Annotated in this window: 55 protein-coding genes and 1 pseudogene (1 of these 56 only partly in view); 20 read left to right on the forward strand and 36 right to left on the reverse strand. The window is 69.6% G+C overall.

Features of this window, described 5'->3' with window-relative positions:
- Positions 1-104: 104 nt before the first annotated feature.
- From ACFE7U_RS02750 to ACFE7U_RS02770, 5 genes are all read right to left on the reverse strand, one after another.
- A complete protein-coding gene (locus ACFE7U_RS02750) occupies positions 105-3,236 on the reverse strand; it encodes an efflux RND transporter permease subunit (RefSeq protein WP_375408200.1) in 3,132 nt (1,043 codons plus the stop codon).
- A gap of 1 nt (position 3,237) precedes the next feature.
- A complete protein-coding gene (locus ACFE7U_RS02755) occupies positions 3,238-4,290 on the reverse strand; it encodes an efflux RND transporter periplasmic adaptor subunit (protein WP_375408252.1) in 1,053 nt (350 codons plus the stop codon).
- A gap of 148 nt (positions 4,291-4,438) precedes the next feature.
- Positions 4,439-5,233 carry a 2-oxo-tetronate isomerase gene (gene otnI, locus ACFE7U_RS02760; protein WP_375408201.1) on the reverse strand — a complete coding sequence of 265 codons (795 nt, stop codon included), beginning with the start codon at positions 5,231-5,233 and terminating at the stop codon, positions 4,439-4,441.
- A gap of 15 nt (positions 5,234-5,248) precedes the next feature.
- The gene (locus tag ACFE7U_RS02765) at positions 5,249-5,953 is read right to left on the reverse strand and encodes an anti-sigma factor domain-containing protein (protein WP_375408202.1); all 705 of its coding nucleotides are present in this window, start codon (positions 5,951-5,953) and stop codon (positions 5,249-5,251) included.
- Positions 5,950-6,501 (reverse strand): RNA polymerase sigma factor, encoded by a 552-nt coding sequence (locus ACFE7U_RS02770; RefSeq protein WP_375408203.1) that lies wholly within the window; start codon positions 6,499-6,501, stop codon positions 5,950-5,952. The genes ACFE7U_RS02765 and ACFE7U_RS02770 overlap by 4 nt, the downstream gene beginning before the upstream one ends.
- Before the next feature lie 313 nt (positions 6,502-6,814).
- Between ACFE7U_RS02770 and ACFE7U_RS02775 the strand changes: the two genes are divergently transcribed.
- On the forward strand, positions 6,815-7,789 hold the full coding sequence (locus tag ACFE7U_RS02775) for a S1C family serine protease (protein WP_375408204.1): 975 nt from the start codon (positions 6,815-6,817) through the stop codon (positions 7,787-7,789).
- 192 nt (positions 7,790-7,981) lie between these two features.
- On the forward strand, positions 7,982-9,403 hold the full coding sequence (trmFO, locus tag ACFE7U_RS02780; RefSeq protein WP_375408205.1) for a methylenetetrahydrofolate--tRNA-(uracil(54)-C(5))-methyltransferase (FADH(2)-oxidizing) TrmFO: 1,422 nt from the start codon (positions 7,982-7,984) through the stop codon (positions 9,401-9,403).
- Positions 9,404-9,453: 50 nt separating this feature from the next.
- Here the strand turns inward: trmFO and ACFE7U_RS02785 are convergent, their stop codons facing one another.
- The 7 genes from ACFE7U_RS02785 to yajC all read right to left on the reverse strand — a co-directional run bounded on the left by ACFE7U_RS02785 (position 9,454) and on the right by yajC (position 16,295).
- Positions 9,454-9,981 carry a GNAT family N-acetyltransferase gene (locus ACFE7U_RS02785; RefSeq protein ID WP_375408253.1) on the reverse strand — a complete coding sequence of 176 codons (528 nt, stop codon included), beginning with the start codon at positions 9,979-9,981 and terminating at the stop codon, positions 9,454-9,456.
- A 101-nt stretch (positions 9,982-10,082) separates the two neighbouring features.
- On the reverse strand, positions 10,083-11,813 hold the full coding sequence (locus ACFE7U_RS02790) for an L-lactate permease (RefSeq protein ID WP_375408206.1): 1,731 nt from the start codon (positions 11,811-11,813) through the stop codon (positions 10,083-10,085).
- A gap of 130 nt (positions 11,814-11,943) precedes the next feature.
- Positions 11,944-12,825 carry a phytoene/squalene synthase family protein gene (locus ACFE7U_RS02795; RefSeq protein WP_375408207.1) on the reverse strand — a complete coding sequence of 294 codons (882 nt, stop codon included), beginning with the start codon at positions 12,823-12,825 and terminating at the stop codon, positions 11,944-11,946.
- A complete protein-coding gene (locus tag ACFE7U_RS02800) occupies positions 12,822-13,208 on the reverse strand; it encodes an Mth938-like domain-containing protein (protein ID WP_375408208.1) in 387 nt (128 codons plus the stop codon). The genes ACFE7U_RS02795 and ACFE7U_RS02800 overlap by 4 nt, the downstream gene beginning before the upstream one ends.
- Positions 13,209-13,216: 8 nt before the next feature.
- Entirely contained in the window at positions 13,217-14,161 is a 945-nt protein-coding gene (secF, locus tag ACFE7U_RS02805; protein ID WP_375408209.1) for a protein translocase subunit SecF, read from the reverse strand.
- 129 nt (positions 14,162-14,290) lie between these two features.
- Positions 14,291-15,898: a protein translocase subunit SecD gene (gene secD / locus ACFE7U_RS02810; RefSeq protein ID WP_375408210.1), complete on the reverse strand. Its 1,608-nt coding sequence runs from the start codon at positions 15,896-15,898 to the stop codon at positions 14,291-14,293.
- Between the two features lie 61 nt (positions 15,899-15,959).
- On the reverse strand, positions 15,960-16,295 hold the full coding sequence (yajC, locus tag ACFE7U_RS02815) for a preprotein translocase subunit YajC (protein WP_375408211.1): 336 nt from the start codon (positions 16,293-16,295) through the stop codon (positions 15,960-15,962).
- 255 nt (positions 16,296-16,550) lie between these two features.
- Between yajC and ACFE7U_RS02820 the strand changes: the two genes are divergently transcribed.
- Complete coding sequence (locus tag ACFE7U_RS02820; RefSeq protein WP_375408212.1) at positions 16,551-17,435, forward strand: ATP-binding protein; 885 nt, start codon at positions 16,551-16,553, stop codon at positions 17,433-17,435.
- Between the two features lie 73 nt (positions 17,436-17,508).
- On the forward strand, positions 17,509-17,796 hold the full coding sequence (locus ACFE7U_RS02825) for a hypothetical protein (RefSeq protein WP_375408213.1): 288 nt from the start codon (positions 17,509-17,511) through the stop codon (positions 17,794-17,796).
- Positions 17,797-17,902: 106 nt separating this feature from the next.
- On the opposite strand, the gene ACFE7U_RS02830 is transcribed toward ACFE7U_RS02825, so the two are convergent.
- The 13 genes and pseudogenes from ACFE7U_RS02830 to puuE all read right to left on the reverse strand — a co-directional run.
- The gene (locus ACFE7U_RS02830) at positions 17,903-19,225 is read right to left on the reverse strand and encodes a peptidoglycan DD-metalloendopeptidase family protein (RefSeq protein WP_375408214.1); all 1,323 of its coding nucleotides are present in this window, start codon (positions 19,223-19,225) and stop codon (positions 17,903-17,905) included.
- A gap of 103 nt (positions 19,226-19,328) precedes the next feature.
- Positions 19,329-19,940, reverse strand: a complete 612-nt coding sequence (locus ACFE7U_RS02835; RefSeq protein WP_375408254.1) for a protein-L-isoaspartate O-methyltransferase — start codon at positions 19,938-19,940, stop codon at positions 19,329-19,331.
- Positions 19,941-20,008: 68 nt separating this feature from the next.
- On the reverse strand, positions 20,009-20,773 hold the full coding sequence (gene surE, locus ACFE7U_RS02840; protein ID WP_375408215.1) for a 5'/3'-nucleotidase SurE: 765 nt from the start codon (positions 20,771-20,773) through the stop codon (positions 20,009-20,011).
- Positions 20,773-22,059, reverse strand: a complete 1,287-nt coding sequence (serS, locus tag ACFE7U_RS02845) for a serine--tRNA ligase (protein WP_375408216.1) — start codon at positions 22,057-22,059, stop codon at positions 20,773-20,775. The genes surE and serS overlap by 1 nt, the downstream gene beginning before the upstream one ends.
- Before the next feature lie 197 nt (positions 22,060-22,256).
- Positions 22,257-22,805: a flavin reductase gene (locus ACFE7U_RS02850; RefSeq protein ID WP_375408217.1), complete on the reverse strand. Its 549-nt coding sequence runs from the start codon at positions 22,803-22,805 to the stop codon at positions 22,257-22,259.
- Positions 22,806-22,819: 14 nt separating this feature from the next.
- Entirely contained in the window at positions 22,820-23,602 is a 783-nt protein-coding gene (rutD, locus tag ACFE7U_RS02855; protein WP_375408218.1) for a pyrimidine utilization protein D, read from the reverse strand.
- A 4-nt stretch (positions 23,603-23,606) separates the two neighbouring features.
- Positions 23,607-23,996 (reverse strand): pyrimidine utilization protein C, encoded by a 390-nt coding sequence (gene rutC / locus ACFE7U_RS02860; protein WP_375408219.1) that lies wholly within the window; start codon positions 23,994-23,996, stop codon positions 23,607-23,609.
- Positions 23,997-24,121: 125 nt separating this feature from the next.
- Positions 24,122-24,844, reverse strand: coding sequence for a pyrimidine utilization protein B (gene rutB, locus ACFE7U_RS02865; protein WP_375408220.1), 723 nt, complete (start codon positions 24,842-24,844; stop codon positions 24,122-24,124).
- Positions 24,844-25,965, reverse strand: a complete 1,122-nt coding sequence (gene rutA / locus ACFE7U_RS02870; RefSeq protein WP_375408221.1) for a pyrimidine utilization protein A — start codon at positions 25,963-25,965, stop codon at positions 24,844-24,846. Before rutA ends, rutB begins: the two co-directional genes overlap by 1 nt.
- Positions 25,966-26,132: 167 nt before the next feature.
- Positions 26,133-26,774, reverse strand: a complete 642-nt coding sequence (gene rutR / locus ACFE7U_RS02875) for an HTH-type transcriptional regulator RutR (RefSeq protein WP_375408222.1) — start codon at positions 26,772-26,774, stop codon at positions 26,133-26,135.
- 115 nt (positions 26,775-26,889) lie between these two features.
- A complete protein-coding gene (locus ACFE7U_RS02880) occupies positions 26,890-28,737 on the reverse strand; it encodes a sensor histidine kinase (protein ID WP_375408223.1) in 1,848 nt (615 codons plus the stop codon).
- Positions 28,738-28,857: 120 nt separating this feature from the next.
- Positions 28,858-30,492: a histidine ammonia-lyase gene (gene hutH, locus ACFE7U_RS02885; RefSeq protein ID WP_375408224.1), complete on the reverse strand. Its 1,635-nt coding sequence runs from the start codon at positions 30,490-30,492 to the stop codon at positions 28,858-28,860.
- 60 nt (positions 30,493-30,552) lie between these two features.
- Positions 30,553-31,443: pseudogene (gene puuE, locus ACFE7U_RS02890) on the reverse strand (allantoinase PuuE); the annotation flags it as partial.
- A gap of 227 nt (positions 31,444-31,670) precedes the next feature.
- On the opposite strand from puuE, the gene ACFE7U_RS02895 reads away from it, so the two are divergent.
- From ACFE7U_RS02895 to ACFE7U_RS02955, 13 genes are all read left to right on the forward strand, one after another.
- Positions 31,671-32,291, forward strand: coding sequence for an urease subunit gamma (locus ACFE7U_RS02895; RefSeq protein WP_375408225.1), 621 nt, complete (start codon positions 31,671-31,673; stop codon positions 32,289-32,291).
- 50 nt (positions 32,292-32,341) lie between these two features.
- Positions 32,342-32,632 carry an AbrB/MazE/SpoVT family DNA-binding domain-containing protein gene (locus tag ACFE7U_RS02900; protein WP_375408226.1) on the forward strand — a complete coding sequence of 97 codons (291 nt, stop codon included), beginning with the start codon at positions 32,342-32,344 and terminating at the stop codon, positions 32,630-32,632.
- A complete protein-coding gene (locus ACFE7U_RS02905) occupies positions 32,629-33,045 on the forward strand; it encodes a PIN domain-containing protein (RefSeq protein ID WP_375408227.1) in 417 nt (138 codons plus the stop codon). Before ACFE7U_RS02900 ends, ACFE7U_RS02905 begins: the two co-directional genes overlap by 4 nt.
- A 16-nt stretch (positions 33,046-33,061) precedes the next feature.
- Positions 33,062-34,783, forward strand: coding sequence for an urease subunit alpha (gene ureC, locus ACFE7U_RS02910; RefSeq protein WP_375408228.1), 1,722 nt, complete (start codon positions 33,062-33,064; stop codon positions 34,781-34,783).
- Between the two features lie 30 nt (positions 34,784-34,813).
- The gene (locus tag ACFE7U_RS02915; protein WP_375408229.1) at positions 34,814-35,302 is read left to right on the forward strand and encodes a DUF29 domain-containing protein; all 489 of its coding nucleotides are present in this window, start codon (positions 34,814-34,816) and stop codon (positions 35,300-35,302) included.
- A 5-nt stretch (positions 35,303-35,307) separates the two neighbouring features.
- A complete protein-coding gene (locus ACFE7U_RS02920) occupies positions 35,308-35,787 on the forward strand; it encodes an urease accessory protein UreE (RefSeq protein ID WP_375408230.1) in 480 nt (159 codons plus the stop codon).
- Complete coding sequence (locus tag ACFE7U_RS02925; protein ID WP_375408231.1) at positions 35,780-36,454, forward strand: urease accessory protein UreF; 675 nt, start codon at positions 35,780-35,782, stop codon at positions 36,452-36,454. Before ACFE7U_RS02920 ends, ACFE7U_RS02925 begins: the two co-directional genes overlap by 8 nt.
- An 11-nt stretch (positions 36,455-36,465) precedes the next feature.
- Positions 36,466-37,080, forward strand: a complete 615-nt coding sequence (gene ureG, locus ACFE7U_RS02930; protein ID WP_375408232.1) for an urease accessory protein UreG — start codon at positions 36,466-36,468, stop codon at positions 37,078-37,080.
- A gap of 142 nt (positions 37,081-37,222) precedes the next feature.
- Entirely contained in the window at positions 37,223-39,022 is a 1,800-nt protein-coding gene (gene atzF, locus ACFE7U_RS02935; protein WP_375408255.1) for an allophanate hydrolase, read from the forward strand.
- A 94-nt stretch (positions 39,023-39,116) separates the two neighbouring features.
- A complete protein-coding gene (locus ACFE7U_RS02940; RefSeq protein WP_375408233.1) occupies positions 39,117-39,332 on the forward strand; it encodes a ferredoxin in 216 nt (71 codons plus the stop codon).
- Positions 39,329-40,633: an NAD(P)/FAD-dependent oxidoreductase gene (locus tag ACFE7U_RS02945; protein ID WP_375408234.1), complete on the forward strand. Its 1,305-nt coding sequence runs from the start codon at positions 39,329-39,331 to the stop codon at positions 40,631-40,633. The genes ACFE7U_RS02940 and ACFE7U_RS02945 overlap by 4 nt, the downstream gene beginning before the upstream one ends.
- Complete coding sequence (locus ACFE7U_RS02950) at positions 40,633-41,868, forward strand: cytochrome P450 (RefSeq protein ID WP_375408235.1); 1,236 nt, start codon at positions 40,633-40,635, stop codon at positions 41,866-41,868. The genes ACFE7U_RS02945 and ACFE7U_RS02950 overlap by 1 nt, the downstream gene beginning before the upstream one ends.
- Positions 41,869-41,958: 90 nt before the next feature.
- On the forward strand, positions 41,959-43,680 hold the full coding sequence (locus ACFE7U_RS02955) for a patatin-like phospholipase family protein (protein WP_375408236.1): 1,722 nt from the start codon (positions 41,959-41,961) through the stop codon (positions 43,678-43,680).
- Here ACFE7U_RS02955 and ACFE7U_RS02960 read toward each other — a convergent pair.
- The 4 genes from ACFE7U_RS02960 to ndk form a co-directional block, all read right to left on the reverse strand.
- Complete coding sequence (locus tag ACFE7U_RS02960; protein ID WP_375408237.1) at positions 43,635-44,318, reverse strand: class I SAM-dependent methyltransferase; 684 nt, start codon at positions 44,316-44,318, stop codon at positions 43,635-43,637. The two genes, ACFE7U_RS02955 and ACFE7U_RS02960, sit on opposite strands and share 46 nt — an antisense overlap.
- Entirely contained in the window at positions 44,315-45,559 is a 1,245-nt protein-coding gene (locus tag ACFE7U_RS02965) for a DUF3419 family protein (RefSeq protein ID WP_375408238.1), read from the reverse strand. Before ACFE7U_RS02965 ends, ACFE7U_RS02960 begins: the two co-directional genes overlap by 4 nt.
- 286 nt (positions 45,560-45,845) lie before the next feature.
- On the reverse strand, positions 45,846-46,223 hold the full coding sequence (locus ACFE7U_RS02970; RefSeq protein WP_375408239.1) for a hypothetical protein: 378 nt from the start codon (positions 46,221-46,223) through the stop codon (positions 45,846-45,848).
- Between the two features lie 121 nt (positions 46,224-46,344).
- Positions 46,345-46,767, reverse strand: coding sequence for a nucleoside-diphosphate kinase (gene ndk, locus ACFE7U_RS02975; protein WP_375408240.1), 423 nt, complete (start codon positions 46,765-46,767; stop codon positions 46,345-46,347).
- A 217-nt stretch (positions 46,768-46,984) separates the two neighbouring features.
- Between ndk and ACFE7U_RS02980 the strand changes: the two genes are divergently transcribed.
- On the forward strand, positions 46,985-47,458 hold the full coding sequence (locus ACFE7U_RS02980) for a DUF2147 domain-containing protein (protein ID WP_375408241.1): 474 nt from the start codon (positions 46,985-46,987) through the stop codon (positions 47,456-47,458).
- A 54-nt stretch (positions 47,459-47,512) separates the two neighbouring features.
- Here the strand turns inward: ACFE7U_RS02980 and tatC are convergent, their stop codons facing one another.
- The 6 genes from tatC to argS form a co-directional block, all read right to left on the reverse strand.
- On the reverse strand, positions 47,513-48,313 hold the full coding sequence (gene tatC, locus ACFE7U_RS02985; RefSeq protein ID WP_375408242.1) for a twin-arginine translocase subunit TatC: 801 nt from the start codon (positions 48,311-48,313) through the stop codon (positions 47,513-47,515).
- A gap of 2 nt (positions 48,314-48,315) precedes the next feature.
- Positions 48,316-48,795, reverse strand: a complete 480-nt coding sequence (tatB, locus tag ACFE7U_RS02990) for a Sec-independent protein translocase protein TatB (RefSeq protein WP_375408243.1) — start codon at positions 48,793-48,795, stop codon at positions 48,316-48,318.
- A 150-nt stretch (positions 48,796-48,945) separates the two neighbouring features.
- Entirely contained in the window at positions 48,946-49,209 is a 264-nt protein-coding gene (locus ACFE7U_RS02995; protein ID WP_375408244.1) for a twin-arginine translocase TatA/TatE family subunit, read from the reverse strand.
- Between the two features lie 149 nt (positions 49,210-49,358).
- Positions 49,359-50,363 carry a beta-N-acetylhexosaminidase gene (gene nagZ / locus ACFE7U_RS03000; protein ID WP_375408245.1) on the reverse strand — a complete coding sequence of 335 codons (1,005 nt, stop codon included), beginning with the start codon at positions 50,361-50,363 and terminating at the stop codon, positions 49,359-49,361.
- A 173-nt stretch (positions 50,364-50,536) separates the two neighbouring features.
- Positions 50,537-52,048, reverse strand: coding sequence for an SPOR domain-containing protein (locus ACFE7U_RS03005; protein ID WP_375408246.1), 1,512 nt, complete (start codon positions 52,046-52,048; stop codon positions 50,537-50,539).
- Between the two features lie 29 nt (positions 52,049-52,077).
- The gene (gene argS / locus ACFE7U_RS03010; RefSeq protein WP_375408247.1) at positions 52,078-53,826 is read right to left on the reverse strand and encodes an arginine--tRNA ligase; all 1,749 of its coding nucleotides are present in this window, start codon (positions 53,824-53,826) and stop codon (positions 52,078-52,080) included.
- A gap of 255 nt (positions 53,827-54,081) precedes the next feature.
- Here argS and ACFE7U_RS03015 point away from each other — a divergent pair, with 255 nt between their 5' ends.
- Both ACFE7U_RS03015 and ACFE7U_RS03020 read left to right on the forward strand, forming a co-directional pair.
- Positions 54,082-54,408 carry a hypothetical protein gene (locus tag ACFE7U_RS03015; RefSeq protein ID WP_375408248.1) on the forward strand — a complete coding sequence of 109 codons (327 nt, stop codon included), beginning with the start codon at positions 54,082-54,084 and terminating at the stop codon, positions 54,406-54,408.
- Between the two features lie 87 nt (positions 54,409-54,495).
- Positions 54,496-55,065: a hypothetical protein gene (locus ACFE7U_RS03020; protein WP_375408249.1), complete on the forward strand. Its 570-nt coding sequence runs from the start codon at positions 54,496-54,498 to the stop codon at positions 55,063-55,065.
- Here the strand turns inward: ACFE7U_RS03020 and hpxZ are convergent, their stop codons facing one another.
- Positions 55,066-55,176 carry the 3' end of an oxalurate catabolism protein HpxZ gene (hpxZ, locus tag ACFE7U_RS03025; protein WP_375408256.1) on the reverse strand. Its footprint extends 270 nt past the window's final position, so the window shows 111 of its 381 coding nt (coding positions 271-381); its start codon lies beyond the right edge, outside the window; the stop codon is at positions 55,066-55,068.

Consider the following 55,176-nt stretch of genomic DNA (forward strand, 5'->3'; position numbering starts at 1 on the left):
CCCCTCACCCGGCGCTAGGCACCATCAGGTTCCATAATATATCTTATGCGAACGGGCCAACCTGTCGTTCAGACTGAGGGAAAACGACGACGCGTGATCCGCCGTCACCGCGCCAGCACCCCCTCCTCCACCGGAGCGAACCGCGCGAAGCGGAGCGCCAGGGTCGGCAGGATCATCAGGTTGAGGATCGTCGAGGTCACGAGGCCGCCGAGGATCACCAGGGCCATCGGCCCCTCGATCTCGCGCCCGGGCTCGCCGGCCCCGAGCGCCAGGGGCAGGAGGCCGAGCCCGGTCACGAGCGATGTCATCAGGATCGGCACGAGTCGATCGGCGGCGCCGTCGATGGCGGTGCGGACGTCCCAGGTCCGGCCCTCGACCGTGACGAGGTGCTCGTAATGCGAGATCATCATGATGGTGTTGCGTAGCGAGATGCCGAACAGGGTCACGAAGCCGACGATCGAGCCCAGCGACAGGATTCCGTCGGTCGCGAACACCGCGAAGACCCCGCCGACGAAGGCGAAGGGCAGGTTGACGAGGACCAGCAGCAGGTTGCGCACCGAGCCGGTGACGACGGCGAGCAGCATCAGGATGCCGAACCCAGCGAATCCCGAATAGAGCAGGAGGTCGCGCTGCGCCCGGTCCTGCACCTCCGCCGAGCCGGAATAGCCGAGATAGACGCCCGCGGGCAGGGCGACCTCGCGGGCGATCTTGGCACGAACCGCGGCCATCACGGCGGCGACGTCCCTCCCCTGCACGTTGGCGGTGACGGTCTGGACGCGTTGGGCGCCCTGGTGCTGGACCTGGTAGCGGCCGGACGTCTCGTAGATGTCGGCGACCTGCGAGAGGCTGACGTAGCGGCCGTTGGGGGTCCGCAGGGGCAGGTCGCCGAGCGTGGTCAGGCGCCCGCGAGGCTGAGCTGCCAGGATGACGATGACGTTGAAGACGGCGTTGCCCTCGTAGGTCTGGCCCACCGTGTCGCCCTGGTAGGCCGTGCGCACCACCTCGAGCACGTCCACCGCCTCGAGGCCCCAGTGGCGCAGGTCGTTCGGGCGCAAGCTCACGTTCACCTGCGGCAGGCCGGCGGGCGCGCTGCGCTGGATGTCGGCGGTGCCCGGCACCTCGGCGAGCTCGCGGGCGATGTCGGCCGCCGCGGCGTCGATCCGGGTCAGGTCGTTGCCGAAGACGCTGATCACCACCGGAGCCCCTGCCCCGGATACGGTCTCCTCGATGCGCTCGGTGAGGAACGTCTTGAGGGAGAAGGCCGCCCCCGGGATCTCCGCCAGGAGGGCGCGGATGCGGGCCTCGACGCCCTTCTGCGCGGCGCCGCCGAGGCCCGGATCGAGGTCGATGTGGATCTCGCTGTAATGGGTGCCGGCGGTGTCCTGGCCGGCCTCGGCGCGCCCGATCTGCGAGGCCACCGCGCGGATACCGGGGATCGCCTTCAGGTCCCCGGTGATGCGGGTCCCGAGCCGCATCGATTCCTGCAGGGAGGTGCCCGGAGCCCCCGCCATGTGCAGGATCAGGTGACCTTCCTTCAGGTCGGGCAGGAAGGTGCTGCCGAAACCCGGCACCAGGGCAGCGCCGACGAGCGTCAGCAGGATCGCGCCGGCGATGACGAGGGCGGACGCCCGCTCGACGCCGGAGAGCGCGAAGGCATAGGCCCGGCGCGACCAGCGCATCACAGGCGGGTCGCCGGCTTCCGTCCCCTTGCGCCGCGTCAGGAGAAGCATGGCGAGGGCCGGCGTCACGGTCAGCGCCACGGCCAGCGAGGCCACCACCGCGAGGATGTAGGCGAAGCTCAACGGGCCGAACAGCCGCCCGGCGATCCCCGACAGCGCCAGCACCGGCAGGAAGACGAGGAGCACCGCGAAGGTCGCGTAGGCCACCGCCGTGCGCACCTCGAGGATGGCGTCGATCACCACCCTGCCCTCCTCGCGCGGCAGTCCGAGGCGCCGGTTCTCGCGCAGGCGCCGGACCACGTTCTCGACGCCGATCACCGCGTCGTCCACGACCTCGCCGATGGCGATGGCGAGCCCACCCAGCGTCATCGTGTTGAGGCTCTCGCCCATCGCCTGGAGTGCGATCACCGCGGCGATCAGCGAGAGCGGGATCGCCACCGCGCTGATGATGCAGGTCCGCCAGTCGTAGAGGAACACGAACAGCACGATCACCACGAGGATGCCGCCGAGGCCCAAGGCCTGGATCACGTTGGCGTTGGCGACCGTGATGAAAGTCGAGGGCTTGAAGAGATCCGGGCGCAGGGTGACCCCCTCGCGCTCCAGGGCTGGCTTCAGCTCGGCGAGCGCGGCTTCCACGCGGGCGGTGACTTCGCGCGTGTTGGCCCCGTACTGGGCACCGACCATGATGAGTACGCCCGGCACGCCGTCGACCAGGGCGGCGCTGATCGGCGGCTCGCCGGCGGCAACCACGTCGGCCACGTCCCCGAGCGTCACGCTGGCCCCACCCTCGTTGAGGAGGACCGTGCGGCCGAGGGCTTCTGGGCTCAGGGACTGTCCCTCGGTCTGGAGGGTGACGCGCTGGTTGGCGGTATCGACGAAGCCGGCGCCGCGCACGCCGGTCGCCTTGCGGGCGGCGGCCAGAACGTCGTTCACCCCGATGCCGAAGCGGATGAGGTCCTGGGGCCGGACCTGGATCTGGAGCGCGCGCACGGCGCCGCCATAGACAGAGACCTCGGCGATGCCTGGCACGGCGAGCAGGCGCAGGCGGACCGTCCAGTCGGCGAGCGTGCGCAGGTCCATGGGCGTTCGCCCGGTGGCGGTCAGCCCGACAAGGAGCACCGTGCTGGTGGCCGAGGTCAGGGCGGTCATGGCGGGCGGCCGAACCCCCTGGGGCAGGCGCCCGCTGAGCGCCGTCAACCGCTCGTTGACGAGCTGGCGCACCCGGTAGATGTCGCTGCCCGCCCGGAAGGTGGCGGTGATCACCGAGAGGCCCTGGATCGAGTTCGAACGCAGCGTGACGAGGCTCGGCAGTCCGTTGACCGCCACCTCGATCGGCTGCGTCACCAGCACCTCGACCTGCTCGGGGTTGAGGCCGGGCGCCTCGGTCTGGATCACCACCGAGGGCGGCGCGAATTCGGGGAAGACGTCGTATTTGGCGTCAGGCAGCATCGCGATGCCGAAACCGGCCAGCGCGATGGCCAACCCGAGGACGATGCCGCGAAAGCGCACGGCAAACGCGACGAGGGCCGCCTGCGGACCCGACGGCAAGGCGTCCATCTCAATCGTCGTCCGCGCCGCCGGAGACCTGGAGCTGCGCCTTCATCTCCTCGGACAGGAGCGCCTGGGCGCCGCGCAGGACGATCTCGGTGCCGCCCGGCAAGTCCTCGACCACATAGGCGTCGTCCGACATGGTCGGGTCGGTCTTTAGTTGATGGCGGACGAAGGACCCCGGCGCCACCGCGCGGTAGACCCAGGTACCGCCGCCCCAATGCACCACCGCATCCTCGGGCACGCTGACGCCCGTGACGGTACGGTCGCCGGCGAGGAAGACCAGCATGCTCATGCCGGGCAGGAAGCCGCTGTCGCCGCGCACGGTGTAGAAGTAGCTCAGGCCCTGGATGCGGGCATCCGTCCGCGTGGCGGGGGAGACGTAGTCGAGGGCGACCCGCGCGCTCTGGGGCGGCACCTCGGCGAAGGCGGCGGCCGGCGGGCCTTTGAGGGTCTCGCCGGGGGGCAGGGTGACCTGGACCAGGAACGCGGCGCGCTCGATCAGCCGGGTGACGGCGGGGTTGCGCTCGACGATGGCGCGGCCGATCACCGGGCCCCATTCCTGCTGGGCGGTGGCCGAGAGGGTGCGCACCTGCGATTCCGCCGCCGCCAGGGAGGCCTGATCGGTCTGAAAGGTACCCTCGGTGGTCTCGAGCTGCACGGTGGTGGCGTATTGGCCCAGCATCTTGGCGCGCTGGAAGGCGCTGCGCGAGACCTCGGCCCGCGCCTGCGCAGTCTGGAGTTGGGCCTTGGCCGAGGCATAGGAATTCGTGAGATCGGTGACGCGGGCCAGATCGAGGACGCTGCCATAGGCCTGCAGCTCGGCCCGATGCGCCTGCGCCGGCACGACGCGGGTGTCGATGCCGACGCGGTTCTGCTCGGTCGGGCTCAGCCGCACCACCATGCGGCCCTCCTCCACGGCGACGCGCTGGGCCGGCAGATGGGGACGCTCGGCCTTCGGGGCCTCTGTGAGGGCGTACCATCGCGCCAGGGCGGCCTCGCCGGTGGCGCGTAGCGGCAGGCCGGCCACCGCGAGACCGAGGCCAGCCAGGAGCACGAGCATCAGGACGGCTCCGAGCCATCGGGTCACGGTCACGACTTCCCTCCCCTCAGCCTTCAGGGCTTCGCCTTTCCGTACGGGATACCGCGTCCGCGGGCGCACGGATACCGCCAAAGGCCAAGCTTGCCCCTCGGCGCCATCACAGGCGGGGTCAACCGGCCGGAGGGCCCCGCCACGGCGCGAACCACCCGAGCCCGGCCATCGTGCCTGCCGCGGGGTTGTACTCGCAGCCGACGCGGCCGGAGTAACCCAGGCGGTCGAGCTCGCGGAACACGAAGGCGTCGTCGAGTTCGCCCGTGCCGGGTTCGGACCGATGCGGCACGCTCGCCACCTGGACGTGGCCGATGAGCGGCAGCAGGCGGGCGAGCCGCATCGTTACGTCCCCGTGCATGATCTGGGCATGGAAGACGTCGAACTGGAGCTTCAGGTTGGAGAAGCCTTCCGCCTGAAGTTCGGCCACGAGGGCCGCGGCCGCCTCGACGTCGTCGAGGAAGTAGCCCGGCATGCTGCGCCGGTTGATCGGCTCGATCAGGAGGTCGACCCCGTGGGCGGCGAGGCGGCCGGCGGCGTGGCGCAGGGAGCGGCGATAGGCCTGCAGGGCATCCGGGTCGTGCCTGTCGCCGAGGCCGGCCATGAGGTGCAGGCGCTTCGTTCCCGTGGCCTCGGCATAACCCAGGGCGGCCTCGACGCCCTGGGCCATCGCGGCGAAGCGATCGGGCAAGGCGGCGAGGCCACGCTCCCCCGCCGCCCAGTCTCCCGGCGGCACGTTGAACAGCGCGAGTTCGAGGCGATGGCGGTCGAGGCGGTCGCGGATCGCGCGGGGCGATTCCCCATAGGGGAACAGGCATTCCACCGCCGTGAACCCGGCCTCGGCCGCCGCCGCGAAGCGGTCGAGGAAGGCGTGCTCGGTGAACATCAGGGTGATGTTGGCGGCGAATCTCGGCATCGGTGTGGGGTGCGCCTAATCCCGGATCAGCTTGCCGGTATAGATCACCGGGCCCGTCGGCTGGCCCGTGGGCGAGCCGCCCGGGGGCTCCACCGAGACGGCGAAGACGCCGTCGGCAGACTGGCCGACCTTGGCGGCGGCCGGCAGCGCCACCTGGCGCGCGCTCCCTCCGATCACCCCGAGGGTCTTGGGCGTCCCGCCCTCGACGTACCAGAGTTCGAGGCTGCGCCCGTCGGGCGTCTCCGCGCCCACCGGGCGCACCTGCGCGGTGCCAGCGGCGAGGTCGACGCTCACGAGAAGGGCGGGCAACTCGCCGCCGCGGCTGACCACGGCAACGTAGCGCGATTCCGCCGGGCCGCCGGGTCGGCCGCCCACGGCGACGAACAGAGCGAGCCCCGCGGCCAGGGCTCCCGCACCCAGGGCCGCGATGCGCCAGAGGCGGATCTGGCGCGAGAGCGCGTCGATGCGGTTGTCGTTGGCCGCCGTTACCCGCCGTCTCGGAAGCGCCCGGGCGATCAGCGGCCAGATCCGGGGATCCGGCACCACGGACGGAGCCGTGGAATCGAGTGGCGCAAGGCGACGCTCCCAGGCACGGACCTCCGCGCCGGTGGTGGGATCGACCGTCCGTTCGAGGTCCATCGCGGCGCGCTCGGCGGCCGGAAGCGTCCCGAGAACGTACTCGGCGGCCCGCAGGTCGCGCTCGGCGGGGTCCGGAGTCATGAGGCGGGCTCCAGGCAGCCGCGCAAGGCCGCAAGGCCGCGGTGCAGCCAGGTCTTGATCGTATTGACGGGCCGGTCGTAGCGGGCGGCGAGCTCCTCGCGGGAATAGCCCTCGCAATAGGCGAGCACCACGCAGTCGCGCTGCGTATGGTCGAGCCGGCCGAGACAGGCGCGCAGGGCATCGCGCCCCAGGATCGCCCCTTCGCTGTCGTGAGGATCGGCGAGCCGTTCCAACCAATCCTCCCCGTCCTCGGTCACCGGCCCCTGAACCTCCGCCTTCCTGCGCACGACGTCGATCGCCCGGTTCCGGGCGATGGCGCAGAGCCACGACAGCGGCCGGCCCGAGGCGGGATCGTAGGAGCCCGCACTCTGCCAGACCCGCAGGTAGACGTCCTGGAGGACGTCCTCCGCAGCTGCCCGATCCCTTTGGATACGAAGGATCAGGCCGTAAAGTTTCGGGGCGGTAAGGTCGTAGAGCGATTTGAGGGCCTGCTCGTCGCCGCGGACGATCCCATCCATCAGCCGGAGCAACATGGCGTCATCACGCACGGGCCGAACCATCCTCTCCCAGGCGGCCCGCCTCTGATGAGCGGAACCGGTCGTCCTCACCGCTTCAGACGGAAGGCGAAGCCCCATTCCATCCGCCATGCGGGTCCGATCTGAAGGTCAAGGTAGAGCATGGCATCCGCCCCTGCCACCGCCCCTGGCCGATCTGGTGTGGGCGAAGGCCGCTGCAACGCAGGATTTCTCCGCAGGAATTCGCAGGTCGCTTCGCCGCGTGCGCCTGTCGCTGCACCGTTCGGCGACCTATCTCGCCAGATCACACCGGATTTCGCCGGTCCAACGTCGAGGAGAGACCCGCATGGCCACGCAGGGAGACTGGAAGATTCCCGCCGCCGTGCAGCCCAAGGCGGCGGACTATGCCTACGACCTCGATCGCGCGCTCACCGCCATCGTCTCGCTCTCGACCCGCGTTCCGCCGGAGGCCTTCACGGCGGAAACGCTGGGGACCGAACGGGCGGGCAACGGCGTGGTGATCGGCGAGGACGGCCTCGTCCTCACCATCGGCTACCTCGTGATGGAGGCCGAGACCGTCTGGCTGACGACCCATGACGGCCGCTCCGTGCCGGGCCACGTCGTCGGCTACGATGCCGTCACCGGCTTCGGTCTCGTCCAGGCATTGGGCGACCTCAACCTCCCGGTCCTGGCGCTCGGGCGCTCGGACGGGGTCAAGATCGGCGACCGGGCCGTGGTGGCCGGGGCCGGCGGGCGCCAGCGCAGCGTGGCCGCACAGGTCGTGGCGAGGCAGGAATTCGCCGGCTACTGGGAATACGTCCTCGACGATGCCGTCTTCACGGCGCCCTCGCACCCGCATTGGGGCGGTACGGCGATGCTCGGCCCCCAGGGCGAACTCCTCGGCATCGGCTCGCTGCAATTGCAGCAGGGCGGCAATGGCGGCCCCAAGGCGATCAACATGATCGTGCCCATCGACCTCCTGCCGCCGATCCTCGACGACCTGACTCGGCGCGGCCGGGTCGACCGGCCGGCGCGGCCCTGGCTCGGCCTCTACGCGACGGAGGGCGAGGGCTCGGTCGTGGTGATGGGGCTGGCCGATGACGGCCCCGCCGAGAGCGCGGACCTGCGCGCGGGCGACGCCATCGTCGCCGTGGCGGGCGAGCCGGTCGAGGATCTGGCCGGCTTCTTCCGGCAGGTCTGGGCGCTCGGCGAGGCCGGCGTGCGCGTGCCCCTCACGGTCCAGCGCGAGGGTAGGACCCTGAAGCTCTCGGTGACATCGTGCGACCGTGAGCGGTTCCTCGTCAGCCCGCAACTGCATTGACGGAACCCTCGTCGCGCAAAGCGGGCTTTTGAGGACGTCTGTCCTGAAAAGCGTTAAGCGAAGCGGAAGCCTAAGCTCCCGGAGGCGGGCGCCGGCGAATGAGGTCAGCAAGAAACCAAGGGCAATCGCTTGCAAGCGATCGTCCTGGAGGGGGCCGTTGCCCCCGCCCTTCGGCAGGTTTATCCCGCTGCGATGACCCATCCCGTCCACATCATCGGCGGCGGCCTCGCCGGCTCCGAGGCCGCCTGGCAGATCGCCGAGAGCGGCCACGCGGTCGTGATCCACGAGATGCGGCCCGTGCGCGGCACCGAGGCGCATCACGGCCAGGATCTTGCCGAGCTCGTCTGCTCGAACTCCTTCCGATCGGACGATGCCAACGGCAATGCCGTCGGGCTGCTGCACCAGGAGATGCGCACGCTCGGATCGCTGATCCTGCGCTCGGGCGACGCGCATCAGGTCCCCGCCGGAGGGGCATTGGCGGTTGACCGCGAGGGCTTCGCGAAATCCGTCACCGCGGCGTTGGAAGCCCATCCCCTGGTGACGATCGCCCGCGAGGAGGTCGACGGGTTGCCTCCGGCCGAGTGGGGGCAGGTCATCGTCGCCACAGGCCCCCTTACCTCCCCGGCCCTGGCGGAGGCGATCCGCGGCCTGACCGGCTCGGAGGCGCTGGCCTTCTTCGATGCCATCGCGCCGATCGTGCACCGCGACTCGATCGATATGGGCATGGCCTGGTTCCAGTCGCGCTACGACAAGGTCGGACCGGGCGGCACCGGCGCCGACTACATCAACTGCCCGCTGAATCGTGAGCAGTACGACGCCTTCATCCAGGCGCTGATCCAGGGCGACAAGATCGGGTTCAAGGAATGGGAGGCTTCGACCCCCTATTTCGACGGCTGCCTGCCGATCGAGGTCATGGCCGAGCGCGGACCCGAGACCCTGCGCCACGGCCCGATGAAGCCCGTCGGCCTCACCAACCCGCACGACCCGACCGTGAAGGCCTGCGCCATCGTGCAGCTGCGCCAGGACAACGCGCTCGGCACCCTCTACAACATGGTCGGATTCCAGACGAAGCTGACCTATGCCGAGCAGGTCCGCGTCTTCCGCACCATTCCGGGCTTGGAGAACGCCGAGTTCGCACGGCTCGGCGGGCTGCATCGCAACACCTACCTCGACAGCCCGCGCCTTCTCGACGCCACGCTACGCCTCAAGGCCGAGCCGCGGCTGCGCTTCGCCGGGCAGATCACCGGCTGCGAGGGCTACGTCGAGAGCGCCGCAACCGGTCTCGTCGCGGGCCGCTTCGCCGTGGCGGAGATCGAGGGCCGCACCCTGCCCCCGCTCCCGCAGACGACGGCGCTCGGCGCCCTCATCGGCCACATCACCGGCGGCCACATCGGGGTCGAGGAGGCAGGGAGCCCGCGCTCGTTCCAGCCGATGAACGTCAATTTCGGACTCTTCCCGCCCCTGTCGGAGGCACCGAGGGGCGAGGCCGGCAAGCGCCTGCGCGGACCGGAAAAGGCGGTGGCGAAGAAGCGGGCGCTGACCGATCGCGCGCGGGCGGATCTGGCGGAGTGGATCGCGCAGACGAGCGTGACGGCGCGCGTGGCTGCTGAGTAAACAAGCGCTAGCGGGAGACCGTGCCTAGCCTCGAACGGCGGCTTCGCCCGTCACTTCGGCTCGATCACGTAGATCCGCCGGCCAGGTCGATGTCCCTCGTCGCCGGTATCGCGGAAGCCGACCTTGCGTAGCAGGCCCACCGAAGCCCTGTTCTCTGGGCGGCATTCGGCGACGATGATGCGGTGGGGGAAGCGCTGGCGTAAGGCGCCGACCACCCCGGCCACCGCCTCGCTGCCGAGGCCCTGGCTGCGGGCGGACCCGCCCATCCAGTAGCCGATCTCCACCGCCTGATCGCCACGAAGATGCGTGCCGACAATCCCCACCAGGATGCCGTCCTTGCCCCGGATGCCGAGGAAGCGGTCCTTGATCGGCTTGACGCGACCGACGAGGCGGCGGGCGTCGTCGAGGGTGAAGGGGGCGGGCAGAAAATCGACCGCGCCCGTGATCGCGGGGTCGTCGGTCAGGGCCTGGACCGCCTCGGCATCGGCCGGGACGAGGCCGTCGACCCTCAGGCGCGCGGTCTCCACGGCGGGCAGGGTGGCGAGGCTGTAGCGCGAGGCGAGGGTCTTGAAGAACATGGCGTCCATGTGGGGCATGGCCGCGCCATGGGGAAGGCGGATTCGTGCGACCCCCGAAAGAAGACCCCGCCCCGGCGAACCGGGACGGGGACGGGCGCGTCCTACGGGTGGATCACCATGGCGCTGAACGGCCAGACATAGGCCTGCAGCATCACGAGGCCGCCCACGAGGCAGGCCAGCACGATGGAGTGCCAGAACACGAAGCGCAGGATCTTGCTTTCCTGGCCGAAATAGCCGGTGGCGGTGGAGGCGACCACGATCGACTGGGCGTCGATCATCTTGCCCATGACGCCGCCCGACGAATTCGCCGAGGCCATCAGGATGCCCGACAGGCCGAGTTGCTCCGACGTGATCTTCTGCAATCCGCCAAAGAGCACGTTGGAGGCCGTATCCGACCCGGTGAGCGCCACCCCGAGCCAGCCCAGCAGCGTGCCGAAGAACGGGTACAGGACGCCCGTGCCGGCAAACGCAAGACCCAGCGTGGCGTCGACGCCCGCGTAGCGGGTGAGCACCCCGAGCGCCAGCATCGCCGCGATGGTGATGATCGAGTAGCGCAGGACCCAGATCGTCTCGAGATAGGCCGTCACCAGGCGCCAGGGCGAGAAGCGCATGATTAGGCCGGAGATCAGGGCCGCGAACAGCACGCCTGTGCCGGTATAGGACATGTAGGTGAAGTTGAAGACGGCCGCCTCGGGATGGGCCGTGGCCACCACCGGCGGCACCTTCATGATCACGTTGTGGAGGCCGGGCACCTCGTATTTCCAGGTGAAGATCGGGTTGACGATGCCCTTGAACCAGCCCGTGCCCCAGATCGCCACGATGATCGAGAGGATGATCCAGGGCACCCAGGCCATCATGATCTCGCGCGAGCTGGCGGTGCGGGTGCCCGCGTTGAAGCTCGGGATCTCGGCACCGGGCACCCCGGCACCGAGGGCCGCGGGACGGGCCTCCGCCATGTAGCCGATCGACGGATCGTTGCCGCGCAGGGCCGGCGACGTCCAGATGACGGTCGGGCGCCAGACCTTGAGGAACAGCACCAGCGCGCCCATCGAGATCAGCGAGGCGCCGATGTCGACGATCCAGGGATTGACGTAGTTCGAGATCGCGAACTGGGCGAGCGCGAACGAGACGCCGCACACCGCGATGGCCGGCCAGATCTGGATCATGCCGCGGAAACCCGCGAACACGCAGATCAGCCAGAACGGCACGATCACCGAGAAGAACGGCAATTGCCGGCCGATCATCGCGCCGAGGATGTAGGGGTCGTAGCCGGTCACCGAGGCGAGGCCGGCGATGGGTGCGCCGAGCGCCCCGTAGGCGACGGGCGCGGTGTTGGCGATGAGGGACAGGCCGGACGCCGCGAGCGGCGAGAAGCCGAGCCCGATCAGGATGGCGCCGGTGACGGCCACCGGGGTGCCGAAGCCGCCCGCACCCTCGAAGAAGGCGCCGAAGGCGAAGGCCACGAGCAGGAGCTGGATGCGCCGGTCGGTGGTGATGCCCGCCACCGATTGCTGCAGGATCGCGAACCAGCCCTTCTCCACCGTGAGGCGGTAGAGGAAGATGACGTTGAGGATGATCCAGCCGATCGGGAAAAGGCCGAGCGCGATGCCGTAGGCGGAGGCGCGGAGCGCCAGGTCCGTGGGCATGCCGAAGGCGACGATGGCGATGAGGAGCGCGACCACCAGCGAGAGCACGGCCGCGATATGGACCTTGACCTTGCCGCTGGCGATCATCCCGAGGAGCGCGATGACTGGCACCGACGCCGCGAAGGTCGAGAGCCAGGGGCTCCCGAACGGGTCGTAGACCTGATTCCAGGTTGTTACGGTGTTCACGGACGCTGCTCCTCCCAGACGGACCGTTCCTTGCGGTCTCGAATGGCTTGCTAACAGAGGAGGTTATGCGGCTCAACGTCCTAGTTGGGTCGGATCGCATCCCGTATGCAGCGCGGGGCGCCTGGCCCGTTCATCCCATCCGGCGGGCGCCCCGCCACAGACGCCAGAGGCGGCGCCAGCGCGGGATCGTCACGAGACTGTTCAGGGGATCGTAGTCCGGACGCTCCATGACGGAGAGATAGGGCTCGACGAGAGCGACCGGCAGGAAGGCCGCGCGGGCCAGCGGCGCGATGGTGGCGCGTGCCGCCCCGTAGGCGTCGAGATGGCGCCTGGCCAGCGCCCGCAGGTCGGCTGTGGCCCGCAGGAGCCCGGGCCCGCCGCGGCCCGTGACGATGTCCTCCCGGGTGACGCCGTAGGGCTTGAGGAGATCGGCCGGCACGTAGACCTGCCCCTGCCGGGAGTGCCAGGGCAGGGCCCGCAGCAGGCCCGTGACCCCGTAGGCGACGCCCGCATGGCCGGCGGCGACCGCGCCACCCGGTTCGGCCCCGTCGCACAGGACGAGGCTGCCCAGCCGGATCAGGGCGGAGGCGGTCTCGCCGCAATAGCCTTCGAGGTCGTTCACCCGGGGCATCGGGTCGTCGTAGAGGTCGAAGACGCGGGCATCGATGAGGTCGACGAAGGGTTGGCGCCCGAGCCGGCGCTTGACGATGGCGTCGTCCAGCGCCGCGGCAACCGGGTTCGCCTTGACGTCGCCCCGCGCCTCGCCCTGGAGGGCATCGCGCCACCATTGCAGGCGGATCTCGCCGGCCATGGGATTCGCGGCGGCCTCGCGGACCCGCGCGATGGTGAGGCTGAAGGCGTAGATCGCGAAGAGATGCGGCCGGAACTGCGCCGGGGCGAACAGGGTCGCGAAGTAGCGGTCGGGATCGCCCTCGCGGACCAGGGCCTCGCAGTGACTGAACGCGAAGGCGAGCCCCTCGTTGGCGTTGCTGGTCGTCTCGGCCTCGGTCATGCCACCGCCACCAGGGCTGCGGCGACCTTGCGGTTCTCCGCCATGAGGATGTTGTAGGTGCGCGCCGCTGCCCCGGTCTGCATCACGTCGAGTCCGATGCCCGCCTCCTTGAGCCAGCGCCGGAGGCTGTCGGGCAGCGGAACGATGTCGAGGCCGGTCCCGACGAGGAGCAGTTCCACCGCGCCCGCCTCGGCCTGGATCGGGCGCAGAACGTTACGGTCGATGGTGCGGGCGTCGGTGACGTCCCAGGCCCGGATCCCCGAGGGCGTCACGAGGACGGAGCCGCGATGCGACATCTCGGCGAAGCGGAAGCCGCCATTGCCGTAGGCGTCGATGAGGTGGCGCCCGGGAACGAAGCCGTCGAGGATGCCGCCGGACGCCATCGGCCCTCCTACTCGGCCGCCTGAGGCATGCGGGTCGTGGGCCGCGCCTGCGCCTTCACCCCCGACAGCATCAGGCCGAGGTAGATCAGCACCGGCGTCGACACGAAGATCGCCGAGTAGGTGCAGATCACGACGCCTGCGAGCATGACCACCGCGAAGCCGTTGATCGCCTCGCCGCCGAACAGCACGAGAGCCAGCAGCGACAGGAAGGCCGAGGTCCCGGTCATCACCGTGCGCGACATGGTCGAGTTGATCGAGAGGTTGAGGAGCTCGACCGTGGGAATCGACTTGTAGCGGCGCATCAACTCGCGTGTCCGGTCGAACACCACCACGGTCTCGTTGAGCGAGTAGCCGACGATGGTGAGGATCGCGGCGATCGACGTCATGTTGAACTCGATGCGGCTGATCACGAAGATGCCCAGCGTCAGCACGATGTCGTGGAGGGTGCCCACGATGGCGCCGAGCGCCAGCTCGCGCTCGAACCGGAACCAGAGGTAGAGCAGCACCGCCACCACCGAGAGCACGACACCGATGGTGCCCGATTGCACGAGCTCGCCCGAGACGCGCGGTCCCACGGTCTCGGTGCGGCGAAACTCGAAGTCGTTGTCGAAGGCCGCGTGGGCCTTCTGCATCACCGCGGTCTGGCCCTGCTCACCGGGCTGGAGCGGAAACCGCACAAGGATGTTGCCCTGGCCGCCGAGTTCCTGGACCTCCGTCTCGCCGAATCCGAATCCGTTGGCGGTGTGGCGCACGGTTCCGACATCGGCCTGACCGCTCTTGGCCTGGAGCTCGACCAGGGTACCGCCCTTGAAATCGATGCCGAAATTCAGACCGATCGTCATGAACAGCACCACCGTCGCCACCGACATGAATGCCGAGAGCGGGAACGTGAAGCGCCGGAACCGCATGAAGTCGAAATGCGATTGGTCGGGCCAGAGGCGGAGCAGGCGCATGGTCGGTCTCGAATCTATCAGTGAGGATGTGGGCGGCGCCCCTCCTCCATCAATGGGGCGTAGCGCCCGCGTGCGGAACGGCAAATCCGTTCCAGAACGGCAGCTCCGTCCTGGAACGGCAATCCCGTCCTAGAACGGTAAGGCCTTCGGCCGAGCGTAATTGTACCACAGCGCGATCATCATGCGCGTCAGGGTGACGGCGGTGATGACGGTGGTGAGGATGCCGAGGATGAACACCACGGCGAAGCCCTTCACCGGGCCGGAGCCGAGGAAGAACAGGATCACGGCGGCGATCGCCATGGTCGAGTTCGAATCGATGATGGTGGCGAACGCCTTGTCGAAGCCCGCCTGAAGCGCCGAGACGATGGAGCGCCCGGCCCTAACCTCCTCGCGCACGCGCTCGTAGATGAGCACGTTGGAATCCACCGCCGTGCCGATGGTGAGCACGATGCCGGCAATGCCCGGCAGGGTCATGGTTGCTTCCAGCACCGACATCAGGCCGAGGATGAGGCCGACATGGACGATGAGCGCGATGTTGGCGAAGAAGCCGAACACCCCGTAGGTCGCGAACATGAAGGCGATGACGAGCACGCCGGCGGCCAGCGTCGCCCACTTGCCGGCCTGGATGGAATCGCGGCCGAGGCCAGGTCCGACGACGCGGCGCTCGACCACGGTGAGCTTGGCCGGCAGGGCACCGGCGCGCAGCAGCACCGAGAGGTCGTTGGCTTGGCTGACGGTAAAGTTGCCGGTGATCTGGCCGGAGCCGCCGGTGATCGGCGTGTTGATGCGCGGGGCCGAGACCACCTCGTTGTCGAGGACGATCGCCATGCGGCGGCCGACATTCTCCGACGTCGCCTGACCGAAGCGCTGAGCGCCCTTCAGGTTGAACTTGAAGCTCACCATCGGCTCTTGCGTCTGCTGGTCGAAGGCGGGCTGCGCGTCGGTGAGATCGCCGCCATCGGCCATGATCCGGCGCTCGACCGGCACCCGCGCGCCAGCCTCGTCCTTGGAAGGCAGGAGGTCGACGTCGCCCGAGGGCGAATCGGCGAGCATGCGGAATTCGAGCTTCGCGGTCTTGCCGAGCTGCTGTTCGAGGAGCTGCGGGTCCTGCAGACCGGGCACCTGCACCAGGATGCGGTCGGCCCCCTGCTGCTGGATCGAGGGCTCCTTGGTGCCGCCGAAATCGATGCGGCGGCGGATGACCTCGATGGCCTGCGTCACGGCCCGGCGGGTCCGGTCGGTCAGCCCGGCTTCGGTCAGGGTGAGCTGGACGAGGCCGTCCTGCCGGTCGCCGACCTCCAGCGTCTGCCCGCCGGACTGGCTGACGAGGGCGTTCGAGACCGGCTGGGACAGCTCGCGGAACTTCGGCAGGACCTTGGCGCGGTTGGCCGGGTCCGAGACTCGCACCTGCACGCCGCGCGGGATGAGCTGGATGCCGCCCTCCGGCGTCACGCCAGCCTCTCGCAGGATCCGGCGGACGTCGTCGCGCAGGCCCGTGGTCTGGGACCGCAGGAGGTCGTTCTGGTCGATCTCGAGCAGGATCTGCGAGCCGCCCTGGAGATCCAGCCCGAGCACGATCGCCCGGGTCGGGACGATCCAGCTCGGGAACCAGCCCGGAAGGGAGGCCATGAAGCCCCTGCGCTGCTCGGGCGAGAAGAAGCTCGGCACGGCCAGACTCAGCCCGATCAGGATGATCGCGAGGGTCGTGACGATCTTGGTTCTCGAGAAGCGTAGCATCCGCCGTTTTCCGTTTCTTGTTCTCATGCCGACTTTTGCGCCGGCATGCTAAGGCAAGGCTTTATGCTGCCTTGACCGGGGCGCCCTTGACGCGGACTTCCGCGATCATCGTGCGGACGACCTTGACGCGCACGTTCGGAGCGATCTCGACCTCGAGCTCGGAGGCCTCGTCCGCGACCTTGGTGACGCGGCCGACGATGCCGCCGGTGGTGACGACGGTATCGTCGCGGCGCACGTTCTTGACCATGCTCTGATGCTCCTTCACGCGGCGCTGCTGCGGGCGGAGGATCAGGAAGTACATGATCACGAAGATGAGGACGAACGGCACCACCTGCAAGGCGATGTCCGCTCCGCCAGCAGCGGGGCCGGCCGCTTGTGCGAAGGCGGGGGTGATCACACGCGATACTCCTTCTGGGTGCGGGACGTCTGCCGAAATGCGGGGCGTCCGCAAAAAGCGACGCAAGCCCGGCCCGCCTTCACGGCGCCGCCGGGCTTGTCAAAAAGCGCGCGGACTATAGCCACGGGCGACCCGAAAGCAACGCCGCCCGGCTGCGGCGAGGGCGCCTGGGGTGCCCGATCTCGTGATCGCCGCAGTGATTTCCCGGTGTCGAGCCGTTATGGAGGCCGCTCTCGACGCGTCAGGACGACCGATATGACCGCCCTCCCCCCGACCGACCTTCGCGATGCGATCCTTCCGCTGCTCGAGCGCATCGCCGCAGCCCTCGAGCGTGCGGCCCCCGCCGCCGCGGCTTCGCCGAACCTGACCGTCGCCGACGCGTTCCTGTGGGGGCCCGAGCGGCGGCTGATCCCCGTTCCCAAGGTCAACCGCGTCGCGATGGGGCTCCTCACCGGCATCGACCGGGCACGCGACACGCTGCTCGCCAACACGACGCGCTTCGCCAACGGCCTGCCCGCCAACAACGCCCTGCTCTGGGGGGCGCGCGGCATGGGCAAGTCGTCGCTCGTCAAGGCAGTGCAGGCCGAGATCAACGCGACGCGCTCGGGCGGGGAGCGGCCGCTCAAGCTCGTGGAGATCCATCGCGAGGACATCGAGGCGCTGCCGGACCTGATGGCCACCCTTCGCGCCGACCCGCACCGGTGGATCGTGTTCTGCGACGATCTCTCCTTCGATGGCGACGACACTTCGTACAAGTCGCTCAAGACGGCGCTCGACGGCGGCATCGAGGGACGGCCGGAGAACGTCCTCTTCTACGCGACCTCCAATAGGCGCCACCTGCTCGCCCGCGAAATGATGGAGAACGAGCGCTCCACCGCGATCAATCCCGGCGAGGCCGTGGAGGAGAAGGTCTCGCTGTCGGACCGCTTCGGCCTCTGGCTCGGCTTCCACAAATGCAGCCAGGACGAATACCTCGCCATGATCGATACTTACGTGGCGCGCCACGATCTCAAGGCCGATCCGACGACCGTGCGCGCCGAGGCGCTGGAATGGGCCGTGACCCGGGGCTCGCGCTCGGGCCGCGCCGCCTTCCAGTACATCCAGGATCTCGCCGGACGGCTCGGGCAACGGCTGGACTGAAGAGGGCTCAGGGGCCGTTCATCCGCGCCGTGGTGATCTCCCGTCACGATACCTGACCGAGGAGGTCCTGACCGTGAAACGGTTTCTCGCCTGTACCACCCTGACCCTTCTGACGGCGACGTCCGTCTGGGCCGGCAACACCTCGTCGAACACCAGCACGACCACGTCGAACGGCGTCACGACGCGGGTCATCACACTGGTCGGCGATGAAGACGACCGCGGGAGCCGCTACGGCCAGCGCCGCTATCGCCGGGACGATGACGGCTACGGCGACCGTCGCTTCGGATACGGCGACCGTTCCGATCGCCGCGGTGACGAGCGCCGATCCCGCGACGAGGACGAGGACGATGACGAAGATTAGGGCCGCCGTCGGGCGCGAGCCATAGCGGTCCCGACAGCAAGAAGCCTCCGAACGGGTCCGTTCGGAGGCGTCCTCGTTTTTCCAGCCTGCTGACGTGGGCCGGGGTTCAGTTGCTCGCGAGATGCGGCATCGGGTCGACCGGGGTCGCGCCCTTGCGGATCTCGAAGTGGAGCTGAGGCGAGGTCACGTTGCCCGAGGCGCCGGACTTGGCGATGGTCTGGCCGCGCTTCACTTTCTCGCCGGGGCGAACGTCGAGCTCGCCGTTATGGGCGTAGGCCGAGACGTAGCCGTTGGAGTGGCGCACCAGGACGAGCTTGCCGTAGCCCTTCACGTCGGAGCCCGCATAGGCGACGGTGCCGTCCTCGGCGGCCTTCACCGGCGTGCCCTCGGGCATCGCGATGTTGATGCCCTCGTTGCCCGACGAGCCGTATCCGGCGATGACGCGGCCCTTGGCGGGCCAGCGGAACGATTGGTCCGGTGCGGCCGGGGCGACCGAGCCGGTCGAGGCGGGCTCGACCTTCTCCGGAGCCAAGGCGGCCACCTTCACGGGTGCTGCCTTGGCGGCGGCCTCCGCGGCCTTGGTCTCGGCGGCCTTCTTGGCGGCTTCCTTCGAAGCCTCCTTGGCCGCTTCCTTCGCCGCCTCGGCGCGGGCGAGCTTGGCCTCGGCCTCTGACGCCTTGCGGGCAGCCTCGGCCTTCGCCTTGGCATCGGGCTTCTCGCCCTTGGGTTCGGCCTTGGCGTCTGCCTTGATCTCGATCTTGCGGACCGGCTTTTCGGCCTTCACCTCCGCCTTCGCGAGGGTCTGGCCCGGCCGCACGTGCTTCTTGGCGGCCTCGGCCTCCTTCTGCGACTTCGCCTCGGCAAGCTTCCTCTCTGCGACGAGCTTGCGAGCGTCCGCGAGCTTCCGCTCTTCGGCGAGCTTGCTGGCTTCCGCCGCCCTCTTGGCGTCGGCCTGCTTCTCGGCCTCGGCTGCCTTGCGGGCGGCCTCGGCGGCACGCTTCTCCGCGGCCTTGTCGGCCGCCTTCGGGGCGATCGTCATCGGCGGGGCGGCGGCGCGGGTCGTCATCGTCCGCCCGGCATCGGGGTTCATGCCCGAGGCCATGCCGGCCGGCTCCGTGGAGGCGACGCGCGTCGCCGGCGTCATCGGGGCTGCGGCGGCCGTCGCACTGGGGCGCGGCGACATCCGCGCTGTTGGCGAGCCGAGCGCTTCCGAATCGACCCGTCCGGTCCGGATCGGGGCGCTGCGCCCTTCCTCGGGCAGGCTGCCGGTGGCGGCCGGCTCGCTCGTGGAGGCCGAGAACGGGTTCCCGAAGGGGTCCCCCAGCCTCGACGCATCCGAGGAGCAGGCGGCGGCTCCGCCGCCGATCACTCCGATGAGCGCGAAGCGCGACAGCGTCTTCAACCCTCTACCAGTCCCGCGAACCCGCATCGACGCACCCGTTAGCCTGACGCAACTTGATGACCTCAGTTAAGGGGGATTGAGGTTAAGCAACCGTTCCCGTTCACCACGTTTCCGCAGCGCTCGGGTCGGACTACAGGATCGCGGCCCGTCCGGGGGTGAGCGGGGCCAACCTAAGCCCGGCGCCGAGGCGATGGACAAAGGGTCCGTCGGGGCCGCGCTCGACCACGATGAGGCGGCGGCTCTCGGGCCGGCCGATCACGCCGACGAGGCGCCCGCCGGTCGCCAGCCTGTCCAGGAGGGCCTCGGGCAGCGCCGGGCAGGCGCCGTTGACGAGGATGCGGTCGAATGGCGCCCGATTCGAAAGGCCGTTCCCCGACAGGCCGTTGCCGATCTCGACCTCGGCCGCGTCCAGGCGGTCCACCGAGAGCCGCTCCCTCGCGTCCTCACCGAGGGTGGCGTAGCGCTCGATGCTAAGGACCTGGCCCGCGCCGAGGCTCACCAGCAGCGCCGTGACGTAGCCCGAGCCGGTGCCGACCTCGAGAACGCGCCCTCCCGGCTGAAGGCCGAGCGCCGTCAGCATCGCCGCGATGGCGGTGGGGGCGGTCATGGTCTGGCCGCAGGCGAGCGGCAGGGCGATGTCGCGTCGCGCGAGATGGCGGTGGTGTCGCGGCGCGAAGCGCTCGCGCGGCACCCGCTCCATCGCGCGCAGCACCGCGGTGTCGCGGACCCCGTGCCCGCGCATCGCGAGCACGAAGGCCGCGTCCTCGATGGCGCCGGCCTCGTCGCCGGTCGTCACGGGCGCGGCTCCGATTACACTTCGAAGGCCAGGGCGAAGCGGGTCAGGGTCGGCTCGTCGGTCAGGTCGAGGCGCAAGGGGGTCACCGAGATGCGGTTCTCGGCGATGGCCTTGAGGTCGGTGCCGAGGCCCGGCTCGAACCGCGCCTTGGCGAAGGCCAGCCAGAAATACGGGTTGCCGCGCCCGTCCTGGCGGGCGTCGATGGCGAGCAGCGCCTGGTTGCGGAACCCCTGCGCGGCGACCGCGATGCCCCGGACCTCCTCGGGCTCGCAATCGGGGAAATTGACGTTGACGACGATCCCGGGCTCGATCCCGGTCTCCAGGATCTTCCTGACCACCGCCGGCCCGTGCGCGGCGGCGCAGGCCCATTTGATCGCTCCGCGTCCCCCGGCCCCGTAGGCCTGGCTCAGCGCGATCGACTTCACGTTGAGGATGGTGCCCTCCATCGCCGCCGCGATGGTGCCCGAATAGGTCACGTCCTCGGCGACGTTCTGGCCGCGGTTGACCCCGGACAGGACGAGGTCCGGGCCATGGTCCTTGAGGATGTGGCGCACCCCCATGATCACGCAATCGGACGGCGTGCCTTTCACGGCGAAGCGCTTGTCGGCGATCTCGCGCAGGCGCAGCGGGTCGTTGAGCGAGAGCGAGTGCGAGACGCCGGACTGGTCGCTCTCGGGCGCCACCACCCAGACGTCGTCGGACAGCGACCGCGCGATGCCCTCCAGGGTCTCGAGCCCCGGCGCGTGAATGCCGTCGTCGTTGGTGACGAGAATGCGCATCAGGCCTTGTGTCCTTCGATTCGTTCGATCCCGCCCATATAGGATTTCAGCACCGACGGGACGGTGATGCTGCCGTCCGGGTTCTGGTAGTTCTCCATCACGGCGATCAGGGCGCGCCCCACTGCCACGCCCGACCCGTTGAGGGTATGGACGAAAGACGCGCCCTTGCCCTCCTTGGGGCGGTAGCGCGCGTTCATCCGCCGCGCCTGGAAGTCGCCGCAGACCGAGCAGGACGAGATTTCCCGGAATGTCTCCTGCCCCGGCATCCAGACCTCGATGTCGTAGGTCTTCCGGGATGCAAAACCCATGTCGCCGGCACACAACGTCATGACGCGGTAGGGCAGGTCGAGCTTCTTCAGCACGGCTTCGGCCGAGCCGAGCATGCGCTCGTGCTCGGCTGCCGACTGGTCCGGCGCCGTGATGGAAACGAGCTCGACCTTGTTGAACTGGTGCTGGCGCAGCATCCCGCGGGTGTCGCGCCCGGCCGACCCGGCCTCGGCCCGGAAGCACGGGGTGAGGGCGGTAAACCGGAGCGGGAGTTCGTCTTCCGCGAGGATGGATTCGCGGACGAGGTTGGTGAGGGGGACTTCGGCCGTGGGGATGAGCCAGAATTCCTCGCCTGCCCGAAACTGGTCATCCCGAAACTTCGGCAACTGGGCCGTCCCGAACATCGCCTCGTCCCGCACGAGGATCGGCGGCGCCACCTCCGTGTAGCCATGCTCGCCCGTATGCAGGTCGAGCATGAACTGCCCGAGCGCCCGTTCCAGCCGCGCGAGCTGGCCCTTGAGCACCACGAAGCGCGCGCCCGACATCCGCGAGGCCGCCTCGAAATCCATCAGGCCCGAGGCCTCGCCGAGCTCGAAATGCTGCCGGCCGGTCGCAAGCTGCGGGCGCGGTGCCTCGAAGCGGCGGTACTCGACGTTGCCGTGCTCGTCGGCACCCTCGGGCACCTCCGGGTTCGGGCTGTTGGGGATGGCGGCGAGCCGGTCGTCGAGCACCCTCCCCGCTTCGGCCTGCGCCGCTTCCAGGGCCGGTGCCTCGTCCTTGAGCCGCACCACCTCGGCCATGAGTTCGGCCGCGCGCGCTTCGTCCCTCGCCTTCTTGGCCGCCCCGACCTCCCTCGAGAGCGCGTTGCGCCGCTCCTGGTTGGCTTGAGCCCCCGAGACCGCGGTCTTGCGGACATCGTCCAGCCCGATCAGCTCGGCGGCAAGCGGGTCGAGCCCGCGCCGCTTCAGGGCGAGGTCGAAAGCGTCCGGATTCTCACGGACGGCGCGGATGTCGTGCATGGGCGGCTCGGTTCGCGTTCAGGCGAGGACGCTTTGCAGCATCGGCCGGGGCGCGACAAGGGTGGGCACGACGCACTCGACTCCCCCTTGCGGGGAGGAGTTGGAGATCGGGCTGGCTGGGTGACCCGGCTGCGGAGGCAAGCGGAACTACCCCCACCCCTAACCCCTGCCCGCAAGGGGGAGGGGATTCCCGCGTCTCACGCCAGCCGGCGCAGCGGCTCCACCGTCTCGGAGCCATCCGCCACCAGCGGCACCGCATGATACCGCCGTGCCGCGTAGACGAGCCCCTCCCCCTCCCCCGGCTCGGCCAGGGCCTCGACCGCGCAGATCAGCACGTCGTGGCTGCCGACGCTGGTGCGGCCGACGATGCGGCAATCGAAGGCCGCGAGCGCCCCGTCGAGCACCGGCGCGCCGGTGGCGAGGGTGCCCCAGCTGGCTGAGGCGAAGCGCTCGTCCATGGCTGTGCGCCCGCCGAAAGCGCCCGCCACCGCCGCCTGCTCGGCCGTCAGGGTGTTGACGCACAGGGCATCGTTGCGGCTGAAGGCGTCGTAGGCCGAGGAGCCGCGGTTGAGGCAGACCAGCAGCGTCGGCGGCGCGTCGCTGACGCTGCACACGGCCGTGGCGGTGAAGCCCGCCCTTCCCCCGGCGCCTTGCGTGGTCACGAGGTGGACGGCGCTGGCGAGCCGCGCCATCGCCTCCCGATAGGGGCCGGCCTCCACCGGCTCCGTCGTGGTCGTCGCGGTCATGGCGGCCTTGGGAATCATCGGCGCGTGGCCAGGAAGTCGAGGAGGCGAGCGGTGAAGGCGGGCGCCTCCGTCACGCTGTGGGCGTGACCGCCGCTCGGTGCAAGGTCGAGATGGGCATCGGGCAGCCCCCCGGCGAGGTCCCGCGAGCACGTCCACGGCACCAGCACGTCGTCCCGGGCCGCCATCGCCAGGGTCTCGGCGGCGATCTCACCCAGCCGGTCCGACAAATCGAAGGCCTCGATCGCCGCGATCCGGGCCAGCGTGTTGGCGGCCCCCGGAAAATGCGCGAGGGCATGGGCCTCGTCGGCAGCGACCCGGTCCGCGTTCTGCGAGAGCCAGGGCGCCGGATAGAGAAAGATCGCCTGCGCCCTCACGTAGGCCTCCGGGCCGACATGGCTGAGCAAGGCCTTGCGGGCGGCAAAGCAGCGCTTCGTCGCAGAGTCTGTCCTGGCCCAGCCGTTGACGACGACGAGGCGGCCGACGCGCTCAGGAGCGATGAGCGCCATTTGCAGCCCGATCAGCCCGCCGAGCGCGTGGCCGACGACGTCGCAGGCGGCGATGTCGAGGGCATCGAGCACGCCGAGCGCATCGTGTGCCATCGCCGCGATGTCGTGGCCCGGCTCCAGCGCGCCCGGCGAGCGGCCTGTGCCGCGGTGGTCGTAGGCGACCACGCGGAACCGCTCCGCCAGCGCCGGGATCTGCGGCGCGAAGTACCCTGCTGATCCGCCCAAGCCCGACGACAGCAGCACCGTGCGGCCGCCCGAGCCGTGGACCTCGTGGTGGATCGCTGCCGCCACGATCTCAGGACGTCCCGAGATGGGCGACCGAGGCGATCTCGACGAGGGCGTCGGGCTTCACGAGGCCGCACTGGATGCAGTAGCGCGCCGGCTTCTCGCCCGGAAAGTAGCTCGCATAGACGGCGTTCATCGCGGCGTAATCGGCCCAGTCCTTCAGGAAGATGTGGTTGAAGGTGACGTCGTCCATGGTGCCGCCCGCGGCCTCGACGACACCTTTGATGGTCTCGAGCACGTGCCTGGTCTGGGCCGAGGCGTCGCCGACATGCACGACGTTGGCGTCTGCGTCGAGCGGCAGGGTGCCCGAGACGTAGAGCACCCCATCGGCGAGCGTGCCCGGGACGTAGGGGGCGAGCGGCTTGCCGGTGCCGGGAGGGATGATCACGGTCTTGGGCATGGTGTCGGGTGCTCCTCGAAGGGCGGCACCGATCCACTCGACCGCCGCGCCCGTGTCTCCAAACCACTCTGGTCATCCCGGGCTCTGCTTCGCAGCCCCGGGATGACCAAAGGTGACGCGAGTTCCTATTCCGCCTCCGCCCCGCTCAACGCCGCCTCGAACGCCGCCACGTCCGACACCCAGCCGAAGAAGGTCTCGATGTTGGCGAGCGCCCCCGCCTGCAGGCTGTCCGGGCCGGCCTGATGGGTCGCGTCGGCGAGGACGATGCCGAAATATTCGAGGAAGAAGCCGTCGCGCAGGGTCGATTCCACGCAGACGTTGGTGGCGATGCCGGTGAAGACCAGGGTGCGGATGCCACGTGCCCGCAGCATGCTGTCGAGCGCGGTGTTGTAGAACCCGCTGTAGCGGGGTTTCGGGAGCACGATGTCGCCGGGCTCCGGCTTGAGCGCGTCGACCAGCGCGTAGTCCCAGGTACCCTTGGCGAGCAGCCGCTCGTTCATCTCCGGGCGAGCCCGCATGGTCTTGAGGGCGTTCGACTTGTGCCAGTTCGGCGAGCCGGGGCCGCCCGCCTCGACGTAGTCTGCGTCCCAGCCGTTCTGGAACCAGATCACCCGGATGCCGGCCCCGCGCGCGGCGGCCACGGCCTGCGCGATCCGGTCGATCACCCGCCCGGTCGCCGAGACGTCGAAGCCGGCGAGGTCGAGGTAGCCGCCCTTCGTCGCGTAGGCGTTCTGCATGTCGACGACGATGAGGGCGGTAGCGTCCGCATCGAAGGCGATCGGTTCGGGGCGCGCCGAGAGGGTGATTCCGCCGTGGCGCCCGCGCGGGTCGTGGTACCCGGCCGGCATCACGCCACCTTCGTCATGGCGGCGCCGGCTCGCGCCATGGCCGCACCGTCCTGCGACAGGTGCTGGCGCGATTGCATCAGCGGCTGGATGCGGGTGCCAAAATCCTCGATCCCCTTCAGGAAATCGTCGAACACCAGGAGCACGCCCTCGGTGCCCGGCACGGTGGCGATCTCGTCGAGCATGCGCGCGACCTCCGCATAGGAGCCGACCAGCGTGCCCATGTTGATGTTCACCGCCGAGGTCGGGTCGACCATCTGGCGGACATTGGTGTCGGCGCCGGACTTGGTGTCGGCCGCTCCCTGGACCCCGAGCCAGGCGATCGCCTCCCCGTCGGCGCCGGCCTTGTAGTGCTCCCAGGTGGAGCGGGCGGCCTCGTCGGTCTCGTCGGCGATGATCATGAACAGGACGTAGGAGGAGACGTCGCGTCCGGTCTCGGCCTTGGCGGCCTCCAGCCGCTCCACCGTGGGAGCAAAGGCCGTGGGGGTGTTGACGCCCTTGCCGAAGCAGAAGTTGTAGTCGGCATATTTCGCCGTGAAGGCCATGCCGGCCGAGCTCTGCCCGGCGCAGATGATCTTCATGTCGGCCTGCGGCCGCGGGCTCAGGCGGCAATCGTCCATCTGGAAGAACTCGCCCTTGAGATCGCAGACGCCCGTCTCCCAAAGGTCACGCAGCACTTGAGCATATTCTCCCAAATACTCGTAACGCCTCGCGAAATACTCGTCGCCGGGCCAGAGGCCCATCTGCGAGTATTCCGGCCGCTGCCAGCCGGTGACGAGGTTGAGGCCGAAGCGCCCGCCCGAGATCGAGTCGATGGTCGAGGCCATGCGGGCGGTGATGGCGGGGGGCATGCACAGGGTCGCGGCGGTGGCGAACAGCTTGATCCGGCTGGTGACGGCGGCGAGCCCCGCCATCAGCGTGAACGATTCGAGGTTGTGGTCCCAGAACTCGGTCTTGCCGCCGAATCCCCGCAGCTTGATCATCGAGAGCGCGAAATCGAGGCCGTAATGCTCGGCGCGCAGCACCACCTGCTTGTTCAGTTCGAAACTCGGTTTGTATTGCGGGGCGTTCTCCGAGAGGAGCCAGCCATTGTTCCCGATCGGGATGAAGACGCCCACGTTCATGGCAGCCCCGGTGTTCGGAGGAGTTCGGTTGGGTTACGATATCGAACTGGACCAAACGGTCAAACTCCAACGGGCTGATTCCGGCCGTCTGCACAAACTCTCTTCGCTTTGCCTCCGCGAGCGGCGGGGATTGCTCAATTCGGCTGCGGGATTCGATCGCCCGGCGCTCAGCGCAATCCGAGCCCGCCCAGAATCAGGTCTTGCGTGCTCGCCACCGTCCGCTCGAAGAAATGCGGGTCGTCGAGGCCCCGGCCGGTGATCGCGTCGACCTGCACGGCGAAGTCGGCATAGTGCTGCGTGATCGCCCAGATCGAGAAGACGAGGTGATGGGGGTCGTGGGCGCCGATCCGGCCCTGCGCGATCCAGCCCGAGAGGATCGCCGCCTTGGCGTCGACGAGGCGGCGCAGGGGGCCTTCGAGCTCGGCGCGCAGCAGCGGCGCCCCCTGGACGATCTCGAGGCAGAACAGGCGCGAGGCCTGGGGGGCGTCGCGCGAAAGGGTGAGCTTGGTGCGGATATAGGCGCGGAGCGCATCGGCCGGCTCGCTCTGGGCATCGAGCGCCTGGAGCGGGTCGAGCCAGATCTCGAGCACCCTGCGCAGCACCGCGAGGTAGAGCGCCTCCTTTGAGGGGAAGTAGTAGAGCAGGTTGGTCTTCGAGAGGCCCGCCTTCTCTGCCAGCTGCTCGACGCTGGCGCCGTGGAGGCCGACGCCGGAGAACACCGCGAGCCCCGCATCGAGGATCGCCTCGCGCCGGGCCTCGCCGTCCTTGCGGCGGCGACGCTCGGAGGGCTTGGGTGCGTCTGCGGCCACGGCACGGGTTCCTCCCACGGCGCGGCGGGACCGCGCTGGCGGCTCTTATCCCGGATTTGTTCGCGCCGGGTCCAGCGTTGCGCCGCGACCGGCCGCTTCGCCGTCCGCGACGACGTCAGGCCGGGACGGCGCCCAGCGAGGCCGTCACCGCGCAGCACACGCCCGCGTGCTCGAACCGGATCTGCGTCGTCCCGCGCAGCTCGGATGCGAGCCCGCGCTCGATCAGGCGCGAGCCGAACCCGCGCCGGTCGGGCGGCGTGACCGGCGGGCCGCCGCGCTCCTGCCAGACGAGCGCGAGTTGCGGGCCGTCCGCGTCGTCCTCCACGTGCCAGCGGATCTCGACGACGCCCTCCGCGGTCGAGAGCGCCCCGTACTTCGCCGCGTTGGTGCAGAGTTCGTGCAGGGCCATGCTCAGGGCGAGCGCGGTCCGCGGCAGGAGGCGGACATGCGGTCCCTGGACCGTGAACCGGGTGACGCCGCCCTCGCCATAAGGGCGGATCACCTCCGCGACGACGTCGTGCAGGTCGGCGCTGGCCCAGTTCTCCCGGGTGAGGACATCGTGGGCGCGGGCCAGGGCGAGGAGCCTGGCCTCGAACGTCGCGCGCGCCTTCCCGGCCGCCTCGCCGGTGAGGAGCTTGAGGCTCTGTCCGGCGAGGGACTGCACCGTGGCGAGGGTGTTCTTGACCCGGTGGTTGAGCTCGTCGACGAGGAGACCGCGGGCGACGTCGCGTCGGCGCAGCTCCGCCGAGGCCGCGACCAGGGCCTCGGCCACCGCCCGGCCTTCCTTGACCATGGAGCGCGGCAGAGCCGGCAGCGGCTCGTCGCGGCCGAGCGCCACCGCCGCCCCGGCGAGGTCGCAGAGCGGCCGCGCGAGCCGGCCGGCCAGGACCCAGGCGAGGCACGCCGCCAGGCAGGCGACGAGGGAGCCGAAGACCAGGAGGTTCCACTGGAGGTCGGCCACCGACGCAAGGGCGCGGTCGGCCCTGTGGCGCACCACGACGGTCCAGCCGAGACCCGGATAGGTGCGGTAGCCCTGCGTCGGCTGGACGGCGGTGACGTAGGCCTCCTCGCTGTCGGGCCAGTCGGCGACGATGCTGCCGTCTTGCTCCCTTGCCGATGCGAGGGAGGCTTGCAGCGTCGCCGGGATCGCCCGGCCCTCGAGTGCGGGCGGCCCGATCAGGACGGTGCCGTCCCGGGCGAGAACGAGGATCTGCGCGCCCTCTCTCCGTCCTTTCAGGGACAGCGTGAAGGAGCGCGCCACCTCCCGTGCCCAGCTCCAGTTGAGGTGGGCCACGACCACGCCCGTGAGGCCGCCGTCGGCCCCGAGCACCGGGGACGCGATGTCGACGAGGCGCAGGGGCTCGCCCGCCGCCTGCGGCAGCAACGAGGCCAGCAGCAGCGCTTCATGGACATCGCCGATGAAGGGACCTTTGCGGCCGTCGAGGAAATACCCCCGGCGGGACACGTCCGCGCCCTCGATCAACCCATTGCTGGTGGCCAGGATGCGGCCTTCCGGGCTGATGAGCCCGACGATCGAGTACAGCGGATAGGTCTGCTGCAGGCGCTGCAGCATCGTGCGCTTGGCGCCGAGCGGCACTGCCGGATCGCGCAGCATGTCGTTGGACGCCACGATCTCGATGTCGCGCCAGCGCTCGAACATCCCGTGGTCGAGGGTCCGGGCCATGTGACCGGCCAGTTCCTCGAGCTGGGCGGCGATCTCGACCTCGAGCCGCGCGGTGGCTTCGCGGGTGACGAGGGTGGTGAGCAGAAGGGCCGAGGCGAGCCCGAGTGCGCCGAGCACCAGGGCCAGGACCAGCCTGAGCGACGGGATGTCGAACCGCAGCGACGGGCCGAACCTCCCGCCGGCCGAAGCACCGAGCCCGCCATTCAGCACGGTCGCGCCGGAGCCGTCGGCAGAACCCGGCATCCGGGAGGGGATCGTCAGACGACTCTCGGGACGCATGGCAGACGTCCTCGCCGACAAGCCGTTCGCTTCCTGGGAAGGTCGAAGCGAATGGTTAACAAATCGTTAACGCATCAACCCGACGTCACGACGTCGTTCGCCTTGCGGCAGGCCTTCGGCCTATTCCAGTTCGCCCAGTGCCGCCTCCACTGCCGCGACGACGGCGCCCGAACGCAGGAGCGCCAAGGCGTCTACCATCTCGGTGTGGTACCAGCGGTCGCCGTCGAGGGCCGGCGGGATCACCGCGCGGATCGCGTCGAAGGCGGCCTGCGTGCCCCTGCCGATCGGATGGTCCTTGGCGAGGTCGGCAACGAGGCTGAGAGCCTGTGCCGCCATCAGCATCTCGCCGGCCACGATCTGCTCGGCGTTCTCCACGATCGTTCGAGCCTTGCGCCCGCACCAGGTCGAGTTCGAGACGTGGTCCTCGGCGTTGGACTTGCCCGGGATCGAATCGACCGAGCCCGGGCTCGACAGGGTGCGGTTCTCCATCACCAGCGCCGAGAGGGTGCATTGCACAGTGGCGAACCCGGTGTTCAGCCCCTTCTTGCCGGCGAGCAGGTTGCGCGGCAGGCCGTAGCTCAGTGTCGGGTCGATCAGGCGGAACAGCCGCCGCTCGCTGATCGAGCCGAGATCGGTGATCGCGATGCTCAAGAGATCCATGGCCTGGGCCACGTACTGGCCGTGGAAGTGCCCGCCCGAGATGCAGGCATAGCCGCCCTCCCCGTCGTCGAAAATCAGCGGGTTGTCGGTGGCGGAGTTGATCTCGGTGCCGATGATGCCGCCGATATAGGCCAAAGCCTCGCGCACCGGCCCGTGGACCTGGGGGGCGCAGCGCAGGGAATAGACGTCCTGCACCCGTGGCGGCGGCGCGGTGCCGGCTGCCCGCGCTTCGTCCGGGAACAGGGTGTGGCGGGCTGATTCGGTGCAGCGCTGCGAGCCCTCCAGCAGGCGCAGCACGTTGCGGGCGCTCGCAGCCTGGCCCTTGTGCGGCCGGGCGGCGTGCAGGCGCGGATCGAAGGCCGCGGTCTCGGCGCGCAGGCATTCGAGGGTCAGCGAGAGCGCGATGTCGGCATGCTTCAAGAGGTTCTTCGCATCCTCCAGCGCCAGCACGCCCAGCGCCAGGGAGACGGTCGAGCCGTTGATCAGGGCCGAGGCGTCCTTGGCCTCCAGCGGGAATTCGGGCTCCAGCCCGGCCAGCGCCAGGGCCTCGCGGGCGGGCAGGCGCTTGCCCTCGTAGACCATCTCGGCCTCCGCGAAACCGCAGACGGCGCCGGCGAGATGGGCCAAGGGGGCGAGGTCCCCGGAGGCGCCGACCGATCCCTTCTGCGGGATCACCGGCACGAGGCCGGCGTCCAGGCAGGCGAGCAACCGCTCGACCACGGCGATGCGCGGACCGGAATAGTTCGACGCGAAGGCGTTGGCGCGCAGCAGCATGGTGGCGCGCACCACCTCGGCATCGAACGGTTCGCCGACGCCCGTGGCGTGGGCGTAGACCGTCCGGCGCTGGTATTCCTGCATGTCGGACATGCGCACGCGCTGGTCCTTGAACAGGCCGACCCCGGTGTTGAACGAGTACATCAGCGGCGCATCGTCGGTCATGAAGTGCGCGTCGATATAGGTGCGGGCCGCCTCCATCCTGGTGCGTGCCTCCGGCTCGATCGCGGTGCGCGCGCGGGCCCCGCCGCCATCGGGACGGGCTACCGCGACGACGTCCGGCCCGGCGAGCGTGCGGCCGTCGATGGAAATCGTCGTCATGGGGAAACTCCAGGCAGATGTCGGTCTGAGCTTGAGCAGGAAACGGGCCGGTCAAGCCGGCGGGTGACGGGCGATCCAATGCCGGGCGATGTCGATCCGGCGCGCCACCCAGACGTCCTCGTGTGCGGCGACGTGGTCGAGGAAGCGGATCAGCGCGCCGATTCGCCCCGGGCGGCCGATCAGGCGGCAATGCAGGCCCACCGACATCATCTTGGGCGCGGTCGCCCCCTCGGCGTAGAGCGCATCGAAGGTGTCGCAGAGATAGGTCGCGAAGTGGTCGCCGGTGTTGAAGCCCTGGGCGGCCACACAGCGCATGTCGTTGGCATCGAGCGTGTAGGGCACGACGAGCCCGCGCCCGCTCGGCTCGGTGATCCAGTAGGGCAGGTCGTCGGCGTAGGAATCGGCCAGATAGGTGAAGCCGGCCTCGATCCCGAGGTCGAGGGTGTGGGGCGAGGAGCGGCCGGTATACCAGCCCAGCGGGCGTTCCCCGGTGACCTCGGTGTGGATGCGGATCGCCTCGTCCATGTGCGCCTTCTCCTGCGCACGGGTGAAGTCGCGGTAGTCGATCCACTTGAGGCCGTGGCAGGCGATCTCCCACTCCGCTTCCTTCATTGCCGCGGCGATGTCGGGATGGCGGGCGAGCGCCGTGGCGACGCCGAACACGGTGACGGTGACGCCTCTGGCCTGGAACAGCCGCCACAGGCGCCAGAACGCGGCGCGGGAGCCGTATTCGAACAGGGATTCCATGCTCATGTGGCGCTGGCCCGGCCAGGGCTGCGCGCCGACGAGCTCGGACAGGAACGCCTCCGAGGCCGGATCGCCGTGGAGGATGCAGTTCTCGCCGCCTTCCTCGTAGTTGAGCACGATCTGCACCGCGATCCGCGCGTCGTTCGGCCAATGCGGATGGGGCGGGCTGCGGCCGTAGCCGACGAGGTCGCGGGGGTAGGTCACGGCATGCGCCTCTCGTCGTCGCGCGGGTGTGCCCGCTGTTCGAGTGCGCCGGCCGTCTTGTCAATTCATGGCGACGACCGGGAAAGGGCCGGACCATGCCGCACCGGGAGCGCGACGGCCGGGATGCGGCGACGACGAGAGTCTGGCAGAGTCTGTGTTCCGGACCGGCGCGCACGGTCCTTGCCTGTCGCCGCCGACTTCGGCGCCCCAACAAAGGTTTCCTGCCCGTGCTCCTGACCCCGCGCGAAAAGGACAAGCTCCTCGTCGCCATGGCCGCCCAGGTCGCCCGCAACCGCCTGTCGCGGGGCGTCAAGCTCAACTACCCGGAGGCGATCGCGCTGATCACCGATGCGGTGGTCGAGGGCGCGCGCGACGGCCGCTCGGTCTCCGAGCTGATGCAGGCCGGCGCCCACGTGCTCACCGCCGATCAGTGCATGGAGGGGATCGCCGAGATGATCCACGACATCCAGGTCGAGGCGACCTTTCCCGACGGAACCAAGCTCGTCACCGTCCACCACCCGATCCGGGGTGCGGCGAGTGCCGACGTGCCGGGGTCCGTGACGACGCTGCCCGGCGACATCGTCTTCAACGACGGCGCGGAGCGCACCGTGATCCAGGTCGCCAATACCGGTGACCGGCCGATCCAGGTCGGCTCGCACTACCATTTCTACGAGGTCAATCCCGGCCTGCGTTTCGAGCGCGAGAAGGCGCGCGGCCAGCGCCTCGATATCGCGCCGGGCACCGCGGTGCGCTTCGAGCCGGGAAGCACGCGGTCCGTGACGCTGGTGCCGCTGGGCGGCAAGCGGGAAGTTTATGGCTTCCGGGGCGAGGTGATGGGCAGGCTTTGACTCTCCAGTGCACTCCTTACATTCTGCAACGAACGTAAGGAGTGGCAGCCATGGGACGGTTCGAGGCCAAGATGACGTCGAAGGGGCAGATCACCGTCCCCGCCCCACTCCGCTCCGCGATGCATCTCAAACCAGGCGACAAGCTCGTCTTCGTCGAGGATTCCGGCGGATACCGTCTCGAGTCGCAGGTGTCCACGCTCGCCGATCTGCGCGGCATCGTCCGTAAATGTTCGGAGTCGGTTACGACTGATCAAATCGCCGCCTGGATCGAAGAGAGCCGTGTGGCCCGCTGGAGCGGACGTGATACGTCCGACGCCGATGAGCCCGGTGAGGGCCGATGATCGGTGTCGACACGAATGTGCTGCTACGCTGGCTCGTGGACGAGACGGTCTGGCCGATCGACAATCCCGACCAAGTCGTTCACGCCACGCGCATCCTGTCTGATTCCCGTGAGCGGTTCTTCATCAACAACGTCGTGCTCGCCGAAGCGGTCTGGGTTCTGAACAAGCCGTTGAAGCAGAGAAAGCCCGTTCTGGTGGACCTGTTGCGGCGGTTGTTCGAGGCATCGAATGTCGAGATCGAGAGGCGTGATGCGGCCGCCGATGCCATCGCCGCCTTCGCGGCGGGCGGTGGCGGTTTCAGCGATTACCTCATCGGCGCCATCAATCGGCATGGGGGATGCGACACGACACTGACGTTCGACCGGAAAGCCGGTTGGCCCGCCGATTTCACGCGGCTTGGTTCGAGACCCTGATCCACCGGAAGCCCGCATGTCGAATAGCCCCGCCTCCCTCCCCCGTGCCGCCTACGCGGACATGTTCGGCCCGACCACCGGCGACAAGATTCGCCTCGCCGACACCTCCCTGGTGATCGAGGTCGAGCGCGACCACTCCATCTACGGCGAGGAGGTGAAGTTCGGCGGCGGCAAGGTCATCCGCGACGGGATGGGGCAGTCCCAGGTCACCAACCAAGACGGCGCGGTCGACACGGTGATCACCAACGCGGTGGTGCTCGACCATTGGGGCATCGTGAAATGCGACGTGGGGCTCGTACGCGGCCGCATCCACAAGCTCGGCAAGGCCGGCAACCCGGACATCCAGCCCGGCATCGACATCGTCGTCGGCCCCGGAACCGAGGTGATCGCAGGGGAAGGAAAAATCCTCACGGCCGGCGGCTTCGACAGCCACATCCACTACATCTGCCCGCAGCAGATCGACGAGGCCCTGTGCTCGGGCGTCACCACCATGCTGGGGGGCGGCACCGGCCCGGCGCACGGCACCTTCGCCACCACCTGCACTCCCGGCCCCTGGCACCTTGCCCGGATGATCGAGGCGGCGGACGCGTTTCCGATGAACCTGGCCTTTGCCGGCAAGGGCAACGCCTCGCGGCCCGAGAGCCTCGTCGAGATGATCCGGGCCGGGGCCTGTGCGCTGAAGCTCCACGAGGATTGGGGAACGACCCCGGCCGCGATCGATTGCTGCCTGACGGTGGCCGACCTGCACGACGTGCAGGTGATGATCCACTCCGACACGCTCAACGAATCCGGCTTCGTCGAGGACACCATCGCGGCGTTTGCCGGCCGCACCATCCACGCGTTCCACACGGAGGGCGCGGGCGGTGGGCACGCGCCCGACATCATGAGGGTGGCGGGGCTGGCCAACGTGCTGCCGTCGTCCACGAACCCGACGCGCCCCTACACGAAGAACACCATCGACGAGCATCTCGACATGCTCATGGTCTGCCACCACCTTGACCCGTCGATTCCCGAGGACCTCGCCTTCGCCGAGAGCCGCATCCGCAAGGAGACGATCGCGGCCGAGGACATCCTGCATGACCTCGGCGCCCTCTCGATGATGTCCTCGGACAGCCAGGCCATGGGCCGTGTCGGCGAGGTCGTCATCCGGACCTGGCAGACGGCCGACAAGATGAAGCGCCAGCGCGGTGCGCTCCCCGGCGACGCGTCGGGCAACGACAACCTGCGTGCGCGCCGCTACGTCGCGAAGTACACGATCAACCCGGCCATCGCGCACGGCGTCTCGAAGCACGTCGGCTCGATCGAACCGGGCAAGCTCGCCGACCTCGTCCTGTGGTCGCCGGCCTTCTTCGGGGTGAAGCCCGACCTCGTGATCAAGGGCGGCGTCATCGCCGCAGCTCCGATGGGCGACCCCAACGCCTCGATCCCGACGCCCCAGCCGGTGCATTACCGCCCGATGTTCGGCGCCTACGGCCGCGTGCCCTTCTCCACGGCGCTGACCTTTGTCTCGAAAGCCGCGGTAGACGACGGACTTCGCGACAAACTCGGGGTGCAGAAGCAACTCGTCGCGGTGGAGAACGTGCGCGGTGGCATTTCGAAGAAGAGCATGATCCTCAACGACGCGACGCCGGTGATCGAGATCGACGCGGAGACCTACGACGTGCGCGCCGACGGGGAATTGCTGGTCTGCGAGCCGGCCGAGGTGCTGCCGATGGCGCAGCGGTATTTCCTGTTCTGAGGTAGGATCGCTCGGTGTGACGGGAGCCTCATGATGTCGAAGGCCGCATTGAAGCCGCCCCCGGCGGCGGATCCCTACGAGGGGGATTTCTACCTCTGGACGCAGGCGCAGGCCGAACTGCTGCGCGCACGCCGCTTCGACGAACTCGATCTTGAGAGCCTGATCGACGAGGTGGCGAGCGTAGGCGGGAGCGAGAAGCGCGAGATCGAGAGCCGGTTGACCGTCCTGCTCGGGCACTTGCTCAAATGGAAGTATCAGCCCGGAGCCCGCACCAACAGTTGGTCGGCAACCTTGTTCGAGCAGCGCACGCGGATCGCGCTGATCCTGCGTGCGAGCCCGAGCTTGAAGCGGCATCCGGCGGGCGCGTTCGAGGCGAGCTATCTGTCCGGCCGATTGCTCGCTTCCAGGGATACCGGCATCGACTTCACGCTTTTCCCGCAGAAGCCTCCGTTTACGGTCGCGCAGACGCTGGATCTCGGTTACCTCCCCAAGGAACCCGACCTCCTGGATCAGTCCTGACCGCGATGATCCGCGCCACCCGCATCATCCGCCGCGATGCGCTCGCCTCCGGCGAGATCGTCGACCGGATCGTCCTCGATCACGGCGACCGGCACCGCCGCCGCCTGGCGATGCGTGGCGTCGGCGGCCTGAGCTTTCTCCTCGATCTTGCCGAACCGTCCGTCCTCGACGACGGCGACGCCCTGGCGCTGGAGGACGGCCGGCTCGTCTGGGTCGAGGCCGCGCCCGAGCCCTTGCTGGAGATTCGCGCCGACAGCCCGCTCGCCCTGAAGCGGCTGATCTGGCACATCGGCAACCGCCACATCCCGGCCGAGATCGCGGATGAAGCCGTCTATATCGGCTTCGACCACGTGCTCGCCGAGATGGTGAGGGGCTTGGGCGGCACGGCCGAGCCAGTCGAGCGGCCGTTCCGGCCCGAGGGCGGCGCCTATGCCGGGGAGGCCGCCGGGCACCACCATCACGGCCATCACCACGCCCATGATTGAAGCGGTGCGCCTGATGGCGTGGCTGTCGCCGACCTATCCGGTCGGGGCCTACGCCTACTCGCACGGGCTCGAATGGGCCGTGGAATGCGGAGTCGTCCGGGACGAGGCGACGCTGGCCGGATGGCTTTCGGACGTGCTGGAACTGGGCTCGGGCCGCAACGACCTGATCCTGGCCGCGCACGCTCACCGCGCGGCGGGCGAGGCCGACCCCGACGGGCTGGTGACGGTCAACGACCTCGCCCTGGCACTGGCGCCCTCGCGCGAACTTCACCTTGAGACGACACAGCAGGGCCGCAGCTTCCTCGACGCGACGCTGGTCGCCTGGCCGCATCCGACGTTATCCAGGCTAGCGGACGCCCTACCGGCCGAGGTCGCCTATCCGGTCGCCTTCGGTCTCTCGGCCGGCGCCCACGGTATGGCGCTGCCGCCCGTGATCTCCGGCTTCGGCCTCGCCTTCATGCAGAACCTCGTGTCGGCAGCACTCCGGCTCGCACCCGTCGGCCAGGGCGCCGGCACGCGGGTGATCGCCGGGCTGACGCCGCGGGTCGTGGCCCTGGCCGAGACGATCCCCGCCCTCACCCTCGACGATCTCGGCAGCGCAACGCTCCGGCTCGATCTCGGCTCGTTCCGGCACGAGACGCAGTACTCGCGCATCTTCCGCTCATGAGGATTTGGCCCATGACCTCCCGCAACGGCCCGCTTCGCGTGGGCATCGGCGGCCCCGTCGGCTCGGGCAAGACCGCCCTGATGGAGCAGCTCTGCAAGCGCTTTCGCGACCGCTTCGAGATCTGCGCGATCACCAATGACATCTACACCAAGGAGGACGCCCGCATCCTCACGGTGGCCGGCGCGCTGCCCGAGGAACGGATCATGGGCGTCGAGACCGGCGGCTGCCCGCATACCGCCATCCGCGAGGACGCCTCCATCAACCTCGCGGCGGTGGCCGAGATGCGCCGGCGCTTCCCCCGGCTCGATCTCGTCCTGATCGAATCCGGTGGCGACAACCTCGCCGCCACCTTCTCGCCGGAGCTCGCCGACATCACCCTCTACGTGATCGACGTGGCGGGTGGGGAGAAGATCCCGCGCAAAGGCGGTCCGGGCATCACCCGCTCGGACCTGCTCATCGTCAACAAGACCGATCTGGCACCCTTCGTCGGTGCCGACCTCGGGGTAATGGAGGCCGACACGAAGCGCATGCGGGGCGCGCGGCCCTACGTGTTCGCCTCGTTGCGCGAAGGCAAGGGAGCGGACGAGGTTGCGAAGTTCGTGGAGATGGCCGGAGGCTTGGCCTGATTCCGTCCCGTAGCGCTTGCCCCCGGGACGCCGGCCGCACTTTCCTTCCCCGTGGCGGGAATCCTGCGTGAGATCCGGGTGGGACCGGGTCAGACCCTGCAGGGCAGCGGATCCGGGGCGGTGATCCAGGAGACATGACGTGATGCTGCCGGCCATCCTCGACCTCTCGACCCTGCGTGACCTCTACGCGTCGGGACGCCTGACGCCGGTCGAACTCGCCTGTGCGATTGCCGACCGGATGGTGGCGTCCACCGACCCGGCCGTGTTCATCACCCCCGTCGGCCGCGAGGCCCTGGTCGCGGCCGCCGCGGACCTGTTGGCGCGCCACCCTGAGCCGAACTCGCTGCCGCTCTGGGGCGTGCCCTTCGCGGTCAAGGACAACATCGACGTCGCCGGCTTTCCCACCACCGCGGCCTGCCCGGCCTTCGCCTACACCCCCGGAGCCGACGCGGCCGTCGTCGCGCGGCTCAAGGCGGCCGGCGCCCTCGTCACGGGCAAGACCAATCTCGACCAGTTCGCCACCGGGCTGAACGGCACCCGCTCGCCTTACGGCGCGCCGCGCAGCGTCTTCGACGCGGACTACGTCTCCGGGGGGTCGAGCTCCGGCTCGGCGGTCGCGGTGGCGGCGGGGCTGGCGAGCTTTTCGCTCGGCACCGACACGGCCGGCTCCGGCCGGGTGCCGGCGGCCTTCAACAACCTCGTCGGGATCAAGCCGACGCCGGGGCTGCTCAGCACCACCGGCCTCGTCCCGGCCTGCCGCAGCCTCGACTGCATCAGCGTCTTTTCGCTGACCGTCGGCGACGGGCTCGCCATCCGCCGCATCGCGGAAGGGTTCGATCCAGGCGACCCGTTCTCGAAGGCGACAGTCCCGCATCCCCTGCCCGCTCAAGGCCTGCGCGTCGGCGTGCTGGCCCCGGCCGAGCGCGAGTTCTATGGCGACCGCGACACCGAGGCGCTCTACGACGCAGCCATCGCACGTCTGCCCGACTTCGGTGCCACCGCGGTGCCGTTCGACTACGCGCCATTCCGCGAGACGGCGGCGCTTCTCTATCAGGGACCCTGGGTCGCCGAACGCCTCGCGGCCGTGGCGGCGTTCCATGCCGAGCACGCGGATGCCTTCGATCCGAGCGTGCGGGCGATCGTCGAATCGGCGAACGATTATAGCGCCGTCGACGCCTTCGAGGGCCGCTATGCGCTCGAAGCGCTGCGCCGGCGCGCCGAGGCCGCCTTCGCCGAGGCCGACATCCTGCTGCTGCCGACATCGCCGACCACCTACACGGTGGCGGCGATGCTCGCCGACCCGATCCGCCTCAACAGCCATTTCGGGCACTACACCAACTTCGCCAACCTGCTCGGCTACGCCGCCATCGCGATCCCCGCCGGCTTCCGGCCGGACGGCCTGCCCGGCGGCGTCACCCTGGTGGGACCGGGCTTCAGCGACGACGCCCTCGGAATCCTCGCCGACGCCCTGCACCGGGCCGCACGCCCCGGCATGGGTGTGGACCGGCACGCCGCCCTGCCCGAGGCGAGCCGGGTGGAGCCCCCGGTCCCCGAGGCGATACCGCTCGTCGTTGTGGGGGCCCATCTCTCGGGCCTGCCCCTCAACCACCAGCTCACCGATCTCGGCGGCACACAGCTCCGCGCTACGCGAACGGCGCCCGATTACCGCCTCTACGCCCTGCCCGGCACGCAACCGGCCAAGCCCGGCCTCGTGCGCGATCCCGGATTTGCCGGCCCCGGTCTCGCCGTCGAGGTCTGGGGCCTCTCGCCCGCCGCGTTCGGCCGCTTCGCCGCTGCCATTCCGGCCCCTCTGGGGATCGGCAAGATCACCCTGGAGGATGGCAGCGCCGCCTCCGGCTTCCTGTGCGAAGCCCATGCCCTCGACGGCGCGGAGGAGATCACCGCCCATGGCGGCTGGCGAGCCTATCTCGCGACGGCCTAAGTCGCGTTGCGTAGGTGGATCATCGGCGCCCACGCCCCATCTCATGTCGCAGGATGCGCTCACGCCTGGAGCGGCCTTCCCGGAAACGAGTGAGATGCGCGTCGTCGTCGATCTGAACCGCTGCCAGGCTTATGCCCAGTGCTGCTATGCCGCCCCCGAGAGCTTCGAGCTGCGCGGAGCCGAGATCCTGTTCTACGATCCCTCCCCGAAGCCCGAGGACCGGGGCCGGATCGAGCGGGCGGTCCAGTCGTGCCCGGTTCGCGCGATCAGCCTCGAGGTGGACGAGCCCGCCGCCGGCACCGACCGATGAGCGCCGGACAGGGTGACCGCGTCGTCGTGGTCGGCGCCTCGCTGGCCGGCCTGCGCGGGGCCGAGGCCCTGCGCCGGGCCGGGCATCGCGGCCCCCTGACCATCGTCGGCGACGAGCCGCATGCCCCCTACGATCGACCGCCCCTGTCTAAGCACGTCATCGCCGGGGAACTTGGCTCTGATGCGACGACGCTGCCCAACCTCGTGGCCCTCGACGCCGAGTGGCGCCTCGGCCGGGCCGCCACCGCCCTCGATACGAGCGCCCGGGAGGTCGTCCTCACGGACGGAGTGCGGGTGGCCTACGATCGGCTCCTCATCACGACCGGCACCGCGGCGCGGCCCTGGCACGATCCGGCGCAGGCCTCGCTCGAAGGCGTCTTCACCCTGCGCGGCCGCGACGATGCCGCTGCCCTGCGGGAGGCGCTCGCGGCCCGGCCGGAACGGGTGCTGATCGTCGGCGGCGGCTTCATCGGCTGCGAGGCGGCCTCGGTGTGCCGCGACCTCGACCTCGCTGTGACGATGATCGACCCGATGCCCGCGCCCCTCGCCAAGGTCCTCGGTCTCGTGGTCTCGGGCTTCCTCGTTGACAGGATCAAGGCGTCGGGGGTGGAGGTCCGGTCGAACGCGCGTGTGCGATCGCTCGACGCGGACGGGACCGGCCGGGTCGCGGGCGCCACCCTCGGGGACGGAAGCAGGATTTCGGCGCAGGTCGTGATCGTCGCGCTCGGCGCCGTGCCCAATACCGGCTGGCTCAAGGGATCGGGACTCGTCCTCGAAGCGGGTGGCCTCGTCTGCGACGGCCATTGCCGCGTGCGGGACGAATCCAGCGCCTTCCGGCCGGAGATCCGCGCAGCCGGCGACGTCGCCCTGTGGCCGCATCCCCTCTACGAGGACCGCCCGGTGCGCCTCGAACATTGGGGCAACGCGGCGGCCCAGGGCGCCTATGTCGGCCGTGCCCTGGCTCTCGGCGATGCCGGGCAGCCGGCCTTCGCCGAGATGCCGACCTTCTGGTCGAGCCAGTTCGGCCTCAACATCAAGCTCGTAGGCCTCACCGAAGGCGCCGAAAGCCTCGCCTTCGTGCAGGGATCGCTCAAGGAGCGCCGCTTCGTGGCCGTCTACGGCCGCGCCGGGCGGACGATCGCGGCCCTGTCCGTGGACTGCGCCCGGTGGCTTCCCGCCTATGTCGAGGCCATTGCGGCCGGCGCGCCGTTCCCGCCGATCGAAGGCGCCCTCGACCAACCCGCCCGCCTCGCCACGCTCGACCCGGCCTGGCCCGCCGATCCCGCCAAGGACAAGGCCTGATGGCTGATCCCACCCTGTTCGCGCAGATCAAGGACCCGTCCAATCGCGCCGACCCCTACCCGCTCTATGCGCGCCTGCGCGGCCATCCGGTGACGCGCCAGGACGACGGCAGCTATCTCGTGAGCTCCCATGCGGCGATCCGGGCTTTGCTGTTCGATCCGCGCATCAGCTCGGCCGACCTGCCGCCGGCCCACAGCCCGCCCACCGGCAACCCGCTGAAGGACTGGATCCTGCGGCCGATCAAGGACGAGATCGTCAGCCGGCACCGGCCGCTGATCTTCCGCGATCCGCCGGACCACGATTCCCTGCGCAACATCGTCATGACCCAGTTCACGCCCGAGCGGGTCCACGGGATGAAGGCGCGCACGGAGAGTCTCGTCGGCGAATTGCTCGACAAGTGCCGGGGACGCGACGAGATCTGCGTCGTCGACGACCTCGCCTATCCGCTCCCCGTCACGATCATCTGCGAGATGCTGGGTGTGCCGCGCGAGGACGAGCCGCGCTTCCAGGGCTGGGCGACACAGCTCGCCACCGCCCTCGAACCCGATGCCCGACACGACGAGGAGACCCAGGCCGAGAACCGCAGGACCTTCGACACCATCTCCGACTACATGAAGGGCCTGATCAAGGAGAAGCGCCGCAAACCCCAGGACGACATGCTGAGCGGGCTCGCCGCCAAGACGAAGGCCGGCGCGATGGGCGATTTCGACCTCATCGCCACGTCGATCCTGCTCCTGGTCGCCGGCCACGAGACCACGGTGAACCTCATCACCAACGGGATGCTCACCCTGCTGCGCCACCCCGACGAGATGGAACGCCTGAAACACGATCCCGAGCGTGCGCCCCGGCTGATCGAGGAACTGCTTCGCTTCGAGCCGCCGGTGCATTTCCGGACCCGCAAGGCGCTGGCCGATATCCCGATCTCCGGTCAGGTCATCCCCAAGGATGCGGCCGTCGTCCTGCTCTTCGCGGCGGCCAATCGCGACGCCGACCGCTTTCCCGATCCCGATCGCTTCGACCCCGACCGCCCCGACAACCAGCATTTCGGCTTCGGCGGCAGCCTGCATTACTGCCTCGGCGCGCCCCTGGCCCGGATCGAGGGCGACGTCGCCCTCGTCACCCTGGCCCGCCGTCTCGTCAACCCGCGGCTGATCGACGATCCGCCGCCCTACCGCGACGGCGCGTCCTTGCGTGGCCCGAAATCCCTGCGTTTGCGGATCGACGGCATCGCCTGACCATCCTGGCGCAACCTTCGTAGGGCAGCCTTCCTTTCCAAGGGTGCCCCACGGCTCGGCCTGAGAGGCGCCCAGACCGGAAACGCGCGGATGGAAGAACCCGATATCCCGTTCCTGAGGTCCCTCGACGAGGACGCCGCCCAGGCCATGCGCGATCGGCTTGCCTCCGTGGTCGTGGCCGGCGGCCGAACCCTGTTTCACGAGGGAGACGAGGCCGACGCCCTCTACACCTTGGCGTCGGGCGCGATCGGTATCTCGCGGCGCGATCGACAGACGGGCGCGATCCGGCGCGTGGCCCGCCTGGGCCCGCCCGTGACGGTGGGGGAGATGGCCCTGCTCTCGGAAGGGCCGCGCTCGGCCACCGCGACGGCCTTGCGCGATTCCCATCTCTACCGCCTGAGCCGCGATGCCTTCGCGGAATTGGTCGAGCGCCACCCCTCGACCATGCTCTACTTCACGCGCCTGCTGGCCGACCGGCTGCGTCGGGCCGACGATGCGCCGGTGCTCGACAACGCGCCCCGCACCTTCACCGTCCTGCCCGTCACCGAGGGTGCCTTCGTCGATGAGGTGGCGCACGGCTTCGCCCGGGCGCTCACCGGCGGGATCGGCTATCTCGATGCCTGGCCGGAGGAGGCGGACGAGACCTGGTTCCACCGCTTCGAGAGCGGGCACGACCGCGTCGTCTACCTCGCCGACGAGCCCGGCAGCGCCTGGACCCGGCTGTGCCTGCGCCGCTCGGATCACGTCCTGCTCCTGGCCGAAGCCGGCCGGCCGCCCAAGCCCGCCTGCGTCGACTTCGCGGCGCGCACTCCCTCGGACTGGGTCCGGCATGACCTCGTCGTGGTGCAGGCGGCCGACGCGGTGCTGCCGCGCCCGGCCCATCCGGTGTTCTCGGACGTGCCGGTCTCGATGCGCATCCATGTGCGGCCGGGACACGCCGCCGATCTCGGCCGCCTCGCCAGGCTCGCCAGCGGCTGCGCCCGTGCCGTCGTGCTCGGCGGCGGCGGCGCCAGGGGCTTTGCCCATCTCGGCGTGATCCGGGCCCTCGAGGAGGCGGGCCTGCCCATCGATGCGGTGGGCGGGACCAGCATGGGCGCCATCGTGGCCGCGAGTCTGGCAATGGGATGGAGCCAGGAGCGCATCCTTGACGAGACGGTGGCCTCCTTCGTCTCCCGCAACCCGCTCAACGACTACACCCTGCCCGTCCTGGCGCTGACCCGGGGCACCAAGGTCGACGAGGGCCTCGCCCGCACTTTCGCGGGCGTGCGGATCGAGGACCTGTGGCTGCCGTTCTTCTGCGTCTCGTCGAACCTCACCACCGGGACCGCGATGGTGCACGATAAGGGCGACCTCGTCACGGCCCTGCGCGCCAGCATCGCGATCCCCGGCCTGCTGCCGCCGGTCTGTACGCCCGACGGCATCCTGGTGGATGGCGGCATGATGAACAATCTGCCCGTGGACGTCATGGCGGCGCGCCAGCGCGGGCCGGTGCTCGGCGTCGACGTGGCCAGCGACCTCGCCTTCCAGACCGTTCCGATGCGGAACTGGCGCGGACGGATGCTGCGGCAATGGCTCGGCGCACCCCAGGAAACCCCGGGCATCGCCCAGCTGCTCCTGCGGGCGGCCACGGTGTCCAGCGACGCGCAGACGGCGCTGGCCTCCCATCATGCCGCCGCCATGCTGCGGCCCCCGCTCGCCGGCATCGACCTCCGGGCCTGGTCCTCGCACGCGACGACGGCCGCCATCGGCCACCGCCACGCGGTCGATCAGATCGCCGCCGGCACGCTCGCGGACTGGGCCGAGGAGGCTTGACGGCACAGGATGCCGTGCACTGCGTAGCCGCGGTAGCGTTGATGGACCGCGCAGCTCAGGCCCCGCGCCGCGGCGGTCTCGGCAAGGGCGAGGGGAAGCGTCCCGCGCGGCGTCACCGAGAAGGCGGCGAGCCAGCGGTTCAGAGCCTCCCGGAATGGCCTCGGCAAGCCGGCCTGGCCGCCGAAATCGACGACCTGAAGGGTGCCGCCGACGTTGAGATGCCCGGCGGCCTCGTCGAGCACGGCCTCCCAGGGCGGGATCATCGACAGGGCGTAGGAGATCACGATCCGGTCGAAGCCAGACCGGCCGAACAGGGCTTGGGGCGAGAAATCCGTGGCGTCCGCGCAGGCGAGCCGGATGCGGGACGATAGCCCCGCCCTGGCGACGGCTCGGCCCGCCGTGTCGAGCATCGCCGCCGAGACGTCGAGGCCGAAGCATCGTGCCTCCGGATAGGTGCGGGCGATGCGCACGAGGTTGCGCCCGGTGCCGCAGCCGATCTCGAGCACGCTGCCCCCGCGCGGTGGCGCCAGGGCGTCGATCGCCGCGTCGCGACCGAGCAGGTAGAACTTGCGGCTGGCGTCGTAGATGTGGCGCTGGCGCCGGTACATCCGGTCCATCGCTTGCGCGGCCGCGCTCATGCGGCGAGCCGGTAGAGGTGGAAGCCGCCATAGATCGCGGAGCGGTCGCGGGCGCAGTAGGCGCGGCTCTCGGCCTCCGCGTAGGTCCAGGCGTTCAGGATCGCATCCGGCACCCGGCCGGGCAGGCAGCGCTCGTCGGCCGCCGTGCGGAAGATGACCCGGGCGCCTGGCCGCGCCGTGCGGGTGATCTGCGTCCACAGGGCGGTGAGGTCGGCATCCATCATCCAGTCCTGCGCGTCGAGGAGCACGTAGGCGTCGGCGCTGGACTTGGGGCTCGCGGCGAGGAAGGCCGTCATCGATTGCTGCTGGTAACGCACCCGGCCGGCGCGTTCGCGCACGATCTCGAAATTCGCCGCCTGCAGGTAGGGCGGCAGGGCGGCGTCGGGGGCGGGGTCGTAGCGGCGGCCGAAGGCCTGCCAGGCGAAGTAGTTCGACCGGACCTCGACGTCGCAGGCCAGCCGCTCCATCCGGTGGCGCAGGACCGCGACCATGCCGCCCGGCCTGTCCTTGGCGAGCGCCCCGTACTGTGCGGGCGGGATGCCGAGGCCGTAGAGCGAGGCCGGCTTTCCGATCAGCCAGCGCACGAAGGCCTTGTCGAAGAGCGGCGCGATCTCGGCCTCGAACGCGCTACGCTGCTCGGCGAGGGTCCGGGCCTTCAGGACTGCGGAGAGATCGTGGCCGTAGAGCCGCGCGAGCCGGTGGCCGGCACCGATGAAGCGCCCGAGCAGGCCGGTTCGGTAGAAGTCCCTGGCGAAGACCGCGATGCGGCGGCGGCCGGTCAGTCCCTTGGCTTCCCAATAGGCACGCGAGACCGGGTCGAGGCGCGGCCGGATCAGGGTATCGTAGGCCGTGATGTTCTCTGGCGCGTCGGTGCGGCCGAAGAACCGGAAGAAGCACTCGTGGTCGGGCAGCGCCTGCAGCCCCGCGAGCTTGAGGCGCCCGAGCGCCACGTGGGCACCATTGAGATCGACCGCGCTGATTCGGGCGGGATCGGCGGTGAGGTAGGAGAGGACATTGCAGCCGCCTGACGCGATGGCGACGACATGGTCCTGCGGCCCGAGCGCCAGTGCATCCATGTCCACCACCGGATCCTCCCAGATCTGGGGATAGACGAGGCCGCTGAAGGCGAGCGTGAACAGCCGCTCGGAGAGGCCGGCCCGCGAGAGCGGGGCGTTGCGGTGGACGGCACCGGTCAGCCCGAGGCTGGTCTCGCGGCGGATGGCCCGGGCTGCGCGCGTCATGGGGGTCTTCGGTCACGGGGAGGCGGGTGCCTGACCCTTGCGCCGGTACGCCATCCGCATGACCGTGCGGTGACGGCACGAGCGACCGATCTCTTCCGCGGTTCGCGGAAGGCAAGGTACGATCGACCACGCGGGACCTTCGCGAGCGAAGACAATCCCCTGCTTCACGCAACGCCTGTTCAGCGCGCGCCTCTCCTCCGCCATCAGATCTCGGGCTCGCCCGAGATCCGTGCTTTTGGTGTCCAAGTCGGGCAAGCCCGACTCGGGTGCGGGAAGGGAGTGGCGCTCAGGCCGGGCGCGGCAGCTGGCATGCGTCCAGCGCGGCCAGCGCCTTGGCCTTGGCGGAATCGTTGAAATAGCCGGTGGACCGGTAGGACTCGATCTCGCCCCTGTCGAGGGAGGCCAGCGTCCTGTCGGCGTAGCAGCCGCAGGGACGGGCGAGCGACGCCTCGGGCACGCTTTGGAGGCGCCCCTGCGTCACCGTGCAGGCGTAGCGCACGCGGCCCGCGAGGTTGCGCGGCGAGGCGGTCTTGAGCGCCGGATCGGGCGTGTAGCCTTCGAGCGCGGCGGTGGGGCCGGTCTTCGTGGAGTTGCAGGCGGCAAGGAGGGAGAGCAGGCCGGCCGCCAGGATGAGGCGGCCGGTGCGCGGGTTGGTGGTGCGCATGGAAGATGTCCGGGTCGGTGGGGCGGGATCGTTCAACGATCCGCTTTCACGCGCCGGCCTGCCATCGCGCAAGGGCTGCGCAGCCACACCTTCGCGGCAAGTGGCGCGCCGCAGGTGGCGCTCAGCCGACGATGTCGCCGTCTTGGAAGAACTGCGCGATCTCCATCGCGGCATTCTCGGCGCTGTCCGAACCGTGGACGGTGTTCTCGCCGACGGATTCCGAGAAGGTCTTGCGGATGGTGCCCTCGGCAGCCTGGGCCGGGTTGGTGGCGCCCATAATCTCGCGATACTTCGCCACCGCGTTGTCGCCTTCGAGCACCTGCACCACGACCGGGCCGGAGGTCATGAACGCGACGAGCTCTCCGAAGAACGGGCGCTCCTTGTGGATTCCGTAGAACGTCTCGGCCTGCTCGCGGCTCATCTGGATGCGGCGCTGGCCGACGATGCGCAGGCCCGCCTTCTCGATCAGCGCGTTGACGGAACCGGTGAGGTTCCGCTTGGTCGCGTCGGGCTTCAGGATGGAGAAGGTGCGCTCGGTGGCCATGGTCGGTCCGGTTCTGGTCGGTCAGCCGAAAACGGCTTCGGCGCCGGGCTTATAGCCGGCGAGTCCGGGACCCTCAACCCGCCGACGAAAACCCTATCATCATGGCAGGAACGCAACACCGCCGAAAAATCGCCTGAAAGCGACGCTTTCCTCACGGGCGACGACGGCAGCCTGTTCCGAAGGTTGCCGGCCCTCACCTCACAAGGAGATCCGAGCCATGCGCGCCGCTCTGACAGCCGCCCTCCTCCTCTCCGGCCTCGGTGCCGCCCAGGCCGCTCCCGCCCAGGATCCATCGGGGACCTGGCTCACCGGGGACGGCCGCGCCAAGATCCGTATCGACCGCTGCGGCCCCGGTGCCGTCCAGGTCTGCGGCAAGGTCGTCTGGCTCAAGGTCGCGACCACCGAGACTGGTGCACCCCGCACGGACCTCAAGAACCCCGACCCGAAGAAGCGCACCCGGCCCGTGCTCGGCCTGCCGCTCCTGGAAGGCCTGAAGCCCGACGACACCAAGTTCTCGGGCGACATCTACAATGTCGAGGAAGGCAAGACTTATCAGGTCAGCCTGGAGCGCGAAAGCAGCTCGGAGCTCAGCGTCTCGGGATGCCTTCTCAAGGTGCTGTGCGGGTCGCAGACCTGGACTCGGGTTCCCGACGTGAACCAGCAGGCGGCCAACGGGAAGACGGCTCCCTGACGCTTCGGTCGCCTGGGAAAGCCCTCGTCGGCTCGCCGAAGGGACGAGGGTTCCCTATGGGTCCAGACCTTCCGCCTTGCGCTTCTCTGCGCGGCGGCGCTCGACATGGCTCACGGAGAAGATCGAGACCTCGTAGAGCAGCAACATCGGCAAGGCGAGCGAGAGCTGCGAGATCACGTCGGGAGGCGTGAGGACCGCGGCGGCCACGAACACCAGCACGATGGCGTAGCGGCGCTTCTCGCGAAGAAACGCCGTATCGATGACGCCGATCTGACCGAGCAGCGTCAGGATCACGGGGAGCTGGAAGGCAAGGCCGAAGGCGAAGATCAGCGTCATGATCAGCGAGAGGTACTCGTCGACCTTCGGCAGGAGCGAGATCGTCGCCTCCCCCGGCTCACCGATCTGCTGCAGGCTCACCGAGAACTGGATGAGCAGCGGCATCGCGAGGAAGAACACCACCAGCGCGCCGAGGATGAAGAAGATCGGCGTGGCCACGAGATAGGGCATGAAGGCCTTGCGCTCGTTCTTGTAGAGGCCCGGCGCCACGAAGGCGTAGACCTGCGTCGCGATCACCGGGAAGGCGAGGAAGCCGGCCCCGAAGACGCTGAGCTTGATGTTGGTGAAGACCTGTTCGAGGAAATGGGTCGCGATCAGCTTGGCGTTGGCTGCCCCGACGATGCTCACGTAGGGATAGACCAGGATGTTGTAGATGTGCTTCGAGAAGAAGAAGCACACGAAGAACATCACGATGAAGGCGGCGAGCGACTTGATCAGTCGCGACCGCAACTCGATGAGGTGCTCGATCAGCGGCGCGCGCGAGGACTCGATGTCGGCCTCGTCGTTGGTGGTGCTCATCGTCATGCCCCCCGGGCCGGGGAGGATGGCCGCGGCGGCTCGACCGGGTCGCCGAAAGTGGGTGCCGGGAAGGACGATGCCCCGTCGCCTTGCGGCGTCTCGGGCGCCGGGTCGGCCGGAGGGGTCGCACTCTCCTCGGCCGAGAGTTGCGCCGCCACGTTGGCCAGGGGCTGTGTGCTCGACTGTGCAGGCCGGCCCTCGACCGCGTCCTTGATCTCGTTGCGTATGGCCTGCACGGGATCGAAGACCGGGCCCATCGTCCCGGTCGACCGCTTGATGCCGTCGACGTCCTTTCGGACCTCGTCGAGCTCGGCCTCGCGCACGGCTTCCTTGAACTGGTACTGGAACTCGCCGGCCATGCGCCGCATCTTGCCGGTCACCTGGCCGACGGTGCGGAGGGCCTTGGGCAGGTCCTTCGGGCCGATGACGATCAGCGCGATGCCGCCGATCAGCATCACCTCGCCCCAACTCATGTCGAACATGGCGTCGATCGTCCCGTGGGGCCCTCGGCACGGCTCGCGCCGAACGGCGGGCGTGACCGGACAGTCCTGCTCCCGCAAGTCGCGGCGCCGCCGGGAGCGCTATGCCCCCGCCTCGTCACGCCGTCCACTCGCGAAAGTGCGTTGCGTGCCTCAACCGACCTTGCGGTCGGCGGCAACGGTGTTGGCGGTGGCCGGCTCACCCTGATGCGGCAGCGTCCGCACCGGATCGGTCGCGCTCACCGGAGGGGCGGGCTGAACCGGAGACGCAGGCGTCTCGTCCTCGGCCATGCCCTTCTTGAAGGCCTTGATGCCCTTGGCGACGTCACCCATCAGGTCGGAGATCTTGCCGCGGCCGAACAACAGCATCACGATGCCGGCGACGATGATCCAGTGCCAGATACTCATGCTGCCCATGGCAACCTCCCCTGCCGCGGGCTGTACCCACGCCGCGGCGTCTCGTGCGATCGGATTGCGGCGAACCTAAGGATCGCGCTGCCCGAACACAAGAAGTCGCCAGGGCCGCAGGGCCGATCCCCGTGGGATGGCGGACTGATTCTACAGGTTCAGGCGGCCTGGGCCAGGGCTTTGGCGAAGGTGGCGCGGGCTTCCGCCAGGTCGAGGTCGGAGGCCGGGCGCAGCAGCGCGAGGGCCGCATCGGCCCGGCGCAGGGCATCCCCGGCGAGATCCGGAGTACCCTCGACCACGCCGCGCATCTCGGCGATCTCGCCGTTGCAATGCAGGGCGACGTCGATGCCGGCCGCGAAGGCGGCCTCCGCGCGGTCACGGAACGAGCCCGTCAGCGCATGCATCGAGAGGTCGTCGCTCATCAGGAGGCCGTCGAAGCCGATCGATGCGCGGATCACCTCCTCGATCATCCGCCGGGACTGCGTGGCCGGCCGCGACGCGTCGATGGACGCGTAGACGACGTGGGCGCTCATCGCCATGGGCAGGTCTGCGAGCGCGCGGAAGGGCGCGAAATCATGCGCGTCCAGGCTCTCCCGCGAGGCCTCGACGACGGGCAGGCCCTTGTGGCTGTCGCACGCGGCGCGGCCATGGCCGGGGATGTGCTTCATCACCGGCAGCACGCCCCCCGCCATCAGGCCCTCGGCCACCGCCCGGCCGATCGCCGCGACCGCCTCGGCGCGGTCGCCGTAGGCCCGGTCGCCGATCACGTCGTGGGCACCGGCCACCGGCACGTCGAGGACGGGCGCGCAATCGACGTTGATGCCCACGCTCGCCAGGTCATGCGCCATCAGGCGGGCTCCGAGCCGCGCCACCGTCGCGGCCGAGCCATCGAGACGTCCGAAGGTACGGCCCGGCGGATAGGACGGCCAATGCGGCGGCCCCATGCGCTGGACCCGGCCGCCCTCCTGGTCGATCAGGACCGGCGCATCGGCCCGGCCGATCGTTACGCGCAGGGCCTCGGTGAGTGCCCGGACCTCGTCGGGCGTGCCGATGTTGCGCTTGAACAGGATGAAGCCCCACGGCCGGACCTCGCGGAAGAACGCGGTCTCCTCCGCCGACAGGGTGCGGCCGGCACAGCCGAGGATCAGGGCGCGGGTTGTCATGGGGCGTGAGGCTCGCGGGATGTGGAATCAGCCGCACCGGCGGCGCTTGACGTGCTGGGTCCCGGATCACCGTCCGCTCTCGCGTCGGGTATCCGGGAGGGGACTTCACGAAAGGACGCCCGAAACCTCGGCGAAATCCTCGGTTCTCGGATACGCCCAGTTCTCGGATACGATCAGTTCTTGGCCACGAAGCACTGCCCGCCCGCGCCCTGGAGCTGGCTGCACAGGCTCGTCGCCTCTTCCTTGGGCAGCGGCCCGACGCGGACGCGGAAGATGGTCTTGCCGTTGACCTCGGCCTGCCGGATCAGGGCGGGCTGGCCGCCGAGCTGGCTGTACTTGGCCTGCATCTGCTTGAAGGCGGCCTGGGCCTCGGCCTGGCTGGTGCGCACGCCGAGCTGGACCGAGAAGCCGCCGACGGCGCCGGTTGTGACGGCCGGCGCGGCCGCGGTCTCAGGAGCTAGGGCGGCGACCTTCTGGCTCGTCTCCTTCTGGGTCGTCTTGGGCTTCGGCGCGGGTGCCGGCGGAACCTCGACTGCCGCGGTGGTCTCGGGAGCCGGCGTCGCGATCGGCGGCGCGATCTTCGCGGTGCGGGGGCGGAGCGAAGCCGTGGTGGCGGTGCCGTCGGTGCCCGCGCCCGGCATCACCATGCTGGGGATCACCGATGCCGGAACCGAGGACGGGGTCGTGTCGGCGAGCTGCGCCGGCGTTTCGCGCTGCGGGGCCGGAGGCGGCGTGTCGGGCTTGACCGAGACGGTGCGGACCCGGCGCGGCTCGCCGAGGGACTCGGCCAGGGTGCCTTGTGGCGTGCCTTGCGAGGGAGCCTGTGAGGCGCCCGGCGTCGCCGTTGTGGGTGTGGTGCCGTTCTCGGCGGGGCGCTGTGCGGCGCGGGCCGCCTGGGCGACGTCGACCGGCTGCTCCTCGCGGTTGACGATGCGGATCTGGCCTTCCTTCGAGTTGCGATCGTAGATCTGCTTGTTCTGATCGGGGATCTCGACGCCGTCCGCGGTCTTGGGGGCGATCTTGAGCGGCGCCTGATCGGCCATGATCGTGGGGACGCCGCCGCCACCGGTGCTTCCGGAATGCAGGCTGCGCCAGGTCAGCGCGCCGGTGACGCAGACGACGAGGACGCCGAGCCCGGCTCCCACCGAGACGAGGCGGTTGCGCTGGCGCGGCTTCTCGGCGGACACGTTGCGGTAGGCGGTGGCGTCGTCGACGAAGTCGGGCTCGCCCCCATGGTGACCTTGCTCGTGCCGACCTTGGCCGTCGACGCGCGGATGACCTTCCGCGTCGTACCCGCCCTGCTCCACCGAGGCGAGGTACTGGTTGAAAGCATCGGCCGGCGAGGCCTCCGGCGCGTGGCCATAGGCCGGGTCGTATCCGGCCTCGTGGATGGGCTGATGCGGATGGTGCTGCGCCTGATCCTGGTGCGCCGTACGTCCCTTCGCCTGGGCATCCTCGAAGAAGGTCGGTTCGATACGGCCGCCCTGTTGGACCGGCGCCTGCTGTCCGGCGACGCGGGCGTCGCGCACCTGGAGCAGGGCGCGGAAGGGATCGTCCTGTCCGACGATGCGGGCGAGCTCGGCGAGCGGGTCACCCTTCGGCTGGGCAGCGCGCGGCGCCGGCTGCTGCAGCTCGCGCTCGAACGCGTCGAAGTCGACAGGCGCTCGCGAAGCGTTCGGCGTCATGGCGGCATTCCTTTACATGCGGCGTACCCTCACCGCATCTCGGCCGGCGCGGTGACGCCCAGGATCGCGAGGCCGGAGGCGAGAACGCCCCGCAAAGCCTCGACGAGGGCCAATCGTGCCCGAGTCGAGTTTCTGTCGGTTGGATTAACAAACCGTAATTGCGGCAAGTCTTTGCCCTTGTTCCAGAAACCATGCAGGGAACTGGCCAGTTCGTAGAGATAGAACGCCACACGGTGCGGCTCATGCGCCGCCGCGGCCGATTCGACGACACGGGGATACTGGGCGACGAGACGCATGATCTCGACCTCTCCCGGATCGTTCAGCAGCGACAGGTCGGCGTCGGCGAGCAGGGCGCCTTGCGAAAAGTCCTCGCCCGGCATCGCTTCCCTCGCCTGCCGGAACACCGAGGCGCAGCGGGCATGCGCATATTGCACGTAGAAGACCGGATTGTCTTTCGATTGCTCCACCACCTTGGCGAGGTCGAAGTCGAGGGTCGCGTCGTTCTTGCGGTAGAGCATCATGAAGCGGATGGCGTCGCGGCCGACCTCGTCGACGACCTCGGCCAGAGTGATGAACTCGCCCGCGCGCTTCGACATCTTCACGGGCTCGCCCGCGCGCAGAAGGCGCACGAGCTGGCAGAGCTTGACGTCGAGGCTGGCCTGCCCGCCGCTCACGGCCTTCACCGCCGCCTGCATGCGCTTGACGTAGCCGCCATGGTCGGCCCCGAGCACGTCGATGAGGTCGGTGGCCCCGCGCCGCCATTTTTCGCGGTGATAGGCGATGTCGGAAGCGAAGTAGGTGTAAGAGCCGTCGGACTTCAGGAGCGGCCGGTCGACGTCGTCGCCGAACTCCACCGTGCGGAACAGGGTCTGCTCACGGTCCTCCCAATCCTCGGGCGGCTGGCCCTTGGGCGGCGGCAGCCGGCCCTCGTAGACGAGGCCCTTCTCCCTCAATTCGGCCAGGAGGTCGGCGACGGCGCCCTTCAGCGTGGCCTCGGAGAAGAACACGTCGTGGTGGATGCCGAGCCGCGCGAGATCGCCGCGGATCAGGTCCATCATCGCCGCGATGGCGGTCTCCCGCACCAGCGGCAGCCACTCGGCCTCGGGCCGGTCGAGGAGGTCGGCGCCGTGAGCCTCGGCGAGACGCTGCCCGACGGGCACGAGGTAGTCGCCCGGATAGAGCCCCTCGGGCATCGGGCCGACATCCTGCCCGAGCGCCTCGCGGTAGCGCAGGTGGGCGGAGCGGGCGAGGACGTCGACCTGCGCGCCGGCATCGTTGATGTAGTACTCGCGCGTCACGTCCCGGCCTGCGGCGACGAGGAGGTTGGCGAGCGCGTCGCCGAACACCGCGCCGCGGCCGTGGCCGACATGCATCGGCCCGGTCGGGTTGGCCGAGACGTACTCGATGTTGACCGGGCCGCCCGGCATCGCGGCGCGGCCATAGGCCGATCCGTCGGCGAGGGCGGCACGCACGACATCCTGGAAGATGCCCGGTGCCAGCCGCAGGTTGATGAAGCCCGGCCCCGCCACGCTCGCCTCGACCACGCCCGGGTCGGTGCGCAGTTCGGCCGCAAGGGCCTCGCCGAGCGCTTTCGGGTTCGCCTTGGCCTCCTTGGCGAGCACGAGGGCGGCGTTGGTGGCGAGATCGCCGTGGGCGGGATCGCGCGGCGGCTCGACCACGACGCGGGAGAGGTCGAGCCCCTCGGGCAGGTGCCCGGATCGGGAGAGCGCCTGCAACGCCTCGCGGACGCGTGCCTCGAAGGTGGCGAAGATGTTCATCGGGTGGAGCCGGGGCCTGCGGTGGAACGACCGCGCCGGGTGCACGCGCCGTCTACAAGCGGCGCGGCATAGCAAGGGCGGGCGGGGGTGTCACGGGATGCGGCCTCCTAAGCCGGGTCGACGAGGCTGGCCACCCGCATCGATGATGAGGCGGCTTATGGCGGATCGTCGCGCCCGAGGCTCGGAGTAGGAGGCTTGCGGTTCGCAGCCTTCCGCCCGACCTTCCCGTCCGTGTCGCCATCGAGCTCTGGACCCATGTCCCCGATCTTCCGCCCACGCGAGGCCTCGAACCCGCTCAACCCAGCCCAGGCACTGGCGCGGGCGCTCGAACGCCTCTCCGAGCACGGCTTCGTCGAGGTCGCCCGCAACACCCGGGGCGATTCGGTCTACCTCAAGCCGGAGGGCTGCGAGTTCGCCCTGCGCGTCTCCAACCATGCACGCACGCCGAAACAGCGGCGCAACCACCCCGATGCGGTCACGAGCCTCGTGCTGCGCGAGCCCAAGAGCGCGGCCCAGATCGACGACCTCGTCGCGGCGGCCCTGCGCAACTTTTCCGCCGAGCGGGCACGTCGGGCGGTGTGATGACGCCCCGGTTCGGACACATCGGCCGCTCATTCCAGTGGGCCACGCCAGTGGACCACGACGATTTTCGCGCGTGAGGACGAGACGATGACGGCGATCCGGATCACGGGCGGCGCCTGCGGTGCCGGGGCTGGAGACTATGAAGACGGGGTCTTCACGATGCCCGACGGAACCACGCGTGGCGTCGAGACCCTGTCCGCCCTGGACGGACCCGAAGCCATCGATCCTCCCTCGCATTGGAGCGGCGATCTGGTGCGTGGCCTTCAGGGTGCCATGGCCTCGGCCGAAAAGCTTCCCCGGCCCCTGAGCGTGGCCGCCTCCGCCCTCGGGTTCGGGCTCGGCGCCTTCGAGGCGAAGCCGCCGGTCGCGACCCTGCGCGCAGCGTTCACGGATGGTTCCGATGCCGTGATCGAGGTGGAGGCGGACCTTGCGGCACTGATCGCGAGGGACCGTACCGTGATCGGCGCCGCCTTGGCCCGCCAGGTCCAGCCCGCCCCGGCTCGGACGGTGTTCGCCAGCGATGCAGACCGGGTCAAGACACCGCTATTGGAGACCCCGCTATCCGAGACGCCGATGTTGGAGACGGCGATGTTCGAGTACGAGAAGCGTAACGGTCGCCTGCGCCGCGTCGCCCGCAAGGAACCCGCCGGGGGCTGATCAGCCTTCGATCAGGCTGACATGGGCGGCGACCACCTTCCACCCGTCCTCGAACCGCAGCCAGGTCTGGCTTTGACGGCCGATCTTGCCGGGGACGCCCTCGCGCCGGAA

It is taken from the genome of uncultured Methylobacterium sp. (assembly GCF_964251405.1).
GTDB lineage: Bacteria > Pseudomonadota > Alphaproteobacteria > Rhizobiales > Beijerinckiaceae > Methylobacterium.

What these genes read in the sequence shown, in the direction of transcription:
- ndk (WP_375408240.1), bottom strand. Translation starts at nt 46,767, where the DNA reads ATGGCCACCGAGCGCACCTTCTCCATCCTGAAGCCCGACGCGACCAAG.
- ureG (WP_375408232.1), top strand. Translation starts at nt 36,466, where the DNA reads ATGACCTCCCGCAACGGCCCGCTTCGCGTGGGCATCGGCGGCCCCGTC.
- trmFO (WP_375408205.1), top strand. Translation starts at nt 7,982, where the DNA reads ATGACCCATCCCGTCCACATCATCGGCGGCGGCCTCGCCGGCTCCGAG.
- ACFE7U_RS02905 (WP_375408227.1), top strand. Translation starts at nt 32,629, where the DNA reads ATGATCGGTGTCGACACGAATGTGCTGCTACGCTGGCTCGTGGACGAG.
- ACFE7U_RS02835 (WP_375408254.1), bottom strand. Translation starts at nt 19,940, where the DNA reads ATGCGCGGGCACGGGGTCCGCGACACCGCGGTGCTGCGCGCGATGGAG.
- ACFE7U_RS02785 (WP_375408253.1), bottom strand. Translation starts at nt 9,981, where the DNA reads ATGTTCTTCAAGACCCTCGCCTCGCGCTACAGCCTCGCCACCCTGCCC.
- secD (WP_375408210.1), bottom strand. Translation starts at nt 15,898, where the DNA reads ATGCTACGCTTCTCGAGAACCAAGATCGTCACGACCCTCGCGATCATC.
- ACFE7U_RS03020 (WP_375408249.1), top strand. Translation starts at nt 54,496, where the DNA reads ATGACGGCGATCCGGATCACGGGCGGCGCCTGCGGTGCCGGGGCTGGA.
- ACFE7U_RS02950 (WP_375408235.1), top strand. Translation starts at nt 40,633, where the DNA reads ATGGCTGATCCCACCCTGTTCGCGCAGATCAAGGACCCGTCCAATCGC.
- ACFE7U_RS02880 (WP_375408223.1), bottom strand. Translation starts at nt 28,737, where the DNA reads ATGCGTCCCGAGAGTCGTCTGACGATCCCCTCCCGGATGCCGGGTTCT.
- ACFE7U_RS02750 (WP_375408200.1), bottom strand. Translation starts at nt 3,236, where the DNA reads ATGGACGCCTTGCCGTCGGGTCCGCAGGCGGCCCTCGTCGCGTTTGCC.
- ACFE7U_RS02830 (WP_375408214.1), bottom strand. Translation starts at nt 19,225, where the DNA reads ATGCGGGTTCGCGGGACTGGTAGAGGGTTGAAGACGCTGTCGCGCTTC.
- ACFE7U_RS02765 (WP_375408202.1), bottom strand. Translation starts at nt 5,953, where the DNA reads ATGACTCCGGACCCCGCCGAGCGCGACCTGCGGGCCGCCGAGTACGTT.
- ACFE7U_RS02900 (WP_375408226.1), top strand. Translation starts at nt 32,342, where the DNA reads ATGGGACGGTTCGAGGCCAAGATGACGTCGAAGGGGCAGATCACCGTC.
- tatB (WP_375408243.1), bottom strand. Translation starts at nt 48,795, where the DNA reads ATGTTCGACATGAGTTGGGGCGAGGTGATGCTGATCGGCGGCATCGCG.
- ACFE7U_RS02945 (WP_375408234.1), top strand. Translation starts at nt 39,329, where the DNA reads ATGAGCGCCGGACAGGGTGACCGCGTCGTCGTGGTCGGCGCCTCGCTG.
- otnI (WP_375408201.1), bottom strand. Translation starts at nt 5,233, where the DNA reads ATGCCGAGATTCGCCGCCAACATCACCCTGATGTTCACCGAGCACGCC.
- hutH (WP_375408224.1), bottom strand. Translation starts at nt 30,492, where the DNA reads ATGACGACGATTTCCATCGACGGCCGCACGCTCGCCGGGCCGGACGTC.
- ureC (WP_375408228.1), top strand. Translation starts at nt 33,062, where the DNA reads ATGTCGAATAGCCCCGCCTCCCTCCCCCGTGCCGCCTACGCGGACATG.
- ACFE7U_RS03015 (WP_375408248.1), top strand. Translation starts at nt 54,082, where the DNA reads ATGTCCCCGATCTTCCGCCCACGCGAGGCCTCGAACCCGCTCAACCCA.
- ACFE7U_RS02970 (WP_375408239.1), bottom strand. Translation starts at nt 46,223, where the DNA reads ATGCGCACCACCAACCCGCGCACCGGCCGCCTCATCCTGGCGGCCGGC.
- ACFE7U_RS02800 (WP_375408208.1), bottom strand. Translation starts at nt 13,208, where the DNA reads ATGGCGTCCGGCGGCATCCTCGACGGCTTCGTTCCCGGGCGCCACCTC.
- ACFE7U_RS02755 (WP_375408252.1), bottom strand. Translation starts at nt 4,290, where the DNA reads ATGCTCGTGCTCCTGGCTGGCCTCGGTCTCGCGGTGGCCGGCCTGCCG.
- ACFE7U_RS02955 (WP_375408236.1), top strand. Translation starts at nt 41,959, where the DNA reads ATGGAAGAACCCGATATCCCGTTCCTGAGGTCCCTCGACGAGGACGCC.
- rutC (WP_375408219.1), bottom strand. Translation starts at nt 23,996, where the DNA reads ATGCCCAAGACCGTGATCATCCCTCCCGGCACCGGCAAGCCGCTCGCC.
- ACFE7U_RS02925 (WP_375408231.1), top strand. Translation starts at nt 35,780, where the DNA reads ATGATTGAAGCGGTGCGCCTGATGGCGTGGCTGTCGCCGACCTATCCG.
- ACFE7U_RS03005 (WP_375408246.1), bottom strand. Translation starts at nt 52,048, where the DNA reads ATGACGCCGAACGCTTCGCGAGCGCCTGTCGACTTCGACGCGTTCGAG.
- ACFE7U_RS02795 (WP_375408207.1), bottom strand. Translation starts at nt 12,825, where the DNA reads ATGACCGAGGCCGAGACGACCAGCAACGCCAACGAGGGGCTCGCCTTC.
- ACFE7U_RS02850 (WP_375408217.1), bottom strand. Translation starts at nt 22,805, where the DNA reads ATGACCGCGACGACCACGACGGAGCCGGTGGAGGCCGGCCCCTATCGG.
- rutB (WP_375408220.1), bottom strand. Translation starts at nt 24,844, where the DNA reads ATGCCGGCCGGGTACCACGACCCGCGCGGGCGCCACGGCGGAATCACC.
- ACFE7U_RS02775 (WP_375408204.1), top strand. Translation starts at nt 6,815, where the DNA reads ATGGCCACGCAGGGAGACTGGAAGATTCCCGCCGCCGTGCAGCCCAAG.
- ACFE7U_RS02940 (WP_375408233.1), top strand. Translation starts at nt 39,117, where the DNA reads ATGCGCGTCGTCGTCGATCTGAACCGCTGCCAGGCTTATGCCCAGTGC.
- argS (WP_375408247.1), bottom strand. Translation starts at nt 53,826, where the DNA reads ATGAACATCTTCGCCACCTTCGAGGCACGCGTCCGCGAGGCGTTGCAG.
- serS (WP_375408216.1), bottom strand. Translation starts at nt 22,059, where the DNA reads ATGCACGACATCCGCGCCGTCCGTGAGAATCCGGACGCTTTCGACCTC.
- nagZ (WP_375408245.1), bottom strand. Translation starts at nt 50,363, where the DNA reads ATGACAACCCGCGCCCTGATCCTCGGCTGTGCCGGCCGCACCCTGTCG.
- rutA (WP_375408221.1), bottom strand. Translation starts at nt 25,965, where the DNA reads ATGAACGTGGGCGTCTTCATCCCGATCGGGAACAATGGCTGGCTCCTC.
- ACFE7U_RS02920 (WP_375408230.1), top strand. Translation starts at nt 35,308, where the DNA reads ATGATCCGCGCCACCCGCATCATCCGCCGCGATGCGCTCGCCTCCGGC.
- tatC (WP_375408242.1), bottom strand. Translation starts at nt 48,313, where the DNA reads ATGAGCACCACCAACGACGAGGCCGACATCGAGTCCTCGCGCGCGCCG.
- ACFE7U_RS02915 (WP_375408229.1), top strand. Translation starts at nt 34,814, where the DNA reads ATGATGTCGAAGGCCGCATTGAAGCCGCCCCCGGCGGCGGATCCCTAC.
- surE (WP_375408215.1), bottom strand. Translation starts at nt 20,773, where the DNA reads ATGCGCATTCTCGTCACCAACGACGACGGCATTCACGCGCCGGGGCTC.
- ACFE7U_RS02995 (WP_375408244.1), bottom strand. Translation starts at nt 49,209, where the DNA reads ATGGGCAGCATGAGTATCTGGCACTGGATCATCGTCGCCGGCATCGTG.
- ACFE7U_RS02960 (WP_375408237.1), bottom strand. Translation starts at nt 44,318, where the DNA reads ATGAGCGCGGCCGCGCAAGCGATGGACCGGATGTACCGGCGCCAGCGC.
- atzF (WP_375408255.1), top strand. Translation starts at nt 37,223, where the DNA reads ATGCTGCCGGCCATCCTCGACCTCTCGACCCTGCGTGACCTCTACGCG.
- ACFE7U_RS02820 (WP_375408212.1), top strand. Translation starts at nt 16,551, where the DNA reads ATGACCGCCCTCCCCCCGACCGACCTTCGCGATGCGATCCTTCCGCTG.
- ACFE7U_RS02980 (WP_375408241.1), top strand. Translation starts at nt 46,985, where the DNA reads ATGCGCGCCGCTCTGACAGCCGCCCTCCTCCTCTCCGGCCTCGGTGCC.
- ACFE7U_RS02965 (WP_375408238.1), bottom strand. Translation starts at nt 45,559, where the DNA reads ATGACGCGCGCAGCCCGGGCCATCCGCCGCGAGACCAGCCTCGGGCTG.
- secF (WP_375408209.1), bottom strand. Translation starts at nt 14,161, where the DNA reads ATGCGCCTGCTCCGCCTCTGGCCCGACCAATCGCATTTCGACTTCATG.